General features: G+C 73.2%; 43 protein-coding genes (1 of these 43 running past the window's edge). 10 read left to right on the forward strand and 33 right to left on the reverse strand.

Annotation, left to right across the window (positions count from 1 at the left end; genetic code table 11):
• Window positions 1-269 precede the first annotated feature (269 nt).
• The 9 genes from IH61_RS0122530 to eccD all read right to left on the reverse strand — a co-directional run bounded on the left by IH61_RS0122530 (window position 270) and on the right by eccD (window position 11,308).
• On the reverse strand, window positions 270-1,955 hold the full coding sequence (locus tag IH61_RS0122530; protein WP_031072611.1) for a ribonuclease J: 1,686 nt from the start codon (window positions 1,953-1,955) through the stop codon (window positions 270-272).
• A 171-nt stretch (window positions 1,956-2,126) separates the two neighbouring features.
• A complete protein-coding gene (dapA, locus tag IH61_RS0122535; protein ID WP_031072612.1) occupies window positions 2,127-3,026 on the reverse strand; it encodes a 4-hydroxy-tetrahydrodipicolinate synthase in 900 nt (299 codons plus the stop codon).
• A gap of 215 nt (window positions 3,027-3,241) precedes the next feature.
• Window positions 3,242-3,973, reverse strand: a complete 732-nt coding sequence (gene thyX / locus IH61_RS0122540) for an FAD-dependent thymidylate synthase (protein ID WP_031072614.1) — start codon at window positions 3,971-3,973, stop codon at window positions 3,242-3,244.
• Window positions 3,970-4,431 carry a tetratricopeptide repeat protein gene (locus IH61_RS0122545; protein WP_031072616.1) on the reverse strand — a complete coding sequence of 154 codons (462 nt, stop codon included), beginning with the start codon at window positions 4,429-4,431 and terminating at the stop codon, window positions 3,970-3,972. The genes thyX and IH61_RS0122545 overlap by 4 nt, the downstream gene beginning before the upstream one ends.
• 7 nt (window positions 4,432-4,438) lie before the next feature.
• Window positions 4,439-5,185 (reverse strand): 4-hydroxy-tetrahydrodipicolinate reductase, encoded by a 747-nt coding sequence (dapB, locus tag IH61_RS0122550; protein ID WP_031072618.1) that lies wholly within the window; start codon window positions 5,183-5,185, stop codon window positions 4,439-4,441.
• A 35-nt stretch (window positions 5,186-5,220) separates the two neighbouring features.
• Window positions 5,221-6,573 carry a M16 family metallopeptidase gene (locus IH61_RS0122555; RefSeq protein ID WP_234327292.1) on the reverse strand — a complete coding sequence of 451 codons (1,353 nt, stop codon included), beginning with the start codon at window positions 6,571-6,573 and terminating at the stop codon, window positions 5,221-5,223.
• Between the two features lie 132 nt (window positions 6,574-6,705).
• A complete protein-coding gene (locus IH61_RS0122560) occupies window positions 6,706-8,913 on the reverse strand; it encodes a polyribonucleotide nucleotidyltransferase (protein WP_031072622.1) in 2,208 nt (735 codons plus the stop codon).
• A gap of 454 nt (window positions 8,914-9,367) precedes the next feature.
• The gene (gene rpsO / locus IH61_RS0122565; RefSeq protein WP_031072625.1) at window positions 9,368-9,658 is read right to left on the reverse strand and encodes a 30S ribosomal protein S15; all 291 of its coding nucleotides are present in this window, start codon (window positions 9,656-9,658) and stop codon (window positions 9,368-9,370) included.
• A gap of 189 nt (window positions 9,659-9,847) precedes the next feature.
• Entirely contained in the window at window positions 9,848-11,308 is a 1,461-nt protein-coding gene (gene eccD, locus IH61_RS0122570; protein WP_031072627.1) for a type VII secretion integral membrane protein EccD, read from the reverse strand.
• Window positions 11,309-11,656: 348 nt separating this feature from the next.
• Between eccD and IH61_RS0122575 the strand changes: the two genes are divergently transcribed.
• Together IH61_RS0122575 and IH61_RS0122580 are read left to right on the forward strand one after the other, a co-directional pair.
• Window positions 11,657-15,598 (forward strand): type VII secretion protein EccC, encoded by a 3,942-nt coding sequence (locus tag IH61_RS0122575; protein WP_031072628.1) that lies wholly within the window; start codon window positions 11,657-11,659, stop codon window positions 15,596-15,598.
• 373 nt (window positions 15,599-15,971) lie between these two features.
• The gene (locus IH61_RS0122580) at window positions 15,972-17,375 is read left to right on the forward strand and encodes an APC family permease (RefSeq protein WP_031072630.1); all 1,404 of its coding nucleotides are present in this window, start codon (window positions 15,972-15,974) and stop codon (window positions 17,373-17,375) included.
• A 97-nt stretch (window positions 17,376-17,472) separates the two neighbouring features.
• Here the strand turns inward: IH61_RS0122580 and IH61_RS0122585 are convergent, their stop codons facing one another.
• The 6 genes from IH61_RS0122585 to eccB form a co-directional block, all read right to left on the reverse strand.
• Complete coding sequence (locus IH61_RS0122585; RefSeq protein ID WP_031072632.1) at window positions 17,473-18,768, reverse strand: hypothetical protein; 1,296 nt, start codon at window positions 18,766-18,768, stop codon at window positions 17,473-17,475.
• Window positions 18,769-18,841: 73 nt separating this feature from the next.
• Complete coding sequence (locus tag IH61_RS0122590) at window positions 18,842-19,390, reverse strand: SigE family RNA polymerase sigma factor (RefSeq protein WP_031072634.1); 549 nt, start codon at window positions 19,388-19,390, stop codon at window positions 18,842-18,844.
• A 97-nt stretch (window positions 19,391-19,487) separates the two neighbouring features.
• Window positions 19,488-20,741 (reverse strand): type VII secretion-associated serine protease mycosin, encoded by a 1,254-nt coding sequence (gene mycP, locus IH61_RS0122595; RefSeq protein WP_234327293.1) that lies wholly within the window; start codon window positions 20,739-20,741, stop codon window positions 19,488-19,490.
• Between the two features lie 117 nt (window positions 20,742-20,858).
• Entirely contained in the window at window positions 20,859-21,152 is a 294-nt protein-coding gene (locus IH61_RS0122600) for a WXG100 family type VII secretion target (RefSeq protein WP_031072638.1), read from the reverse strand.
• Between the two features lie 88 nt (window positions 21,153-21,240).
• A complete protein-coding gene (locus tag IH61_RS0122605) occupies window positions 21,241-21,549 on the reverse strand; it encodes a WXG100 family type VII secretion target (protein WP_031072640.1) in 309 nt (102 codons plus the stop codon).
• Window positions 21,550-21,729: 180 nt separating this feature from the next.
• Window positions 21,730-23,391: a type VII secretion protein EccB gene (eccB, locus tag IH61_RS0122610; protein WP_031072643.1), complete on the reverse strand. Its 1,662-nt coding sequence runs from the start codon at window positions 23,389-23,391 to the stop codon at window positions 21,730-21,732.
• 296 nt (window positions 23,392-23,687) lie between these two features.
• Between eccB and eccE the strand changes: the two genes are divergently transcribed.
• The 3 genes from eccE (at window position 23,688) to IH61_RS0122625 (ending at window position 28,093) form a co-directional block, all read left to right on the forward strand.
• Window positions 23,688-24,947 carry a type VII secretion protein EccE gene (gene eccE, locus IH61_RS0122615; protein ID WP_234327294.1) on the forward strand — a complete coding sequence of 420 codons (1,260 nt, stop codon included), beginning with the start codon at window positions 23,688-23,690 and terminating at the stop codon, window positions 24,945-24,947.
• Window positions 24,947-25,714 (forward strand): hypothetical protein, encoded by a 768-nt coding sequence (locus IH61_RS0122620; RefSeq protein ID WP_031072647.1) that lies wholly within the window; start codon window positions 24,947-24,949, stop codon window positions 25,712-25,714. Before eccE ends, IH61_RS0122620 begins: the two co-directional genes overlap by 1 nt.
• Before the next feature lie 408 nt (window positions 25,715-26,122).
• The gene (locus IH61_RS0122625) at window positions 26,123-28,093 is read left to right on the forward strand and encodes a MinD/ParA family ATP-binding protein (protein WP_324607615.1); all 1,971 of its coding nucleotides are present in this window, start codon (window positions 26,123-26,125) and stop codon (window positions 28,091-28,093) included.
• Between the two features lie 62 nt (window positions 28,094-28,155).
• Here the strand turns inward: IH61_RS0122625 and IH61_RS0122630 are convergent, their stop codons facing one another.
• From IH61_RS0122630 to rimP, 10 genes are all read right to left on the reverse strand, one after another.
• Entirely contained in the window at window positions 28,156-29,100 is a 945-nt protein-coding gene (locus IH61_RS0122630; protein WP_031072651.1) for a bifunctional riboflavin kinase/FAD synthetase, read from the reverse strand.
• A gap of 65 nt (window positions 29,101-29,165) precedes the next feature.
• Window positions 29,166-32,645, reverse strand: a complete 3,480-nt coding sequence (locus tag IH61_RS0122635; RefSeq protein WP_051837702.1) for a trypsin-like peptidase domain-containing protein — start codon at window positions 32,643-32,645, stop codon at window positions 29,166-29,168.
• A gap of 242 nt (window positions 32,646-32,887) precedes the next feature.
• On the reverse strand, window positions 32,888-33,817 hold the full coding sequence (gene truB / locus IH61_RS0122640) for a tRNA pseudouridine(55) synthase TruB (protein WP_031072654.1): 930 nt from the start codon (window positions 33,815-33,817) through the stop codon (window positions 32,888-32,890).
• A gap of 34 nt (window positions 33,818-33,851) precedes the next feature.
• The gene (locus IH61_RS0122645; protein WP_031072656.1) at window positions 33,852-34,955 is read right to left on the reverse strand and encodes a DHH family phosphoesterase; all 1,104 of its coding nucleotides are present in this window, start codon (window positions 34,953-34,955) and stop codon (window positions 33,852-33,854) included.
• Window positions 34,956-34,957: 2 nt separating this feature from the next.
• Window positions 34,958-35,398, reverse strand: a complete 441-nt coding sequence (gene rbfA, locus IH61_RS0122650; protein ID WP_031072659.1) for a 30S ribosome-binding factor RbfA — start codon at window positions 35,396-35,398, stop codon at window positions 34,958-34,960.
• 151 nt (window positions 35,399-35,549) lie between these two features.
• Window positions 35,550-35,846 carry a DUF503 domain-containing protein gene (locus IH61_RS0122655; protein ID WP_031072660.1) on the reverse strand — a complete coding sequence of 99 codons (297 nt, stop codon included), beginning with the start codon at window positions 35,844-35,846 and terminating at the stop codon, window positions 35,550-35,552.
• Window positions 35,847-35,980: 134 nt separating this feature from the next.
• Window positions 35,981-39,106, reverse strand: a complete 3,126-nt coding sequence (infB, locus tag IH61_RS44755) for a translation initiation factor IF-2 (RefSeq protein WP_078911311.1) — start codon at window positions 39,104-39,106, stop codon at window positions 35,981-35,983.
• A gap of 226 nt (window positions 39,107-39,332) precedes the next feature.
• On the reverse strand, window positions 39,333-39,590 hold the full coding sequence (locus IH61_RS0122665) for a YlxR family protein (protein WP_031072664.1): 258 nt from the start codon (window positions 39,588-39,590) through the stop codon (window positions 39,333-39,335).
• Between the two features lie 148 nt (window positions 39,591-39,738).
• Window positions 39,739-40,737 carry a transcription termination factor NusA gene (gene nusA, locus IH61_RS0122670; protein ID WP_031072665.1) on the reverse strand — a complete coding sequence of 333 codons (999 nt, stop codon included), beginning with the start codon at window positions 40,735-40,737 and terminating at the stop codon, window positions 39,739-39,741.
• Window positions 40,738-40,803: 66 nt separating this feature from the next.
• Window positions 40,804-41,355: a ribosome maturation factor RimP gene (rimP, locus tag IH61_RS0122675; RefSeq protein WP_031072667.1), complete on the reverse strand. Its 552-nt coding sequence runs from the start codon at window positions 41,353-41,355 to the stop codon at window positions 40,804-40,806.
• A gap of 259 nt (window positions 41,356-41,614) precedes the next feature.
• Here rimP and IH61_RS48705 point away from each other — a divergent pair, with 259 nt between their 5' ends.
• Entirely contained in the window at window positions 41,615-42,634 is a 1,020-nt protein-coding gene (locus IH61_RS48705; RefSeq protein ID WP_234327295.1) for a ferritin-like domain-containing protein, read from the forward strand.
• A gap of 17 nt (window positions 42,635-42,651) precedes the next feature.
• Window positions 42,652-43,578, forward strand: coding sequence for an aminoglycoside phosphotransferase family protein (locus tag IH61_RS0122685; RefSeq protein ID WP_031072671.1), 927 nt, complete (start codon window positions 42,652-42,654; stop codon window positions 43,576-43,578).
• A gap of 7 nt (window positions 43,579-43,585) precedes the next feature.
• Here IH61_RS0122685 and IH61_RS0122690 read toward each other — a convergent pair whose 3' ends face one another.
• From IH61_RS0122690 to dxr, 5 genes are all read right to left on the reverse strand, one after another.
• Window positions 43,586-44,131, reverse strand: a complete 546-nt coding sequence (locus IH61_RS0122690) for a GNAT family N-acetyltransferase (protein WP_031072673.1) — start codon at window positions 44,129-44,131, stop codon at window positions 43,586-43,588.
• Between the two features lie 64 nt (window positions 44,132-44,195).
• A complete protein-coding gene (locus IH61_RS0122695; RefSeq protein WP_051837705.1) occupies window positions 44,196-45,071 on the reverse strand; it encodes a DUF4081 domain-containing GNAT family N-acetyltransferase in 876 nt (291 codons plus the stop codon).
• Window positions 45,072-45,210: 139 nt separating this feature from the next.
• On the reverse strand, window positions 45,211-46,371 hold the full coding sequence (gene ispG, locus IH61_RS0122700) for a flavodoxin-dependent (E)-4-hydroxy-3-methylbut-2-enyl-diphosphate synthase (protein ID WP_031072678.1): 1,161 nt from the start codon (window positions 46,369-46,371) through the stop codon (window positions 45,211-45,213).
• A gap of 144 nt (window positions 46,372-46,515) precedes the next feature.
• Window positions 46,516-47,820 carry a M50 family metallopeptidase gene (locus IH61_RS0122705; RefSeq protein ID WP_420713995.1) on the reverse strand — a complete coding sequence of 435 codons (1,305 nt, stop codon included), beginning with the start codon at window positions 47,818-47,820 and terminating at the stop codon, window positions 46,516-46,518.
• A 63-nt stretch (window positions 47,821-47,883) separates the two neighbouring features.
• Window positions 47,884-49,128 (reverse strand): 1-deoxy-D-xylulose-5-phosphate reductoisomerase, encoded by a 1,245-nt coding sequence (gene dxr, locus IH61_RS0122710; protein WP_031072682.1) that lies wholly within the window; start codon window positions 49,126-49,128, stop codon window positions 47,884-47,886.
• A 69-nt stretch (window positions 49,129-49,197) separates the two neighbouring features.
• Here dxr and IH61_RS0122715 point away from each other — a divergent pair, with 69 nt between their 5' ends.
• The gene (locus IH61_RS0122715; protein WP_031072684.1) at window positions 49,198-49,866 is read left to right on the forward strand and encodes an NAD(P)H-binding protein; all 669 of its coding nucleotides are present in this window, start codon (window positions 49,198-49,200) and stop codon (window positions 49,864-49,866) included.
• A gap of 91 nt (window positions 49,867-49,957) precedes the next feature.
• Here the strand turns inward: IH61_RS0122715 and IH61_RS0122720 are convergent, their stop codons facing one another.
• The 3 genes from IH61_RS0122720 to IH61_RS0122730 all read right to left on the reverse strand — a co-directional run bounded on the left by IH61_RS0122720 (window position 49,958) and on the right by IH61_RS0122730 (window position 55,347).
• Window positions 49,958-51,400: an aldehyde dehydrogenase family protein gene (locus tag IH61_RS0122720; protein WP_031072686.1), complete on the reverse strand. Its 1,443-nt coding sequence runs from the start codon at window positions 51,398-51,400 to the stop codon at window positions 49,958-49,960.
• Between the two features lie 144 nt (window positions 51,401-51,544).
• On the reverse strand, window positions 51,545-53,113 hold the full coding sequence (locus tag IH61_RS0122725) for a PucR family transcriptional regulator (protein ID WP_031072688.1): 1,569 nt from the start codon (window positions 53,111-53,113) through the stop codon (window positions 51,545-51,547).
• Between the two features lie 155 nt (window positions 53,114-53,268).
• Window positions 53,269-55,347, reverse strand: a complete 2,079-nt coding sequence (locus tag IH61_RS0122730; RefSeq protein WP_051837706.1) for a hypothetical protein — start codon at window positions 55,345-55,347, stop codon at window positions 53,269-53,271.
• 240 nt (window positions 55,348-55,587) lie between these two features.
• On the opposite strand from IH61_RS0122730, the gene gabT reads away from it, so the two are divergent.
• Both gabT and IH61_RS49635 read left to right on the forward strand, forming a co-directional pair.
• Window positions 55,588-56,928 (forward strand): 4-aminobutyrate--2-oxoglutarate transaminase, encoded by a 1,341-nt coding sequence (gene gabT / locus IH61_RS0122735; RefSeq protein ID WP_031072693.1) that lies wholly within the window; start codon window positions 55,588-55,590, stop codon window positions 56,926-56,928.
• 334 nt (window positions 56,929-57,262) lie between these two features.
• Window positions 57,263-57,671, forward strand: the 5' portion of a protein-coding gene (locus IH61_RS49635) for a phosphatase PAP2 family protein (protein ID WP_158845186.1). The gene runs 248 nt beyond the window's last position; only the first 409 of its 657 coding nucleotides appear in the window; its start codon is at window positions 57,263-57,265; its stop codon lies beyond the right edge, outside the window.

Raw genomic sequence — 57,671 nt, forward strand, 5'->3', positions numbered from 1 at the left:
CTTCGGACCGCCTTCCAGCGGGCCCTCCGGGCGCTTCGTTCTTTCGTGTTTCCAGCTTATCAGATGTTTTCCGCTCCGTTTTCCGGAGTTTCATTCATCCGATTTGGCTTTCGCCTTTCGGCGCTCCCGAACTCTATCAGAGCTTCTCGGTCCGTTTTCCCGGTCCTTCTCGAATTCAAATTCGAGAACTTCCTTGGGGCTCGTCCCGTGGGGCAACCCGGAGAACATTACGCACCGGGCTGCCCCACGTCAAACCAGCCTCAGCAGGCTCAAACCTCGACGACGACCGGCAGGATCATCGGCCGGCGGCGGTAGTTGTCCGCCACCCACTTGCCGATGGTGCGGCGGACGAGCTGCTGCACCTGGCGGGGCTCCAGGACGCCGTCGCTGGCCGAGCGGTCCAGGGCCTCCTGGAGCTTGGCGACGACGGGCACGAAGGCGTTGTCGTCGATGCCGGAGCCGCGGGCCTGGATGGTCGGGCCACCGACCATCTTGCCGTTGGTCGAGTCGACCGCGACGAAGACCGAGATGAAGCCCTCCTCGCCCAGGATCCTGCGGTCCTTGAGCGAGGCTTCGGTGATGTCGCCGACCGAGGAGCCGTCGACGTAGACGTAACCGGCCTGCACCTTGCCGACGATCCGGGCGACGCCCTTCTCCAGGTCGACGCAGACGCCGTCCTCGGCGATGACCACCCGGTTGCGCGGGATGCCGGTGGCGATGCCCAGCTCGGCGGCCGCCCGCAGGTGGCGCCACTCGCCGTGCACCGGCATCAGGTTGCGCGGCTTGCAGATGTTGAAGAAGTAGAGCAGCTCGCCGGCCGAGGCGTGGCCGGAGACGTGCACCTTGGCGTTGCCCTTGTGCACGACCTTGGCGCCCCAGCGGGTCAGGCCGTTGATCACGCGGTAGACGGCGTTCTCGTTGCCCGGGATGAGCGAGGACGCGAGGACCACCGTGTCGCCCTCGACGATGCGGATCTGGTGGTCGCGGTTGGCCATCCGGGACAGCGCGGCCATCGGCTCGCCCTGCGAGCCGGTGCAGATGAGCACGACCTCCTTGTCCGGGAGGTCGTCCAGCTGCTTGACGTCCACGACCATGTTGCCGGGCACCTTGAGGTAGCCGAGGTCGCGGGCGATGCCCATGTTGCGGACCATCGAGCGGCCCACGAAGGCGACCTTGCGCTTGTACTCGTGCGCGGCGTCCAGCACCTGCTGGATGCGGTGCACGTGGCTCGCGAAGGAGGCGACGATGATGCGCTTGTCCGCGTTGGCGAAGACGTTGCGCAGCGCCGCCGAGATGTCGCGCTCGTGCGGGATGAAGCCGGGGACCTCGGCGTTGGTGGAGTCCACCAGGAGCAGGTCCATGCCCTCCTCCGCCAGCTTGGCGAAGGTCGGCAGGTCGGTGAGGCGGCCGTCGAGCGGCAGCTGGTCCATCTTGAAGTCGCCGGTGGCCACGACCATGCCGGCGGGGGTGCGGACGGCCACGGCGAGGGCGTCCGGGATGGAGTGGTTGACCGCGATGAACTCGCAGTCGAAGGGGCCGATGCGCTCGCGCTCGCCCTCCTTGACCTCCAGCACGTACGGGCGGATGCGGTGTTCGGCGAGCTTGGCCTCGATCAGTGCGAGGGTCAGCTTCGAGCCGATCAGCGGGATGTCCGGGTTCTCCCGCAGGAGGAACGGGACGGCGCCGATGTGGTCCTCGTGCCCGTGGGTGAGGACGATGCCGTCGATCTTGTCGAGGCGGTCCCGGATGTAGGTGAAGTCCGGGAGGATCAGGTCCACGCCGGGCTGCTCGTCCTCGGGGAAGAGGACGCCGCAGTCGATGATCAGGATGCGGCCCCCGTACTCCAGGACCGTCATGTTGCGGCCGATCTCGCCGAGACCGCCGAGCGGGGTGATGCGGAGGGCGCCCTCCTTGAGTGCCGGGGGTGCGCCGAGTTCGGGATGCGGGTGGCTCAAAAGACTCTCCTCACGACGCACGCCATATGCCCGGGGTCCTCCCCCTGGAGACATATGGCGTGCGTTCTCAGTGGCGTTCTTCCTACTGGGTCTGTGCTCTCGCGCCTTCTGTCCGGTCCAGCGGCGGGCCCGTGAGGGTCCGGCGAGCCGGGGCACGCACGTCTGTGTCTGCTACAGGTGTACCCCGCCGGCGGCGAGATCCTGCCTCAATTTCGCGATCTCCTCGGGCGTCGCACCGACCAGCGGCAGTCGCAGCGGCCCGGCGGGGAGGCCCTGGAGTTCGAGGGCGGCCTTGGTGAGGATCACGCCCTGCGTGCGGAAGATACCGGTGAACACCGGCAGGAGGCTCTGGTGGACGGCCGTGGCCTTGGCCACATCGCCGGCCAGGTGAGCCTCGATCATCGTCCTCACCTCGCCGGCGACGAGGTGCCCGGCGACGCTGACCACGCCGACGGCTCCGACCGACAGCAGCGGGAGGGTGAGGACGTCGTCGCCGGAGTACCAGGCGAGGCCCGAGCGGGCGATCGCCCAGGAGGCGGCGGCCACGTCGCCCCTGGCGTCCTTGTTGGCGACGATGCGCGGGTGCTCGCCGAGTCTGACCAGCGTCTCGTGGGCGATCGCGACGCCGCTGCGGCCCGGGATGTCGTACAGCATGACCGGCAGCCCGGTGGCGTCCGCGACGGCGGTGAAGTGCCGGTACAGGCCCTCCTGCGGGGGCTTGTTGTAGTACGGCGTCACCAGCAGCAGGCCCTGCGCCCCGGAAGCCTCGGCCTGGCGGGCCAGCTCGACGCTGTGGCGGGTGTCGTTGGTGCCGGCTCCGGCCACCACGTGGGCACGATCCCCGACCGCCCCCACCACGGCGCGGACGAGCTGGGCCTTCTCGGCGTCGGTGGTGGTCGGGGACTCACCGGTGGTGCCGTTGACGACGAGGCCGTCGTTGCCGGAGTCGACGAGGTGCGCGGCGAGGCGCTGGGCGCCGTCGAGGTCGATCCCGCCGTCGGCGGTGAACGGGGTGACCATGGCGGTCAGGACCCGGCCGAACGGGGTCTGGGGGGTGGAGGTCGGAGCCATGCGTCCAAAGCTACTCGTAGGCGGTGGGGCGGCACCCATGCCGGTCCAGGGTTCGGACAGGTCAGAGGGGTCGTACGGCCCGGACATGGGATTCCGGTGCTGCCCGCTCGGGGGTTCGGGCAGCACCGGAATCCGTGTTCATGAATGTAGGGAGCGGTCGGAAAAGCCGCAATCCAGACATGCCGGACACTCTGCCGGATGCCCGTCGTCCCAGGTCAGGGGGCGACCCGACCGTGCTTCTCGAAGGCCGCATGGGTGAGCGGCATGAGCTGCGCCCACTGCTCCTCCATCCGCTCGGCGACCATCTCGATCTCGCGCTGCGGGAAGGACGGCACCGCCGAGTTGTCCCGCTTGGTGCGCAGCGAGAGGAAGTGCATCAGCGAGCGCGCGTTGCAGGTGGCGTACATCGAGGAGAACAGGCCCACCGGCAGCACCGCGCGGGCGACCTCGCGGGCCACGCCGGCCGCCAGCATCTCCTGGTAGCGGGCGTAGGACTCGCGGTACGAAGCCTCCATGGCCTCGGTGGTGGTCCTGTGCTGCTCCGGGGTGCCCTCGTGGAACTCGTACTTGCCCGGGCGGCCCTGCTGGACGAGCTTGCGGTCCTCGGCGGGGACGTAGAACACCGGCTCCAGCTCGCGGTAGCGGCCGGACTCCTCGTTGTACGACCAGCCGCTGCGGTGGCGGTGGAACTCGCGGAAGACGAAGATCGGCGCGCTGATGAAGAAGGTCATCGAGTTGTGCTCGAAGGGCGTGCCGTGCCGGTCGCGCATCAGGAAGTTGATCAGGCCCTTGGACTTCTCCGGGTCCTGCTGGACCGCCTCCAGGGACTGCTCCCCCGCCGTCGAGACGCGGGCGGCCCAGATGACGTCCGAGTCGGCGGCGGCGCTGCGGACCAGCTCCACCGTCACGTCGCTGCGGAAGGCGGGGGCCTTCTGTTCCTCGCTCACGCGGTACTACTCCTTGCGGGTTCGGTGCTGTGCAGCTTGATGGCGTGCTGCATGGTCTTGCGGGCGCGGGGGGTGTCGCCGGCGTCGGCGTACGCGACGGCGAGGCGGAACCAGACGCGCCAGTCGCCGGGGGCGGCCTCCGCCTCGGCCTGGCGGCGGGCGAACACCGCGTCGGCCGAGGCGCGGTCGATCCGGCCTCCCTTGCTGCGTGCGAGCTCGTCGACCGGCAGCCCGCCCTCCGCCTCCAGCTCACGGGCGAGCCGCTCGCTGTCGCGTCCGAAGCGGACGGTCTGGCGCAGGAACCAGACGCCGATCACCGGGATCACGAAGGCGCAGATCCCGATGCCGATGCCGAGCGGCTTGCCGGTGGCGATCAGCTGGACGCCCTCCCCGACGCACAGGAGGGCCACCAGCAGCAGCACGCCGGAGAGGAGGAAGAAGCCGGTACGAGAGGTCATTCAGGGCTCACAGGTCCAGGAAGTGTTCGAGGCCGAGGGTAAGCCCGGGGGTCTCGACGACCTTGCGCACGCCCAGCAGGATGCCCGGCATGAAGCTGCTGTGGTGCAGCGAGTCGTGCCGGATGGTGAGCGTCTCGCCGGTGTCGCCGAACATCACCTGCTGGTGGGCGAGCAGGCCGCGCAGCCGTACGGCGTGCACCGGGATCCCGTCCACGTCGGCGCCGCGCGCGCCGGGCAGGCTGTGGGTGGTCGGGTCCTGCTGCTTGGGGCGGCCGGCCTCGGCGCGGGCGGCGGCGATCAGCTGGGCGGTGCGGGTGGCGGTGCCGCTGGGGGCGTCGGCCTTGTTGTCGTGGTGGAGTTCGACCACCTCGACGGACTCGAAGTACTTCGCGGCGATCTGCGAGAACCGCATGCCGAGGATCGCGCCGATGGAGAAGTTCGGGGCGATCAGCAGGCCGAGTTCGGGGGCCTCCGCCAGCCAGCCGCGGACGGTGGCGAGGCGCTCGTCCGTCCAGCCGGTGGTGCCGGTGACCACGTGGACGCCGTGGTGCAGGCAGAAGTCGAGGTTGCCCATCACCGCGTCGGGGTGGGTGAGTTCGACGGCGACCTGGGCGCCGGAGCGGGTCAGCTCCTCCAGGTCGGAGCCGCGGCCGAGGGTGGCGACCAGCTCCATGTCCGGCGCGGCCTCCACCGCCTTGACCGCCTCGGAGCCGATGCGTCCCTTGGCGCCGATCACGGCGACACGCAGCGTCATAGCGAAAGTCCTCTCTGCGGAACCCAGCGGAAAAGTCAGACGAGCAGATCGGCGAGCTTGGCGGCCCGCTTGTCGTTGACCGGACCGATCAGCGCCAGCGACGGCCGGTACGCCCCCAGGACATCACGGGCGACCGCGTGGACGTCCTCCAGGGTCACCGCCGCGATGCGCTCCAGCATGTCGTCCACGGACAGGTGGTGCCCGTAGCTGAGTTCGGCCTTGCCGATCCGGTTCATCAGCGAGCCGGTGTCCTCCATGCCGAGCACGGTGGAGCCGGAGATCTGGCCGATGGCCCGGTGCAGTTCCTCCTCGGTGATGCCGTCGGCGACCACCTTGGCGAGCTCCTCGCGGCAGATCCGCAGCACCTCCTCGACGCGCTTGGGCTGGCAGCCGGCGTAGATGCCGAACAGGCCGCTGTCGGCGTAGGAGGAGGAGTACGAGTACACCGAGTACGCCAGGCCCCGCTTCTCCCGGACCTCCTGGAACAGCCGGGAGCTCATCCCGCCGCCCAGGGCCGCGTTGAGGACGCCCATCGCCCAGCGGCGCTCGTCGTGCCGCGGCACCCCGGGCACGCCGAGGACCAGGTGGGCCTGCTCGGTGGAGCGGTTGAGCACCTCGACCTTGCCGGCCGCCCGCACGGCCTTGACGCCCCGGCGGGCCTCGGCGGGCACGGCGCTGGAGCGGGCGAGCACCGGGGCGAACGCCTTCTCGACCTGCCGGACGAGCTTGCGGTGGTCCAGGTTGCCGGCCGCGGCGACGACGAGGTGCTCGGGGCGGTAGCGGCGGTGGTAGAAGCCCGCGATCTGCTCCCTGGTCAGGGAGTTGATGGTCTCCTGGGTGCCGAGGATCGGGCGGCCGAGCGGGCCGCTGCCGAAGATCACCTTGGCGAACAGGTCGTGCACCACGTCGCCCGGGTCGTCCTCGGCCATCGCCATCTCCTCGAGGATGACGCCGCGTTCGGCCTCCACGTCCTCGGGGCGGATGAGCGAGCCGGTGAGCATGTCGCAGACGACGTCGACGGCCAGCGGCAGGTCGGTGTCCAGCACCCGCGCGTAGTAGCAGGTGTTCTCCTTCGCGGTGAAGGCGTTCATCTCGCCGCCGACCGCGTCCAGGGCCGCCGAGATGTCCAGCGCGCTGCGCCGCTCGGTGCCCTTGAAGAGCAGGTGCTCCAGGTAGTGGGTGGCGCCGTTGAGCTGCGGGGTCTCGTCCCGCGAGCCGACGCCGACCCAGATGCCGAAGGTCGCCGAGCGCACGGTCGGCAGGGTCTCGGTGACGACCCGCAGGCCGCCGGGCAGGACGGTGCGGCGCACGGTGCCGGCGCCGTCGACGCCCTTGAGCAGGGTCCGGGTGGTTCCGGGACGCTGCGTTACCGCCGGGGCCTCGGCCACGGGGGGTACCTCCAGAGGAAACGCACGCGGGAAGGCACGTGCGGACGAACGCGTGGATCAGGACGCGTGGACAACAGGGTGCGGCCCGCACGCCGGGAGGCGTACGGGCCGCAAGGGTCAGCTAGCGGCGCTTCACTCGGAAGCGGCCTCGCCGGCTTCCTCGCCCTCGACGACCGGGATCAGGGAGAGCTTGCCGCGCGGGTCGATCTCGGCGATCTCGACCTGCACCTTGGCGCCGACGCCGAGGACGTCCTCGACGTTCTCCACGCGCTTGCCACCGGCGAGCTTGCGGATCTGCGAGATGTGCAGCAGGCCGTCCTTGCCCGGCATGAGCGAGACGAACGCGCCGAACGTCGTGGTCTTGACCACGGTGCCCAGGTAGCGCTCGCCGACCTCCGGCATGGTCGGGTTGGCGATCTGGTTGATCGTGGTGCGGGCGGCCTCGGCGGCCGGACCGTCGGAGGCACCGATGTAGATGGTGCCGTCGTCCTCGATCGTGATCTCGGCACCGGTGTCCTCCTGGATCTGGTTGATCATCTTGCCCTTGGGGCCGATGACCTCACCGATCTTGTCCACCGGGATCTTGATGGTGATGATGCGCGGCGCGTTCGGGGACATCTCGTCGGGCGAGTCGATGGCCTCGTTCATCACGTCGAGGATGTGCAGACGGGCGTCGCGGGCCTGCTTGAGGGCGGCGGCCAGGACCGAGGCCGGGATGCCGGTCAGCTTGGTGTCCAGCTGCAGCGCGGTGATGAAGTTGCGGGTACCGGCGACCTTGAAGTCCATGTCGCCGTACGCGTCCTCGGCACCGAGGATGTCGGTCAGCGCGACGTAGTGCGTCTCGCCGTCGATCTCCTGGGAGATCAGGCCCATGGCGATGCCGGCGACGGCGGCCTTCAGCGGCACACCGGCGTTCAGCAGCGACATGGTGGAGGCGCAGACCGAGCCCATCGAGGTGGAGCCGTTGGAGCCCAGCGCCTCGGAGACCTGGCGGATCGCGTAGGGGAACTCCTCGCGGGTCGGCAGGACCGGGATGAGGGCCCGCTCCGCCAGGGCGCCGTGGCCGATCTCGCGGCGCTTGGGGGCGCCGACGCGACCGGTCTCGCCGACCGAGTACGGCGGGAAGTTGTAGTTGTGCATGTAGCGGCGACGCGTCTCCGGGGAGAGCGTGTCGAGCTGCTGCTCCATGCGGAGCATGTTCAGCGTGGTGACGCCCAGGATCTGGGTCTCGCCGCGCTCGAACAGGGCCGAGCCGTGGACGCGCGGGATGGCCTCGACCTCGGCGGCCAGGGTGCGGATGTCGGTGACACCGCGGCCGTCGATGCGGACCTTGTCCTTGATGACGCGCTCGCGCACGATCTTCTTGGTCAGCGCGTTGTAGGCGGCGCTGATCTCCTTCTCGCGGCCCTCGAACTCGGGGAGCAGCTTCTCGGCGGCGAGCGCCTTGACGCGGTCGAGCTCGTTGTTGCGCTCCTGCTTGCCGGCGATGGTGAGGGCCTGGGCCAGCTCGTCCTTGACGGCGGAGGTGAGCGCGGCGAGCACGTCGTCCTGGTAGTCCAGGAAGACCGGGAACTCGGCGGTCGGCTTGGCGGCCTGGGCGGCCAGCTGCGCCTGGGCGGCGCACAGCACCTTGATGAACGGCTTGGCGGCGTCGAGGCCGGCGGCCACGACCTCCTCGGTCGGCGCCTCGGCGCCGCCCTCGACCAGCTTGATGGTCTTGTCGGTGGCCTCGGCCTCGACCATCATGATCGCGACGTCACCGTCGGCCATGACGCGACCGGCGACGACCATGTCGAAGACGGCCGACTCGAGCTCGCTGTGGGTCGGGAACGCGACCCACTGGCCCTTGATCAGCGCGACGCGCACGCCGCCGATGGGGCCGGAGAACGGCAGGCCCGCCAGCTGGGTGGAGGCGGAGGCCGCGTTGATGGCCACCACGTCGTACAGGTGGTCCGGGTTGAGCGCCATCACGGTGCAGACGACCTGGACCTCGTTGCGCAGGCCCTTGACGAAGGACGGGCGCAGCGGGCGGTCGATCAGGCGGCAGGTGAGGATCGCGTCCTCGGAGGGCCGGCCCTCGCGACGGAAGAACGAGCCGGGGATGCGGCCCGCGGCGTACATCCGCTCCTCGACGTCCACGGTCAGCGGGAAGAAGTCGAAGTGCTCCTTCGGCTGCTTGGACGCGCTGGTGGCCGACAGCACCATGGTGTCGTCGTCGAGGTAGGCCACGGCGGAACCGGCGGCCTGACGGGCCAGGCGGCCGGTCTCGAAGCGGATGGTACGGGTGCCGAAGGCGCCGTTGTCGATGACGGCCTCGGCGTAGAACACGTTCTCTTCCACCTGGAAGATCTCCTCTTTCGTACGTCTCCGGGAGAGCGCCCCCGCGTCCTGCCTGCGGTTGGCCCGGTGGGCCCTCCCCTCTGGGAGGGCGGCAGTCGGGCCGGTCTTCGATCGAAGCCTCCGGTGCGCCCCGCTCGTCTGCGGGGCTTCCGGGGGCCACTACCGAGGACCGGCGGCTTCGGCTGCCGGGCCGGGTGGGCGGTCCGCGTCTGGACGCTCTCTCGGATGCGGGCGGCTTCCGTTTGAAGCCTTCGTCCCGCGGGGGTTCGGGTCCTTCTGCTCGGGTGGCGCGCTGCTGCGCCATCACCCGGCATGCCCACAACCCTACGGTGCAATCCTCGGCCACCTGGGGAGGTGCGCGCGAGTTGTTATGCGCGGGCGCCGCGGCCGGAAGGCCGCGGCATACGCGCGAGGGGCGGCTCCCCGGTGTGGGGAGCCGCCCCGTGCGGCGGTCTTAGCGGGCGCCACCGGCGGCACCGCGGCGGATGCCCAGGCGGTCGACGAGCGTACGGAAGCGCTCGATGTCCTTCTTGGCCAGGTACTGCAGCAGGCGGCGGCGCTGGCCGACCAGGATCAGCAGGCCACGGCGCGAGTGGTGGTCGTGCTTGTGGGTCTTGAGGTGCTCGGTCAGGTCCGAGATGCGACGGGAGAGCATGGCCACCTGGACCTCGGGGGAGCCGGTGTCGCCCTCCTTCTGGCCGAACTCGGCGAAAATCTGCTTCTTGACGTCAGAGGCGAGAGCCACTGCAACTCCTTCAGGGTCTACCGAGCGGTCCTGGTCGACAGCACAGGACTCAACGAGAACTCGGTGTCGGGAGCGAGGCCGGTGGTCGGCGCCCCTGGGGGCGGACACACGGCTGCGCTCGAAGGCCAAGCGTACCAGTGCCCGCCCAGGCCCCGTCCGCCGCCCCGTCCGCCGCCCCGGGGCGGGTGCTCAGCCGGTGGCGCCCCGGACCAGCCGGTACACGTCCAGCACGGCGAGCGCCAGCGGGACGAGGGCGATCAGGGTGAGGCTGTCGACCAGGTCGAGCACCCTCCCCCAGAAGGGGGACACGCCGCTGCGGGGCACCACCAGGGCGATGGCGGTGAGCAGCGCGGCGCCGAGGGCGATGGAGGCGCCGAGCCAGACGGTGCGCAGGTCGAGTTCGGTGGTGGAGCCGGCCGCGCGCAGCAGGAACTGCGGGGTGTGCAGGGACAGGCCCACGATCAGCAGGCACAGGCCGAGCAGTCCGGCGACGGTGAGGCTGAGCACCTGCGCGGTGTAGCGGAAGAGCCGGGCGCGCAGCATGGTGGCCAGGCCCAGGGCCAGGGCGAGCAGTTCGGGGTACGTCCGGTCGGTGAAGGCGAGGACCGCGCTCGCGCCGACCACGACCGCGGCGCAGCCGCCGACGAGGCCGACGAGCACCTCGTGGCCGCGGCGGGCCTGGTGGGCGATCCGCTCGTACTGGACGGCCTCGGCGCGCTCGGCCTCCTCGTCGTAGTCGCGGCTGCGGGTGCGGCTCTGGCCGGGGGCGCTGAAGCCGACGGGCAGGCGGGCGAAGCGGGCGGAGAGGCTGGGCAGGAAGCCGATCGCGGCGACGGCGGTGACGCCGGTGACGGCGGCGATGTTCCCCGCGGGGGTGCGGGGCATCAGGACGGCGGTGAAGGTGGCGAGCGAGCCGGCGGCGGCGACGAGGGCGGCGGCGACGAAGACGGCGTCCTTCTCGGGCAGCAGGCCCGCGAGCAGCACGGCGAGGACCAGGACGGCGATGCAGCCGGCGAGGAACTGGAGGCGGCCCGGTCCGTCCCCGCGGTGGGCGACGGACAGGAGGCCGCTGCCGCCGATCAGGGCGTGCGGCAGGGCGCCGAGGCCCAGGGCGAGGGCGGCGTGGGCGTCCTGGTAGACCCGGGCGCGCACGCCGGCCAGGGCGGTGAGCACGACGGCGGTGACGCCGGCGAGGACGCCGGGCAGGCCGTGCATGTCGTGGCGCAGGTCGGAGAACCAGAGCGCGAAGCCGAGCAGGGTGAGCAGGACGCCGGCGCCGATGAGGCCGAAGGCGCGCATGAGTTCGGCGGTCCAGAAGCGGTGGTCGGCCTGGACGGCGCTGGCGATGGCGTCGGCGACGTCGTCGTAGACGGCCGGCGGGAGGGACTCGGCGAAGGGGCGCAGTGCGAGCAGGTCGCCGTCGCGGACCTGCTGGGCGGCGAGCGGCAGGCCGCTGTCGAGGACGGTGCCGTCGCGGCGCACGAGGTGGAAGCCGGTGGGGGTGCCGTCGGGCTGGCTCTGGTTGGCCAGGCGCAGCACCTCGGGGTAGACGTCCGCGAGCGGGACGTCCTCGGGCAGGGCGACGTCGATCCGGCGGTCCGGCGCGACGACGGTGACCCGGCAGTAGCCGGTCGCGGCGGGACTGGTCACGGCCGCCCCTCGATCCTTCGACGCACTGGGCGCTCCCCCTCGTTGACGGCGCCGCCGCGCGGCGGCGCTCGGTGTGGCTGCTGCGCGGCGGCCGGTGGACCGGTGAACGGGGTGGGCCTGGCCGCGAGTTGGCGCGGCGTTACCCTACCGGGTCGGTTCGTGCCCGGGCGCGTCGGAGCCCGGGCGCTGGCGGACGGTGCGGGGGCGACCGTTAGGATCGGCCCCTGCGCGTGGGGGGCGGGGGCCGTCGGTGGCGGGGGGAGCCCAAGTTCCGTACGAGCCGTACGAGTCCAGTTGCGTGAGGGCTGATGCCGAAGTGATCGATCGACGCCGCGGGGTGGATGACACATGGGTGTGATCACGGTCAAGCGCCCGGCCAGGGCCTATCCGCCGGCGGTGCCGGACGATCCGGTGGAGCTGGAGAGCCCGCCGGAGATTCCGCGGCACGGCGGCGAGGACTGGCTGATGAGCATCCTGCCCATGCTGGGCATGGGCGGTTCGGCGGTGTTCTTCTTCGCGCCGGGTGCGCAGCCGGTGATGCAGATCATGGGCGGTCTGATGGTCGCCTCGACGCTGGGCATGGTGCTGGCGCAGGTGGTCCGGGCCCGTAAGGGCGGGTCGACGGCGCTGGCGGACGAGCGGCGCGACTACCTCAAGTACCTGCAGCAGATGCGCCGTCAGGTGCGCCGGACGGCGGAGAGCCAGCGCGGCGCGCTGCTGTTCCTGAACCCGGCGCCGGACCAGCTGTGGTCGATCGTGGCGGACGGGCGGCGGCTGTGGGAACGGCGCTCCGGGGACGGGGACTTCGCGCAGATCCGGGTGGGTCTGGGGCCGGTGCAGCTGTCGACCCCGCTGGTGGCGCCGCAGACCGCGCCGAGGGACGAGCTGGAGCCGCTGTCCTCGGCGGCGATGCACTCGTTCCTGAAGGCGCACGGCACGCTGCAGGACCTGCCGCTGGCGGTGTCGCTGCGGGCGTTCTACCACATCACGGTGTGCGGGGACCCGGACTCGGTGTACGGCAACGTGCGGGCGATGATCGCCCAGTTGACGACCCTGCACTCGCCGGACGACCTGCTGGTGGCGGTCGCGGCGGCCCCGGGCGCGGCCGAGGAGTGGGAGTGGACGAAGTGGCTCCCGCACAACCAGCACCGCAAGGAGGGCGACGGCGCGGGTTCGCGCCGGCTGACGGCCCACGACCTGGGCGATCTCGAGTTCCTGCTGCAGGATGAGCTGTCCGGCCGCCAGCGGTTCGTCCGGGACGCGGCGGCGCAGCCGGACCAGCCGCACCTGGTGGTGGTGATGGACGGCGCCGCGGTGCCGCACGACTCGCTGCTGGCGAGCCCGGAGGGGCTGCAGGGCGTGACGGTCATCGAGGTCGTCCCCGGTGAGGTGGACGAGCCGACCGGGCACCTGATGGTGACGGTCAACTCCGAGGAGCTGGTGCTGCGTTCGGCCTCGGGGGCGACGTACACGGGCAGGCCGGACCTGCTGTCCACCTGGCAGTCCGAGGCGCTGGCGCGGCAGTTGGCGCCGTACCGGGTGTCGGCGGGCGGGGACGACGAGCCGTTGCTGTCGAACCTGGACTTCACCGACCTGATGGGCTCGGGCGATCCGGGCTCCTTCGACGTGGCGCGCAGCTGGCGGCCGAGGGCGCAGCACGAGCGGCTGCGGGTGCCGATCGGCGTGGGCGCCAACGGCGAGCAGGTGTACCTGGACATCAAGGAGGCCGCGCTGGAGGGCATGGGCCCGCACGGCCTGTGCGTGGGCGCGACCGGTTCGGGCAAGTCGGAGCTGCTGCGCACGCTGGTGCTGGCGCTGGCGATGACGCACTCCTCGGAGACGCTGAACTTCGTGCTCGCCGACTTCAAGGGCGGCGCGACGTTCCTGGGCATGGCGGACATGCCGCACACCTCCGCGGTGATCACCAACCTGGAGGGCGAGCTGACCCTCGTGGACCGCATGCGGGACGCGATCGAGGGCGAGCTGCACCGCCGCCAGGAGCTGCTGCACCGTTCGGGCAACTACGCGAACATCCACGAGTACGAGCGGGCCCGGGCGGCCGGCGCGGCGCTGGACCCGCTGCCCTCGCTGGTGCTGATCATCGACGAGTTCTCCGAACTGCTCACCGCCAAGCCGGACTTCATCGAGATGTTCATCCAGATCGGCCGTATCGGCCGGTCGCTGGGCGTGCACCTGCTGCTGGCCTCGCAGCGCCTGGAGGAGGGCAAGCTGCGCGGCCTGGACACGTACCTGTCGTACCGGATCGGTCTGCGGACCTTCTCGGCGGCGGAGTCGCGGGCGGCGATCGGCGTGCCGGACGCGTACCACCTGCCGCCGGTGCCGGGCGTGGGGTACCTGAAGTTCGGCGAGGACGTGATGGACCGGTTCAAGGCCGCGTACGTCTCGGGGCCGTACCGGGCGCCGGGGCAGCAGCGGTCGACGGGCGGGCGGCGGCTGAACGCGAGGCCGGTGGAGTTCACGGCGGCGTTCGTGGACCTGCCGGACCCGGTGGAGGAGGAGGCCCCGGCGGCGCCGGAGCAGGACGACGCGCTGGTGGACACGGTGCTGGACGTGTTCGTGCAGCGGATGACGGGCCAGGGCCCGGCGGCGCACCAGGTGTGGCTGCCGCCGCTGGAGGACGCGCCGAGCCTGGACCACCTGCTGCCGCCGCTGCAGGTGGTGCCCGAGCGCGGGCTGACGGCGCCGGCGTACCCGGGCGGGCGGCTGCGGGTGCCGATCGGCGTCGTGGACAAGCCGCGCGAGCAGAAGACGGACATCCTGGAGGTCGACTACTCCGGGGCGGCCGGCCACGGTCTGATCGTGGGCGGTCCGCGCTCGGGCAAGTCGACGGTGGTGCGCACGCTGGTGGCCTCCTTCGCCGTCACCCACACCCCGCGCGAGGCGCAGTTCTACCTGCTGGACTTCGGTGCGGGCAGCTTCGGCTCGCTGTCCGGGCTGCCGCACGTCGGCGGGGTGGCCGGGCGGCTGGACGTGGACAAGGTGCGCCGGATGGTCTCCGAGGTGCACGGGGTGCTGAACCGGCGCGAGGAGCTGTTCCGGGCGACGGGGATCGACACCATCGCCACGTACCGGGCCCGGCGGGGGGCGGGGCAGCTGCCGGACGAGGCGTTCGGCGACGTGTTCCTGGTGATCGACGGCTGGAACACCTTCAAGCAGGAGTTCGAGGTGCTGGAGCAGGTCATCGCCGACATCGCCCAGCGGGGCCTCGGCTACGGCGTGCACCTGGTGGTCACCGCGGCCCGGTACGCGGAGGTGCGTCCGGCGCTGAAGGACCTGCTGCAGAACCGCGTGGAGCTGAAGCTCGGCGACGCGATGGAGTCGGAGGTGGACCGCCGGGTGGCGCAGAACGTGCCGGCCTCGGCCGGGCGCGGCATCACCCCGGAGCGGCTGCACTTCCTGGCGGGCCTGCCCCGGCTGGACGGCGCCTCGACGGTGGTGGACCTCCAGGACGGGGTGGCCGCGCTGGTCTCCGCCGTCGACGGCGCCTGGGCGGGCCCGCGCGCCCCGCAGGTGCGGATGCTGCCGGCGGTGCTGGACGGCTTCTCGCTGCCGAAGGGCTTCGAGCACCCCGAGCGCGGGGTGGCCTTCGGCGTGGACGAGGCCGAGCTGGCGCCGGTGTTCGTCAACTTCGAGACGGACCCGCTGTTCATCGTCTTCGGCGACACCGAGTCGGGGAAGTCGGCGATGCTGCGCCTGCTGATCAAGCAGATCACCGAGCGCTACACGCCGGACCAGGCGGGCATCGTGGTCGGCGACTACCGGCGCGCGCTGCTGGGCACGGTGCCCGAGGAGTACCTGGTGGAGTACGCGGCGGCGCAGCCCGCCATGGCGACGATCGTCGACATGCTGCGCGGGGCCTGCGCCCGCCGCCTCCCGGGCCCGGACGTCACGGCCGAGCAGCTGCGCAACCGCAGCTGGTACAGCGGCAAGGACATGTTCGTGATCGTGGACGACTACGAGCTGGTCGCGACGAGCTCGGGCAACCCGCTGGCGCCGCTGGCGGAGTTCCTGCCGTTCGCCCGGGACATCGGCCTGCGGCTGATCGTGGCCCGCAGCGCGGGCGGCGCCGGGCGCTCGATGTACGAGCCGGTGATGCAGCGGATGCGCGAGCTGGGCGGGCAGGGCGTGGTCCTGTCCGGCAACCGGGACGAGGGCGCGCTGCTGGGCAACGTACGGCCGCAGGCGCTGCCGCCGGGGCGCGGGGTGTTCGTCTCGCGCCGGGTGACCGCCGGGCAGATGGTGCAGACGGGCTGGCTGCCGGTGGCGTGAGCCTCCCCCGCCTCCCCCCGGAGCTGCGGGCCCGAAACGTCGGGGAATGGTGACGGAAAGTGATCGAAGGGGTCGGCTCCGCGGAGTCCGGCCCCTTCGGCGTCTCGGGTTCCGAAACGTTATGCGGATATTTCGGGGGTACTGCTGCGGTTCCCGTACCCGGCGGGGCTGGTGCGGGGGCGGGTGGGGGCGGCCGTCGCCGCATGTTCATGCGCTCGTCCGCAACGAATTCCGCAGCATTCGCGGCGTTGACGCCGTCCGTACGCCGGAGGTTCCATTGCGGCCCGGGAGCGCACTGACCAGAACCCGAGCAGCGAGCCAGCGGAGGCGATACCGCTCCCATCCCAGGACCGCACAGTCGATCGGAAGCCGCATGACCGACACGCTTCGCCCGCCACAGTCCGTAGCCGCCACGGCGGCCGGGGCGGCCGCACCCCAGCAACTCAAGCGCTCGATCGGCGTCGTGGGCGGGACCCTGCTCACGCTGTCCTGCGTCACCCCGGCCTCCACGCTGTTCGTGATCGTGCCGGAGCTCTTCGCCGGCATAGGCAGCGCCACCGCGCTGGCCATCGCGATCGGCACCGTCCTCTGTGTGGCCGTGGCCTTCTGCTACTCCGAGCTCGGCACGCTGATCCCCAGCGCCGGCGGCGAGTACGCGATGGTCGGCACCCTGGCCGGGCGGCTGATGGGCTGGCTGGTCTTCGTGCTCTCGCTGATCGTGGTGATGATCGTCCCCTCGGTCATCGCCCTCGGCACGGCCGCCTACCTCGCGCCCGTCCTGCACCTGGACAAGGCCATGACCGGCGCCGCCGTGATGCTGGCCGCCACCCTGGCCGGCCTGCTGGACCTGCGCGCCAACGCCTGGATCACCGGCGTCTTCCTCGTGCTGGAGGTCATCGCGGCCGGCGTGGTCTCGGTGCTCGGCTTCTCCCACGCCCACGGCGGGGCCCCGAGCCTGCTGCACGGCGTGGTCGCCGGGGACGCCGGCGCCACCACCACGGTGAGCGTGGGCGCGATCGTCGGGGCGATGGGCATCGCCCTGTTCATCACCCAGGGCTTCTCCACCGCCGTCTACCTCTCCGAGGAGATGGAGAACCCGCGCCGCAACGTCTCGCGCACCGTGCTGTGGACGCTCGGCATCTCCGCCGCGATCATCCTCGTCCCGGTCGTCGCGATCACCGTGGGCGCCCCCGACCTGCAGACCCTGACCTCCGGCGACCTGTCCGCGATGGTCACCGCCTGGAGCAACTCCGCGGTCGGCACCTTCATCAGCCTCTGCGTGGCGCTGGCCATCATCAACGCCGGCATCGTCATGGTCATCCAGAACTCCCGGGTGCTGTTCGCCTCCGCCCGCGACAAGGCGTGGCCGGAGCCGGTCAACAAGGCGTTCTCCACCCTGGGCCGCTTCGGCTCCCCGTGGGTCGCCACCCTGGCGGTGGGCCTGCCCGGCGCCGCGCTGTGCTTCGTCAAGGGCGAGCTGCTGAGCAACATCACCGGCGTCGCCGTCACCGGGATGTACCTGCTGGTCGCCGTCGCCGCGCTGCTGTCGCGCCGCGGCCACCACAAGCACGCCGCCGCCTGGCGGATGCCGCTGTGGCCCGTCATCCCGGCCGTGCTGGTCGCCGTCCTGCTGTACGTCATGACCAAGCTGGACACCGAGCCCCTGCTGTGGACCGGCGGCATCACCGCCGCCGCCACCCTCTACTGGCTGTTCTACCTGCGCCCCCGGCAGGACACCCGCTGGGTGATCAGCCTCCCCGAGGACCAGCAGGGCTGAGCCCTCCCCCAGTCCCTCCCCCTCCCCCACACCTCCCCCCACACAGCGGTGCCCCGGGCCTCCCCCAGCCCGGGGCACCGCCGCGTTACGGGCGCGGCTACTTCTTGAGCTTCCAGAGCGGGCTGGCGGCGATCGCCTTCATCTGGTCGTCGGTCAGCACCGGAGCGGGGCGGGTGGCCGGCGTCTTCTGGGTGCCGCTGTTGAAGGAGCTGATCACCACCCGCAGGCCGTCGGGGTGCAGGGTGTCGACCGTCCACATGGCCGGGTTGCCGCCCTCCTGGCGGATCACCACCTTGACGCCGTCCGGCCCTGCCTCGACACCGCCGAACAGCTCGCCCTTGACGTCCTTGCTGCTGCTCCAGTCCTGCACGTTGAGCTGGACCAGCGACTTGCCCTTGCCGTCGTTCACGACGAAGTTGGCGTAGCCCAGGCCCTCGCCGGAGGTCTCCGTCTCCTGGAGGCCGGCCGGCAGCAGACCGGCGGTGACGGCCAGGATCTCCTTCGCCGTGTACTCCTTGCTGGTGTCGCGTACCTTGATCGGCTTGGGCTCGGCGATCGAGGCGACGACCTTGTCCCAGGACCTGTCGGTCACGATCGCCTTCAGCTGCTCCGGCGACAGCGGCGGGTTCGGACGGCTGTCCGGCGAGTCCTTCTCCGCCGGGGAGTTCCACTCGGACAGCTCGATCTGGCGGCCGTCCTTGCCGATCAGCTTGGCGTTCCACCACTTGGTGCTGACGTGCCGGTCGGGGTACTCGTAGCCCTGGAGGATCGTCAGGGTGCCCCCGTCGGCCGTCGTGGTGGTGGCGCAGGCGTCGTACGGGACGAGCTTCCTGTCCGGGCAGGTGTTCTGCGAGCGGTTCGGGTTGTTCTCCGCCAGGCGGGTGATCGAGATGCCCATGGCGGCCTTGCCCTGGCCGTCGTCGAAGACCACCTGGGCCCCCGCGAAGCCGACCGCGTCCGGCTTGCCCGCCGGCGGCTCGGTGCCGCTGCCGTGGGCGTCGGTGGTCTGGCCGGCGGGCAGCAGCGCCTTGAAGGCGGCCAGCACCTCGTCGCCGCTGACGGGGGTCGCCTTCTTGGTGGCGGCCGCGGTGGAGGGCGCCGAGCCCGGGGTGATCCCGGAGGCGGCGGAGGCCGCCGGGGAGGCGGCGGCGACCACCGTGCCCTCGCTCTTCGCCTGGGTGCCGGTCAGGTAGAAGGCGCCGCCGCCCACCAGGGCCAGCGCGGCCGCGCCGCCGACCACCGCGGTGGCCGAACGGCGGCGCCAGCGGCGCCGGCCGCGCTCGTAGCCGCCCGCCACCAGGGCACCCTGGTCGGCCCGGCCGGGCTCGAAGCCCTCACCGGTGCGGCTCATCGCGACGATCAGATCGTCTTCGAACTTCTCGGAATCGGACATGGTTGATCACCGTCTCCTCGGATCACGGATGGTGCGAGAGTGGATGACGACAGCAGGCTCGGCCGAACGGCGTTCAGCGGGCCGCGAGTTCGGCCAGCTCGTCGCCGAGCAGGGTGCGCAGCCGGGCCAGTGCCCGGGTGGTGCGGGTGCGGACGGCGCCGGAGGAGGCGCGCATCGTCTCGGCGGTCTCCTCGACACTGCGGTCCTCCCAGTAGCGCAGCACCAGGACGGCCCGGTCCTTGGCCGGGAGCCGTCCGAGGGCCTCGATCAGGGTCAGCCGCAGGGCGCTGTCCGCGTCCTCCCGCCCCTGCGGCTCCGGCAGGTCGCCGGTGGGGCGCTCGCCGCTGGAGCGGCGGCGCTGCTGGGACAGGAAGACCCGCACCATCACGGTGTGGGTGTAGGCCGCCGGATTGTCGATCCGGCCCCGGCCTCCGGTGAACGCGCTGCGGCGCCACAGCACGTACATCCGGCTGAGGGCCTCCTGCACGAGGTCCTCGGCGTAGTGGGTGTCACCGCTGGTGAGCAGGCAGGCCGAGCGGTAGAGGTGGGAGGTTCGGCTGGAGACGAGTTCCAGGAACTCGGCGTCCTTGGCCTCCCGGCCGCCGCCTTTGATCCACCCCATGCCTTCGCTCCCCCGCCGTCCGTGCCCCCACGCTCTGACACGTCTAGGACGTGGTGAGCGGCGGCCGGTGTTACAGACCCGTTCGGCCCTGTTCCGCTCAGCCTTGTTCGGAGGAGCGCCGACGGTGGTCGCGCAGCACCACGCCGCCGCCGATCAGCAGGGCGACCAGCAGCGCGCCGACGCCGAGCACGTACGTCGCGGTGCGCCCGTCCCGGTCGGCCTGGGTCTCACCGAGGCCCACCGGCTGCGGCACGATCGGCGCGGCCGCCAGCTGCACGGGAGCGTCCTCGACGGGCGCGGACGGCGGGTCCGCGGGCGCCTTGGTGACGGCCTTGACCGGGTCGACCACGCCCCAGCCGATGAAGCGGTTCGGGCCGCGCTCGGTGCGCTGGGCGGTCTGCTCGATCCGGGCGCGCACCTGGGCGGGGCTCCACTTCGGATGGGCGCCGACGAGCAGCGCGGCCAGCCCGGAGACGTACGGGGCGGCGAAGCTGGTGCCGTTGTCCACGCACTGGCCGCCGCCGGGGACGGTGGAGAGCATGTTGACGCCGGGCGCCGCGACCTTCACGAAGGCGCCGTACTGGGAGAACGGCGCGCGCTCGTTGTTGCGGTCGGAGGCGCCGACCGCCAGGACGGTCGGGAAGGCGGCCGGGTAGGTGTCGCCCTCCTTGCCGTCGTTGCCGGTGGAGGCGACGACCACGGCGTTCCTCTGCTCGGCGTACTGGACGGCCGCCAGGAGGTCCGCGTAGCCGCCGAAGCGGGTGTCGCCCGCGCCGCGCACGTCCTGCGAGATGTTGATGACCCTGGCGCCGCTGTCGACCGCCTCGTGGATGGCCGCGACCAGGGAGGCGACGTCGCCGTTGCCCTCGGCGTCGTTCTGCCGGATCGAACGGATCTGGGCCATCGGGGCCAGCCCGACGAACCCGGAGGAGGGGATCCTGCGGGCGGCGATGATGCCGGCCACCTTGGTGCCGTGGCCGACCGGGTCGTCCGTGGACTTTCCCTCGACCGGCTGCTTGGTCTCCTTGTTGACCAGCAGGTTGCGGCCCTCGACGACCGCGTCCTTCAGCTGCGGGTTGCGGACGTCCACGCCGGTGTCGATGACGGCGACCGTCACGCCCTCGCCCTTGGGCTTGCCCTCGCCCACGGGCTTGTCGTCCTGCCACAGCTCGTCCAGCAGCAGCCGCTGCAGGGACCAGGGGACGGTCGGCACGTCCGGGGCGGGCTTGGGGCAGTCGCCCGCGGCGGCTATGCCCGGGCCGTCCGCGTGCGCGGGGGCGGCGAGCGGGCCGCCCAGCACTGCGAGCGCGGCCAGTGCCGCGGCGGCCCTGCGGTAGCCGTGTCCGGACACCCTGCCACTCCTCATGTCGTCCACCCCGTGTCGCGCGTCGGGGGCGGGCGCCCGTGAACCGGGTACCCACCCCCTGTCGTCGTTCCCGCCCGGGCTACCCGATCAGCCCTGGCCGGATCAGCCCTGCCAGAGCTTGGCGTTGGCGTCCTCGGTGTTCTTGTAGCTCAGCGCGGCCTGGTCCAGCGAGGTGGCGATCTGCCCGCAGACGGTCTGGATGTGCGCGGCCTTGGTGTCCCACTGCGTCTGGTGGGCCTGGTAGCCCTCCTGGGCCGCGCCCTGCCAGCTGGCGGCGATGCGCTTGACGTCGCCCTTGAGGTCGTTGAGCAGGTGGTCGATCCGGGAGGCGACGCCCTTCACCTCCTCGGCGGCGTGGTGGACGGTCTGGAAGTTGACGAGGATGTGGTCGGTCACGATGTTCTCCCTGGACGAGGATCGGGCGCCGGCGATGGAGGACGCCCGGTGGAGCGGGGGTGCGGACGAATGCGGACGGGTGCGGCGATCAGCCCTGGGCGCCGGTGAACTGCTGCGCCTGCTCGGCCTCGGTGCGCGCGTACTGCTGGGTCGTCCGCTCGATCGCTTCCTGGATCGCGTGCAGGGACGCGTTCAGCGCCTTCACGTCCTCGGTGAACGAGTGCTGCAGGTTCTTGTAGGCGGTCGCCGCCTGGCCCTGCCAGCCGCCGGTGATGTTGCTGACCGTGTTGATGAGCTTCGTCTGCTCCTGCTGGATCTTCTGGATCGCCTCACCGATCCGCTTGGCGAAAGCGGTCATCTCCTGCGCGGTCATCGTGAACTGGCCCGAACCCGACATGCTCCACGTCCCCCATGAGAAACATCCTGTGTACGGACGGGCCGGGAGTGGCCTGCCCGCAGCATCACCCTGGTGATGTCCAGGAGCACTGTAGTCGGCATACGCAGCTCACCCAACACAGTTGCTCCGGCAGTTACCAGACCATGACACAGGGCCAACTCCGTTGCCCAGAGCGGTCGGTCAGGCGTTCTGGGGCTGCGCCGCGCCCTTGGCGGTGAGCGGCGGACCGGCCGGCACCAGGTTCGACCACCTGAGCGGTACGGGCAGCGGCTGGAGGCCCTGGTAGCCCAGCCTCGCCTGGTTGCCGCCCGGCTCGTCCTGCTGCGGCGCCGGCTGCTGCTGATCGCCCGCGACCGGCGTGGGTGCGGCCGAACTCGGCTTCGCCGTCGGCGACTTGGCGCCACCGGAGGGAGCGGTCGGCCCGTCGCCGTTGGAGGGCACCGAGTAGCGCAGCCCGGTCTCGGTGATCAGGAAGTCCGTGCCGGAGCCGCCCGCGGAGGCGTCCACCGCGCGGTAGAACAGGCCGTGACCGGGCGTCACGTAGGCGGCGCCGGCGCCGTTGTTGTACGGCGCCGGGTACGCGGGCCCCGCCCAGACGCTGCGCCGGTCCGTCCTCCCGTCCTCGGCGACGCCGTCGTAGGTGCTGCACACCACCTGGCGGCGCCGGTCCTCCTGCGGGTCCTTCCAGTTGTTCACCGGCGCCCCGGTCCGCAGCGGCCAGTCGTCCCCCGTGCCGGGCAGTTTGACGTCGCTCCCGCGCAGGGACTGGTCGGCCGGGGTCATCGCGTCGCTGCGCGGCTGCTTGTCCTGGTCGTACTTGTAGAGCATCCCGTAGGCCGGGTTCTGCCGGATCAGCTCCGCCTGGAACGCGGTGATCACGTACAGCTGGTCCTTGCCGACGACGTAGTGGCGGTCCTGGTAGTGCACCAGGCGCCCGACCTTGCGGTCCGCCAGGTTGTCCAGCTCCACCCGGGAGTTGGCGCCCTGGGTGTCGCCCACCTCCTTGACGTCCGGGAAGGTGATCGGGGTGCCGGGCACCAGCGTCTCCAGCCACTCCCGCTTGACCCGCTGCGGCACCGCGTTGGGCCCGAACACGGCCGTGACCAGCGACTTCCGCTCCACGTCGCCCGACTGCGGCCCGATCTCGTGCCGACGGCCCTGGGCGTCCACCAGGAACACCGGCGCGGCGCCCTGGCCCTGGGCCGAACCCGCCGACACCTGCTGGTCGTCCGCCTGCTGCACCAGCAGCAGCTGGTCCGGGGCGAGCATGCGGTCCCTGGCCGCCAGCGCCGCCGCGTCCTGACCGGCCGCCACGAACACCGCCTGGTTGACGGTCGCCTGCTTGTCGTCCGAGCCCGGGCGGTCGCAGACCGACCACTTCATCGACTGGCCGGCGTTGTCCTTGCTCGGCAACTTGTCCGGCGCATACGGGATCCCGATCGTCGGACCGTGGTTCGGGTAGCGGTCCAGCACGTCGTCGTCGACCACCACCACCTTGGCGTCGGCGGGCAGCACCAGCCGCGCCGAGGACATGTTCAACACCTGGTGCAGCCGCTTCGTCCTCCCGTCCGGGTCCGTCAGGATCACGTACCGGGTGGTCGACTTCTTGCCCTGGATGATGGCCTTGCCCTCGTCCCAGTGCAGCGGCGCGCTCGGCTTGAACACCCCCCAGACGCCGAAGCCGGCCACGATCAGCGTCCCCGCCAGGACACTCGGCAGCACCGCCTTGACCGGCCGCGGCGCGTCCTCGTCGCTGCCGCCGCCGGAGGGCAGCAGGAAGGCCCCCACCGTGCGCTTCCTGGCGAAGGTGTACGCGTTCAGCTCGTCCCGGCGCGATGCCATGTGCTCGTCGTCCCCCTTGTCGGACTTGCCTGCCGCACCTGCCCCTTGTCGGACCGTCGGACCCGAACCCTCTACGATGCGGCAGCGGACGGTGAGTACGGTACGGGTACGGTCCACGAACCAGCCAGCCGGGCCGCGACAACCGAGTCAGAGAGGGCCACCGGGGGATGCCTAGCCAGACCGCTCGACGACGCCGCGGCAACGCCCGGGAGGAGGGGTCGCGCCGCGCCGCGCACGCACCGGCTCCGGCACCCGCCCCCACCTCGCCGCGAAGCCCCGGCGGAGGGCCCGTCAGCGTGCGGGTCAACCCCCGACCCGGGCTGCTCGGCGGCAGGTTGAGGCTCCACCAGCTCGTCCTGGTCGAGGTCGCCGCCGCCCTCGTCGCCGTCGGCTGGACGATCAGCCGCCCCGTCGCGGCCGGCTTCGGCGCTGTCTCCCTGGTGCTGCTCCTGATCGCCGTGCTCCGGCTGCGCGGCCGCAGCCTGCCCGAACTGCTGCGGGTGCGCGCCGACCTCAAGTCCCGCCGCCGCCAGGCCCGTACGCTGCTGCCCCCGGCCGGCACCGACCCGGCCCTGGCTCCCGTCCTGGAGCTCGAACCCGCGCTGCGCACCTGCACCCACGCCACCGAGGCCGACTTCGGCGGCCGCCCGGTGCGCCGCGAGACCGGCATGGTCGGCGACGGGACGTTCCTCACCTCGGTGCTGCTCGTCCAGGCCAAGGACCAGCCGCTGCGCCCGGTGCGCACCACCCTGCCGCTGCCGCTGGACGTGATCTGTTCGGCGCTCACCGTCGACGACATCGCCCTGGAGTCGGTGCAGCTCGTCCAGCACACCCAGCCCGCCCCCGCCAAGCACCTGCCCGAGCAGTCGCTCGCCGCCCGCGCCTACCGCGAACTGCCCGACGGCACCGCCACCCCCGGGCTGCGGCTCACCTGGATCGCCCTCAAGCTCGACCCGGAACGCGCCGCCGCGGCCGTACGGGCCAGGGGCGGCGGCGAGGAGGGCGCCCGCAAGGCCCTCCAGCGGGTGACCGACCAGCTCGCCGGGCGGCTCAACAGCTCCGGGTTCAACGCGACCGTGCTCGACGAACGCGAGCTCATCGCCGCCCTGGCCATCTCCACCTGCGCCAACCCGATCGCCGTCGCCGGCCGCCGGGGCACCGGCAGCGGCGGCGGCACCACCCGCCGCACCCAGGAGGGCAACCGCTTCTGGCGCATCGACGACCGCTGGCACAGCACCTACTGGATCTCCCGCTGGCCGCAGCTGGGCCGCCCCAACGGCGCCCCCGGCCGGATCGGCGCCCCGGACCTCGTCAACCTGATGACCGGCTCCCCCGCGCTGGCCAGCACCTTCAGCCTCACCGCCGGACACGGCACCGGCGGCTCGGTGACGGTCAGCGGGCACCTGCGGGTGACCGGGCGCAACGAGGACGAGATCGGGGAGCTCGGCCGCCAGGTGGAGACCAGGGCGCAGAGCGCGGGCCTGGGCCTCCTCCGGCTCGACCTGGAGCAGGCCCCCGGCATGCTCGCCACCCTGCCGCTGGGAGGAACGTCCTGATGGCCTACCAGACCCACCCCTCCCCCGGGCCGACGCCCGGCGCCGAACGCCCCCGCGTACGGCCGCGCGTGCTGCCCGGCTTCGGGCTGCGCGGCCCGCGCCGCGAGAAGCACGTGCTGGAGGCTTCCGACCTCGCGGCGATGGCCTTCCCCGTCGGCGACGACGGCGTGGTGATCGGCGTCGACCCGCAGGGCCTGCCCGCCGTGCTCGGCCTCTTCCGCCCCAGCGCGTACGACCTGGTGCTGGTCGGCGGCGTGTGGACGGCGCAGATCATCGCGCTGCGGGCCGCCGCGATCGGCGCCCGGGTCGCGGTGGAGACCGCCCGCGCCCAGCTGTGGGGCCCGATGGCGCAGGCCGCGGGCGGCGGACAGCCCTGCGTGACGGTCCACCAGGTCGGGCGGCTCGGCCCGCAGGGCGCCTCCGTCGCCTCGCCGGTGCTGGTCGTACGCGACCTCGGCGCCCGCCCGCCGCGCAGCCGCCTCTCCGCCGCGCCCTGGCAGACCACCCTGACCCTGCTGCCGTACCTGGGCCCCAACGCGAGCCGGGTCCTCAATGCCGCCGACCTGGTCGGCGTCCAGCGGATCTCCCCGCAGGAGGCGGAACTGACGGGCCGGGTGCTGTCCCTGCCGCCCGAGGACGTGGCGGCGCTGCCCACCCTCGGCGACGACCTCACCCTGTGGTCCACGCGGATGCGGCGCCAGTACGTCCGGGCGGTGGCCGGGCAGGCCGAACAGCAGGTGCTCGGCGGGCCGCGACGGATGGACTGAGCCTCGATCGGGAACACGGGCGCCTTCTTCCGGGGTTGCCGTACGGCCTAGTCTTTGTTGCGGCAACGGCACCGCTGAACAAGCGGCGGCGAACACGAGGGAGCTCCAGTGAGCAGCGATCGGGACGGCGTCTACGTCGGCGACAACGCGGCGGAGGACGAGGACGACTGGTCCGACGCGCCCGATTACACTCCCCCGTCCTGGTACGTGCAGACGGATGCCCAGGGGGGCGGTACGTCGGCTGCGGCTCCCGTGACTCCGGCGACTTCGGCGACTTCGGCGGCGGTTCCGGAGCCTGCTCAGGCTGGGGCTGCGGCTTCGGCTGCGGCTGTTCCGGCCCCTGCCCCTACCCCGGCTCCGGCGCCCGTTCCCGCGCCCGTGGCGCCGGTGCAGGGCGAGGCGCCGCACGTGCCGTTCCCCACGCCGCAGCCGCCCGCCGTGCACGCCGAGCCCGCTCTGCCGTCGGCTCCGGTTCCGCCGGCCGTTCCGTCCTCGCCGGTCCCGCCCGTCCCGCCGGTCGCCCAGGCGCCCGCCCACATCCCGGGGCCCGCCGCCGAGTGGCAGCCGCAGGCCGCCCCGCGCTGGCCGGGCGCGGAGGCGGTGGCCCAGCCGCAGCCCCAGCCGCAGCCGCAGCCCCAGCCCGTTCCGGGCCCGCAGCCGTACCCGGGCGAGGCCGCCCCGAGCCAGCCGGCCACTCCGCAGACCGTCATGCTGCAGCCCGTCACACCGCAGCCGGTCGCGCCCCAGCCCGTCGCAGCGCAGCCCGTCGCACAGCAGCAGCCCTGGGCCGCGCAGCCGCCCGTCCAGCAGGCCCCGCCGTCGCCGCAGCCCCCGCAGGTCCCGCAGCCGCAGGCGCAGGCGCCCGTGGACCCGCAGGCCGCGTGGGCCGCCCAGCAGGCGGTCGCCGCCGCGCAGCAGCCGCAGTCCGTCGCGCCGCCGGTGGACCCGCGCCAGGGCGGCTGGCCCCAGCCCGCCGCCTACCAGCAGCCGGGACAGCCGGCCCAGCCCGGACAGCAGGGCCGGCCGGAACAGCCGTGGGGCCAGCAGTCCGCAGCCGCCGCCGCGCAGCCCGCCGCGTTCCAGCAGGCCGCCGCCCCGCAGCAGACCGCGCACGGCGCGCCGCTCGGCTACACCGCCGCCGTCGAGCTGTCCTCGGACCGGCTGCTGCGCAGCCAGCCCAAGCAGCAGCGCCAGCAGCCCCGCTTCCAGTTCGGCGGCAAGGCCGCGGCGGCCGAGAAGGCCCGCAGGCTGGAGATCATCCGCACCCCGGTGATGAGCTGCTACCGGATCGCCGTGATCAGCCTCAAGGGCGGCGTCGGCAAGACCACGACCACCACTGCGCTCGGCGCGACCCTGGCCAGCGAGCGCCAGGACAAGGTGATCGCGATCGACGCCAACCCGGACGCGGGCACGCTCGGCCGCCGGGTCAAGCGCCAGACCGGCGCGACCATCCGCGACCTGGTGACGGCGATCCCGCACCTGCGCAGCTACATGGACATCCGTCAGTTCACCTCCCAGGACCTCAACTCGGGCCTGGAGATCCTGGCGAACGACGTCGACCCGGCCGTCTCGACGACCTTCAACGACTCGGACTACCGCCAGGTGATCGACGTGCTGGGCCGCCAGTACCCGATCATCCTGACCGACTCCGGCACGGGCCTGCTCTACAGCGCGATGCGCGGGGTGCTGGACCTGGCCGACCAGCTGATCATCGTCTCCACCCCCAGTGTGGACGGCGCCTCCAGCGCCTCGACCACCCTGGACTGGCTCTCCGCCCACGGCTACGCCGACCTGGTCCAGCGCAGCATCACGGTGGTCTCCGGGGTGCGCGAGACCAGCAAGCTGATCAAGGTCGAGGACATCGTCGCGCACTTCCAGACCCGCTGCCGGGGCGTCGTGGTGGTGCCCTTCGACGAGAGCCTGGCGGCCGGCGCCGAGGTCAACCTCGACATGATGCGGCCGAAGGTCCGCGAGGCGTACTTCGAGCTGGCCACCCTGGTCGGCGAGGACATCGTCCGCGCCCAGCAGGCGGCCGCCCAGCAGCCCAGCTGGCAGCAGCAGGCCCAGACGGCCCCGCAGCCCTACGCCGACCCGCAGCAGCAGCCCGTGCCGCCCGGTGCGCCCTGGGGGCAGCAGCCCGGCCAGGCGGCGCCCCAGCCCGGCTACGCCTGGCCGCAGCCGCAGCCGCAGCCGCAGCAGCCCCAACCGCAGCAGCAGGCGCCCGCGCCGCAGAGCACACCGCGGCCGGGGATCGACTACGACTGCGTGTATCCCGCCCCCGGCCAGCCCCAGCCGTACGCCGACCCGCAGCAGCAGGCCCCCCAGCCCCCGCCGCCGCCCGGTTACGGCTACCCGCCGCCGCAGCCTCCCCAGCAGTGACGAACGGGGAAGGGCCCGCCCGAACATCGCGTTCGGCGGGCCCTTCCCCGTGTCACCGGCGCTCAGAGGCCGTCCGTCAGCTCCCGGGCGCGCTTGACGTCGTCGGCCATCCGGTCGAGCAGCGCGTCGATGGAGTCGAACTTCTCCATCCCGCGCAGGTAGGCCAGGAAGTCCACCGCCACGTGCAGCCCGTACAGGTCCAGGCCGACCCGGTCGATGGCGTACGCCTCGACGGTGCGCGCGGTGCCGTCGAAGGTCGGGTTGGTGCCGACCGAGATCGCGGCGGGCATCCTCTCGCCGTTCGCGGTCAGCCAGCCCGCGTACACGCCGTCCGCCGGGATCGCGCTGTGCGGCACGGTCTCCACGTTGGCGGTCGGGTAGCCGAGTTCGCGGCCGCGCTGCGCGCCGCGCACCACCTCGCCCTCGACCCGGTGCGGGCGGCCGAGCACCTCGCCGGCGCCGGCCATGTCCCCGGTCCCGACGAGGCGGCGGATCAGGCTGGAGGAGAACGGCTCGCCGTCGCCCGCGGTGCCGCACACCTGGAGGTCGACGACCTCGACCTCGAAGTCGTCGGCCCGGCCCAGCTCGGCGAGCAGCGCCACGTCCCCGGCGGCCCGGTGCCCGAAGCGGAAGTTGGGGCCCTCGATGACGACCTTGGCGTGCAGCGCGTCCACCAGGACCTGCTGGACGAAGGTCTCCGCGGACTCCTGGGAGAACTCGGTGGTGAAGGGCAGCACCAGCACCGCGTCCACGCCGAGTTCGGCGATCAGCTCGGCGCGGCGCGGGTGCGGCGCGAGCAGCGGCGGGTGGCTGCCGGGGCGGATGACCTCGCGCGGGTGCGGGTCGAAGGTCACCACGACCAAGGGCAGGCCCAGTTCGCGGGCCCGTTCGACCGCCCGTCCGATGATCAGCTGATGCCCGCGGTGGACCCCGTCGAACGAACCGATGGTGACGACGCCGCGCCCCCAGTCACCGGGGATCTCCTCCAGGCCACGCCAGCGCTGCACCCGAGTGCTCCTTGTTCCGTACGGTGCGTACCCTCAGTACGCTCAAACGCTCAAAACCCGAACCCCTATAGCGTGCCATGCGCCTGCCCCGGCTCCGGCACCGGAATACGGGTTGGGCGCATCACAGGTTCGAGCGGCGCCCGCTCGGCCTCCGCCGCCGCGTACTGAGGGTCCCGCCCGGCCGCCACGAGGGCCCTCAGCCGGGCCAGCCGGGGGCCGTCGGGCGCGGTCGGGGCGGCGTCGCGCGGCCAGCGGGCGAGCAGCCGGGCGAAGGCCGCCGAGCGGCCGGCGCAGTGGACCAGCAGCTGGTCCGCGCCCGGCAGGCCCGGAGTCGCCCGGGCCAGGACGGCGCGCACCCGGGCGGGCTTCTCGGCCGCGCAGTGCTCGGCCAGCCGTTCGACGGCGGCGGTGAGCACCTCCGGGTCCGTCTCGGCGGCGAGCAGGTCGTCCAGCAGCTCGCAGCGCAGTGCGTCCGCCGCCGGGTCGGCCACCGGGACGGACAGCACCTCGGCGAAAGGCCGACGCACCTCGGGCGTACGGGCGCCGAGCGCGGCGGCGAGCAGCATCCGCAGTTCCAGCCGGGCGGCCGCTCCCGCTCCCCCGCCGGCCAGTCGGCGGCCGAGGTAGTCGAGGGCGACGGGGCCCGCCTGCTCCGGGTGCGCGCGCAGCAGCCGGGCGGCGAGGTCGGCGCCGCGGCGGGCGGTCCTCGGGGCGCGGGTGTCGGCGAGCACCCGCAGCACCTCGGGGGCGGCCGGGAGCTCCGCGAACACGGCCAGCACGGGCTCCGGGTCGCTCTCCAGGGCCGGGGCGAGGGCGCGCGGGGTGAGGAAGGCGTCGCCTCCCGCGCGCAGCAGGGCGAGGGCGGCGGGCAGGTGCTCGGCGCGGGTGTCCGGGTCGCGCACCAGCAGGGCCAGGGCGGCGCCGTGCAGCCCGGGTTCGTCCTCGCGGGCGAGCAGGGTCAGCGCGGTGTAGCGCAGCAGTTCGGTGCCCGGGCCGCCGGCGTACGGGGCGGTACTCAGGGCGTGCACGGCGGCGGCGACGTGCCGTTCGGGCCGCCGGTCGTGGCTCCACCGGTCGACGGCGCGGCAGAGCGCGGAGGGCTCCTCGGCGGCGAGGACGGTGAGCAGGGCGTCCGCCCGGGGGTGGGCGGCGTCGGCGAGGGCGTCGGCCAACTCGTCCAGGGCCAGGCGGCGGTGGGCGTACAGCAGTTCGTGGGCGAGGTCGGCGGCGCCCTCGTCGAACCAGGCGCACAGCAGGGGGAAGACCGCGACCGGGGCGGCCCGCAGCCGCTCGGCGACGGCCCGGAGGAAGCCCGGGTCGGCCGTCACCAGGCGCCGCAGCAGGGCGAGTTCGTCCCCGACGGGGAGGCCGAGGCCCGTCCAGAAGGCCGGGCCGAAGCGGCCGAGGCCGTCGGCGGGCAGCGCCGCGAACCCGCCCGCCTCGGCGGCGCGTTCGGCGATCCGCTCGGCCAACCGGCCGAGCAGGTCCCGGTGTTGGGCCGGGTCGGGGCTGCCCGCCAGCGCGTCGGCGAGTAACCGGGCGGCCCACCAGGCGGGTTCGCTGCCCGCCGGTCGCAGCTCCAGGGCGCGGGCGAGCCGGTGCAGCCACGGGTCCAGCGAGTCGGCGCCCCAGGTGTCGGCGACCCGGGTGAGCGCGGCGGCCACCGGGCCGATCCGGTGCCGGGGCACGGAGTTCGCCCCGGCGCCGGGCCTGATGTCCTCGGCCTCGCCGAGCAGCAGCCGCAGGGCCGCGTCCAGGTCCAGGTGCAGGCCCTGCAGCCAGTCGGCGAACTCCCCGTGGGCGAACCGGAATCCGGGCCCGGCGGGCACGAACAGGCCCTCGGCGAGCACGGCCGCGCCCCAGCCGCCCTCGGCGGGGAACAACTCCTCGAAGGCGGCCCGGCCCAACGCCCCGGCCTCCGAGCCGCCGAGCATCCGCCGGGCCGCCTCGTGCACCCGCCCGGCCACCGCCGCCGCCAGCCGCCGCACCCGGCCGGGCCTCGGCTCGGCCGCCCTGGCGGCGCCCCGGCGGTGGGCGCCGCGCGTACGGCCGCCGTCGGCCAGGCGCCGGGCCGTGCGCAGGCACAGCAGGTCCAGGTGGGCGGAGAACAGCTCCGCGCGCCGGGCCGCCTCCCCCTGGACGCCCTCGGCCCACAGCTCGCCGGCCAGGCGGACGGCCAGCGGGTGCCGGGCGCCGGCCCCCTCCGGACGGCCGGGCGGCAGCCCGTAGCGGCGGCGCATCCGCTCGGCCGCCTCGGCGGGCAGCGGGCCCAGCCGCAGCCCGGCCAGGGTGGGCCCGCCGGGGCCGCCGCCGTCCATCCGTACGGTCGGGGCGGCCGCGAGGTCCCCGTCCCGCGCCGGTTCCTCCTCCCGCGGCAGCCCGGGGCCGGGGCCGCTGCGCCAGGGCCGTTCGGCGAGGCGTTCCCAGGTCTCCTCCCCGCAGGCCGTCAGCAGCCGGGCGCCGCAGCCGGTCAGCCACTGCCCGGCGCCGTACAGCCGGTCAGCCTCCAGTGGGACGGGGGCCTCCTCGGGGCCGTCCAGGGCGATCAGCAGCGGCCGTCCGGCGGCGGCGCACAGGGCGGCGGCCGGTTCGGGCGTGGGCGCCGGGACGCCGAGGGCGGCGGCGGCCCCGGCCAGGGCCCGTTCGACGGGCTCGGCCAGCGAGCGGTCCCCGGCGCGCAGGTCGGCGCCGCGCAGCCACAGGGTGGGCAGGCCCGCGGCGGCCCGGCGCAGGGCGAGCGCGGCGAGCTCGGTGGAGCGCCCGCTGCCGGGCCCGCCGACCAGCGCGGTGACGGTGGACTCCGGCTCCTCCCCCACCGAGGCGTCCGGCCGGTCCACCCGGTCGGCGGCCAGGCCCGCCACCCCCGGGGCGGCGGCCAGCTGGGCGGCGGCCAGCCGGAGCACCCCGGCGAGGTTGAGGGCGGCGCCGTACCCGGGCACGGCCGCCGCGTTGCGGGCCAGCACCTCCGCCAGCGCCCCGGCGGCGGGCAGCGCGCCGCCCCCGGCGGGCACGGCCGGCAGGGCGCCGCCGTACCGCGGGGAGCGCAGCCCGGGCGCGGCCAGGGCCACCACGGCGCCGCTGCGGGCGTCCAGCACCGGCGCCCCGGCGGGCACCTCGACCCCGGCCGACTCCCGTGTGTTCAGCACCGGCACGTCCAGCAGCAGCACCCCGTCCGAGGCGCCGAGCAGCCCGCAGCGCAGCGCGACCACCCGCTCCCCGTCCCCGGCCGGTACGGGCAGCAGCACCTCGTGCCCGCCCCCGGCGGCGGCCACCGGCAGCGGCGGCACCGGCAGCCCGCCCTGCGCCTCGGTGCGCAGCAGCGCGAGCCCGTGCGCGGGCAGCGGCAGGACGGCCTCCGGGCCGAGCACCCGGCTCTGGCCGCCGGGGGTGTGCAGGAGGAGCCGGTCGAGGCCCGCGACGGCCTCGTGGGCGGTCAGCACGGTGCCCTGCGGATCGGCGACGAACCCCAGGCCGTGCAGCCGCCCGTTGAGGTCGCAGATGCGGAGCAGATGGCACCCCGGATCGCCCTCGTGCCAGCCCGGCATGGCCCGTCCCCCTGTCGCTCGCCCGTCCACCGCCGGGAGCCTGCCCACCGGGAGGGCGGCCCGACCGCGCCTGCGCCGCTCACCACCGGCGTTCACCTCGCGCGCTCCCCCGCAGGGGTGAAGGCGCCCCCGGAAACGGCGAGGCCCCGTCCGGCTGATCCCGTCGGATCAGCGCGATCGGCCGGAAACGGCGAACCCCCGCCGGAAGGATCTTCCGGCGGGGGTCGGGGCCCTGCGACAGCTCAGCCGACGAAGACCGCGACGGGCTTCGCCTGCCCGTCCTTCTCCTCCACCAGCGCAAGGAAGCGCCCGTCCGGCCCGTAGACCGCGATCGGCCCGTCCACGCCCATCCCGGGCGCCTTCAGCCGGGCGCCGTGCGAGAGCTTCTCGGCGGAGGACTCGTCCAGGTCCCAGCGGGGGAAGGCGGCCGCCGCGGCCTCGCCGATCGGCAGCACCTCCAGCCCCTCGGCGGAGCCGCCGGTGACTCCGGCCTCGAGCTGCTCCAGAGTCCGCGCCGACTCCACCCCGTACGGCCCGACCTTCGTGCGCCGCAGCGCCGTCAGGTGCCCGCCGACGCCCAGCCCGGCGCCCAGGTCCCGGGCCAGCGCCCGGATGTAGGTGCCGGAGGAGCACTCGACGGTCACGTCCAGGTCGATCACCGGCGTGCCGTCCTCGGCGACGGCCGAGCGCTGCCCGTGCACGGTGAAGGAGTGGATCGTGGTCGGCCGGGCGGCGAGCTCGAACTCCTCGCCCTCGCGCACCCGCGCGTACGAGCGCTTGCCGTCGATCTTGATCGCGCTGACCTTGGACGGTACCTGCATGATCTCGCCGGTGAGTGCCGCGATCCCGGCGTCGATCGCCTCCCGGGTGACGGCGTCGGCCGGGGCGGAGGCGGTGACCTCGCCCTCCCGGTCGTCGGTGACCGTGGTCTGGCCGAGCCGGATGGTCGCCTCGTACGTCTTGGCGGTCAGCATCAGGTGGCCGAGCAGCCGGGTGGCCCGCTCGACGCCGATCACCAGCACGCCGGTGGCCATCGGGTCCAGCGTGCCGGCGTGGCCGACCTTCCGCGTACCGGCCAGCCACCTCATCTTGGCGACCACGCCGTGGGAGGTGATGCCCTCGGGCTTGTCGACGATCACCAGGCCGTCCGGGCCGGTGCCTTTGCGCTTCATCGGGTTCTTTCTGTCCAACGGCATTCGCAGGTGCTCAAGTTACCGGCCGCAGGGCGGCCCTGAACCGCCCGACCGCCTCGGCGACGCCTTCCCGGGTGCTGAACCCGGCCGCGAAGACGTGCCCCCCGCCGCCGAGTTCGGCGCAGGCCGCCGCCACGTCCACCACGCCCTTGGAGCGGGAGGAGCCGCGCAGGGTGCCGTCCGGGTCCTGCTTGAGCACCAGCGCCACCTCCGCCTCGGCCGGGCGGCGCAGGATGTCGATCAGCCCCTCGATCTCCTCCACGGTGACGCTGAACAGCGCCAGGTCCTGGTACGGGACCCAGGTCCACACCAGGCCCAGCCCGTCGGCCGCCTCCGGCTCGTACACGGCCCGGTCGAGGGCGGCGGCGAGCACCTTGAGGTAGCCGAAGGAGGAGGTGTCCCAGAGCTGCCGGGAGATCAGGTCGTGCCGGATGCCGGTGGCCAGCAGCCGCCCGGCGAGCTCGTGGGTGGCGGGCGTGGTCGCCCGGTACTTGAAGCTGCCGGTGTCGGTGGCGACCCCGGTGTAGAGGCAGGTGGCGAGCTCCTGGTCGAGCTCGACACCGAGGCGGCGCAGCAGCTCGTCCACCAGGACGGCGGTGGCCGGCGCGGCCGGGTCGATCAGCTGGTGGGTGCCGAAGCCCGGGTTGGAGGCGTGGTGGTCGATGACCACCAGCACGGGCGCGGCGAACGCCTTGTCGTGCAGCAGGCCCAGCCGGCTCTGCGCGGCCACGTCGAAGCAGAGCACCAGCTCGGGCACGTCCGGCACCTCGCTCGCCGGAACGATCAGCTCCTGGCCGGGCAGGAAGGCCAGCGACTCCGGCACGATCTGCGGGTCGTCCCCGAAGGAGACCCGCACCTCCTTGCCGAGCGCCCGCAGCGCCAGCGCCGCCGCCAGGGAGGAGCCCAGCGCGTCGCCGTCCGGGCAGATGTGGCAGATCAGGTCGATCGAGCGGGCCCGGCCGATCTCCTCCACCACCCGCTGCCAGACCAGCTCGAAGCCGCTCTCCTCGGCCCGCGGACCCGGGAGCGCCGCGAGGGCACCCTCCACCGTGCTGGTGGAGGACGCCCCCGTGGCGGATCCGGCTCGCGAGGCGGCCCGAGCCGGCTCACCCGCCATGACTACTCGTCCTCGTCGTCACGCTCGGACGCGGGGACCTTGTACGGGTCCGCGTCACCGGCGTAGGTCGCGCCCGCGGCGGTGGTGCGCACCGCCGCGTCGATGGCCTTCGCCCGGTCGAGCAGGTCGTCGATGTTCCGTGCGTTCTCCGGCAGCGCGTCCGCGACGAAGGTCAGCGTCGGGGTGAAGCGCACACCGATCTTGCCGACCTCGGAGCGGATGACGCCCTTGGCGCTCTCCAGCGCGGCGGCCGTGGCCTCGCGGTCGGTCTCGTCACCGAAGACGGTGTAGAAGACGGTGGCCTCGCGCAGGTCGCCGGTCACCCGGGTGTCGGTGATGGTCACGAACCCGAGCCTCGGGTCCTTGATCCGCCGCTCCAGGGTCTGGGCGACGACCACCTGGATGCGGTCGGCGAGCTTGCGCGCCCTTGCGGTGTCGGTCACGTTGCCTCCTCGTGCAGTGGGCGGTACCCGGGCGAGCTGCGCACCCGTAGGGGCCCACGCCCCAAAGTACCGGCCCGCGCCCGGCCTTGCGGGCGCTCTCGGTCCTGATCTGTGTGAGAACGGCGACTTCCGCCGACCGGCTCCACAGTCCTCATTCGTCGTCGTCGTTGTGGTACCTCCTCCTCGCGGAGAGGAGTTGCACCTCGGGGCGGCCGGCGACGAGCCGCTCACAGCTGTCCAGGATCTCGGTGACGTACGCGGCGTCACCGGAGACCACCGCCAGGCCGATCTCGGCCCTGCGGTGGAGGTCCTGGTTCCCGGTCTCGGCAGCGCACACGCTGTACTTGCGCTGCAGTTCGGCCACGATCGGCCGCACGATCGAACGCTTCTCCTTGAGCGAGTGGACGTCGCCCAGGAGCAGGTCGAAGGTGAGTGTTCCCACGAACATGTATGACAGGTCTCGCCGACCTGGGGGCCTAGGGGAAGCGCCCCGAACCGGGGCGACTTCCCAGGACCCTACACAGCGAGACCGGGGCCGGTCGACGGGAATTCCACCCGTCGACCGGCCCCGGCCGACACCGACTAGGCGCGCGGCTTCTCGCGCATCTCGTAGGTCTCGATGACGTCCTCGACCTTGATGTCGTTGAACGACCCCAGGGTCACACCGGCCTCGAAGCCCTCGCGGACCTCGGTCGCGTCGTCCTTGAAGCGGCGCAGACCCTCGATGGTGAGGCTCTCCGCCACGACCTTGCCGTCGCGCAGCAGGCGGGCCTTGGCGTTGCGGCGGAGGATGCCGTCGCGGACCAGGACACCGGCGATGTTGCCGAACTTGGAGGAGCGGAAGACCTCGCGGATCTCCGCGGCGCCGAGGCGCACCTCCTCGTACTCCGGCTTGAGCAGGCCCTTGAGGGCGTTCTCGATCTCCTCGATCGCCTGGTAGATGACCGAGTAGTACCGGACGTCCACGCCTTCCTTGTCGGCCGCGGTGCGCGCACGGCCTTCGGCGCGCACGTTGAAGCCGATGATGATGGCGTCCGAGCCCATCGCCAGGTCCACGTCGGACTCGGTGATGGCACCCACACCGCGGTGCAGGACCCGGAGCTCGACCTCCTCGCCCACGTCGAGCTTGACGAGGGCGTCCTCGAGGGCTTCGACGGAACCGGAGACGTCACCCTTGATGATGAGGTTGAGCTGCTCGATGGAGCCGGCGGCGATGGCCTTGTCCAGGTCCTCCAGGGACACCCGGACCCGACGCTGCGCGAAGGCGGCGTTGCGGTCGCGGGCCGAGCGCTTCTCGGCGATCTGGCGGGCGGTGCGGTCCTCGTCGACGACGATGAAGCTGTCGCCGGCGCGGGGCACCGAGGTCAGACCGAGCAGCAGCACCGGGCGGGACGGGCCGGCCTCGGAGAGGCTGTTGCCGTTCTCGTCCAGCATCGCGCGGACGCGGCCGTAGGCGTCGCCCACGACGATCGAGTCGCCGACGCGGAGAGTACCGCGCTGGACGAGGACGGTCGCCATGGCGCCGCGGCCCTTGTCGAGGTGGGCCTCGATCGCAATACCCTGCGCGTCCTGCTCCGGGTTGGCCCGCAGGTCCAGCGAGGCGTCCGCGGTCAGGACCACGGCCTCCAGCAGCTGGTCGATGTTCAGGCCCTGGCGGGCGGAGATGTCGACGAACATGGTGTCGCCGCCGTACTCCTCGGCCACCAGGCCGAACTCGGTCAGCTGACCGCGGACCTTCGTCGGGTCGGCGCCCTCGACGTCGATCTTGTTGACGGCGACCACGATCGGCACACCCGCGGCCTTGGCGTGGTTGAGCGCCTCGACCGTCTGCGGCATGACACCGTCGTTGGCCGCGACCACCAGGATCGCGATGTCGGTGGACTTGGCACCACGGGCACGCATGGCGGAGAACGCCTCGTGACCCGGGGTGTCGAGGAAGGTGATCGGGCGCTCTTCGCCGTTCACCGTCGTCGCCACCTGGTAGGCACCGATGTGCTGGGTGATGCCACCGGCCTCGCCGGCCACCACGTTGGACTTGCGGATCGCGTCCAGCAGTCGGGTCTTACCGTGGTCGACGTGACCCATGACGGTGACGACCGGCGGGCGCGGGGCCAGCTGCTCCTCGTCGCCCTCGTCGGCGCCGAAGTCGATGTCGAACGACTCCAGCAGCTCGCGGTCCTCGTCGTCCCGGCTGACGATCTCCAGGACGAAGCCCATCTCGCCGGCCAGCAGCTCGAGGGTCGCGTCGGAGACCGACTGGGTCGCGGTGACCATCTCACCGAGGTTGAACATGACGGAGACGAGCGCGGCCGGGTTGGCGTTGATCTTCTCCGCGAAGTCCGTCAGGGAGGCACCACGCGACAGGCGGACCGTCTGGCCGTTGCCGCGAGGGAGCATCACACCGCCGACGGACGGGGCCTGCATGGCCTCGTACTCCTGGCGCTTCGCCCGCTTCGACTTGCGACCGCGAGCCGGGCGACCGCCCGGGCCACGACCGAAGGCGCCCTGCGTGCCACCACGGGCACCCGGGCCGCCCGGACGGCCGCTGAAGCCGCCGGGACGCGGGCCGAAGCCACCGCCGCCGCCACCCGGGGCACCGCCACCGGGACGCGGACCGCCGAAGCCGCCGCCACCGGCCGGACGCGAGCCCGGACCGGCCGGACGACCCTGGAAGCCGGGACGGGCACCGCCGGCACCCGGACCACCCGGACGACCGCCGCCGGGGCCACCGGGACCACGGCCACCCGGGCCCGGACGCGGGCCCGGAGCCGGACGCTGCGGCATCATGCCCGGGTTCGGGCGCGGCATGCCGGACGGAGTCGGGCCGCCGGGCCGCGGGGAGGCCGGACGCGGCATCCCGTCGGGACGCGGACGGTCGCCACCGGGACGCGGGGCACCGGCACCCGGACCACCGGCCGGACGCGGACGGTCGCCGCCCGGACGCGGGGCACCGGCACCCGGACCACCGGCCGCACGCGGACGGTCGCCGCCCGGACGCGGGGCACCGGCACCGGGGGCACCGGCCGGACGCGGACGGTCGCCACCGGGACGCGGGCGGTCGCCGCCCTGCGCACCGGGAGCACCCGGACGGCCACCCGGCGCGCCGGGACGGCGGTCGCCGGGGCGGGCCATGCCGGTCGCGCTGCCCGAGGTGAACGGGTTGTTGCCCGGACGCGGGCCGGCCGGACGCGGGCCCGGACGGGCGCCGCTGCCGGACTGGGCCGCCGGACGCGGGGCCTGGGCGGCCGGACGCTCGGCGTCACCGGCCGGAGCCGGCGAGGAGAACTCGGCCGCAGGCGCGGCCGGGGCCGCCGGGGCGGCGGGACGCGCGGCCGGGCGCGGGCCCGGGGTCGGCGCGCCGGCCTTCGGGGCGGCGGAGGGTGCGGCCGGGGCGGCGGGCGCCGCGGCAGCGGGGGTCGGACGGGGACCGGGGGCCGCGGCAGGGCGCGGACCCGGGGTCGGAGCCGGCTTCGGGGAACCCGAAGCGGCGGGGGAGGGCGCCGCGGTCTTCCGCGGGCCCGGCTTGGCAGCGGAACCACCACCGGTGGGCGCCACACCAAGCGCGTCAGTCAACTTGCGCACGACCGGCGCCTCGATCGTCGAGGACGCCGAACGGACGAACTCACCCAGCTCGGTGAGCTTGGCCATGACGGCCTTGCTCTCCAAACCAAGCTCCTTGGCGAGTTCGTAAACCCGGACCTTAGCCACTTCACTCCTGTCTATGAGTCCGGGGGTCTCGTCCGCCGGACTGTCGCTACTTCATGGGCGTACCCATCGCGTACTCATCGCGTACTCATCGAGTGCTCATCGCAATCTCGACCTACTTCCACATCGCGAGGTACCTGGCTGGTGGCACGGCGTGCGGCTGCCCGCCGTGCTTGTTGCGGTGGTTCTCCCGCCGCTTCGAGTGGCGGCGGTGCTGTGGCGTGGCCCCTCAGGACTCCTGGGAATCCGAGGCGCCGTCCGCCCGCTCCTCGATGAACCCGCGCAGTCGCGCCGTGTCGAGCGTGCCCTGGAGCCGGAAGGCCCGGGGGAACGCCCGGCGACGGACCGCGAGGTCGAGGCAGGCCGGATCGGGGTGCAGATGCGCGCCCCGGCCCGGAAGTGCGCCACGGGGATCGGGGACGCACTCGCCCTCGACCGCCATGACACGCAACAGCTGGTGCTTGGCCGCTCGCTTGCGGCAGCCCACGCAGGTGCGTTCCGGGCGTGCTCGGACATGCGTCCGGCCAGACGAAGGCAAGTCTACCCCTCCGAAGGGACATGGCGCCGCCCCGCCGATCACGGTGGACCTGCAGGACGGCTACGACGACACGGACTGCTCGCCGACTGCGCGCCGACTACTCGCCGTCGGATTCCGGCTGGCCCTCGGTGTCCGGGCGGATGTCGATGCGCCATCCGGTGAGGCGGGCGGCCAGGCGGGCGTTCTGCCCCTCCTTTCCGATCGCCAGCGAGAGCTGGTAGTCCGGCACGATCACCCGGGCCGAGCGCTGGGCCAGGTCGACGATCTCCACGCTGCTCACCCGCGCGGGGGACAGCGCGGAGGCGACCATCTCGCGGGGGTCCTCGGACCAGTCGACGATGTCGATCTTCTCACCGTGCAGCTCGCCCATCACGGCGCGCACCCGGGAGCCCATCGGGCCGATGCAGGCGCCCTTGGCGTTCAGACCGGCCCGGCGCGACCAGACCGCGATCTTGGTCCGGTGACCGGCCTCACGGGCGATCGCGGCGATCTCGACGCTGCCGTCGGCGATCTCCGGGACCTCCAGCGCGAAGAGCTTCTTCACCAGGCTCGGGTGGGTGCGCGACAGCGTCACCGACGGGCCGCGCACGCCGCGGCGCACCGCGACGACGTAGCACTTCAGACGGGTGCCGTGCCGGTAGTCCTCGCCCGGCACCTGCTCCTGCGGCGGGAGGATGGCCTCCAGCTTGCCGATGTCGACGAGCACGTTCTTCGGGTCGTTGCCCTGCTGGACGACACCGGTGACGATGTCGCCCTCCTTGCCCGCGTACTCGCCGAAGGTCTGGTCGTCGGCGGCGTCGCGCAGGCGCTGCATCATCACCTGGATGCCGATGCTGGACGCGATCCGGCCGAAGCCGCTCGGGGTGTCGTCGAACTCCTTCGGCTCGACGCCCTCGTCCAGCTCCGCCGGGTCCTCCGTCGCCCACACGGTGACGTGGCCGCTCTGGCGGTCCAGGTGCACCCGGGCGCGGCGGCGCGAGCCCTCGGTGCGGTGGTACGCGGTGAGGAGGGCCGACTCGATGGACTCGACCAGCAGGTCGAAGGGGATGTTCTTCTCGTTGACCAGCGTGCGCAGGGCACTCATGTCGATGTCCACGGCTACGCCTCCTCGTCTTTCGTCACGTTCGTCATGCCGGTCCGGGGTCCGCTCCCCGGGGTGAGGTCACTGCTCACCGTCGTCCACCCCGTCGAGCCCGTCCTCGTCGAGGGCGTCGGCCTCGTCGAGCCCGTCGTCGTCCTTGCGGTTGAACTCGACCTGCACGCGCGCCCGGGCGACCTCGGTGTACTCCAGGCGGCGCTCCTTGGGACGGCCGCGGCCCTTCACCGGCTGCACCTCGACCAGCACGCCGTCCTCGTCGGCCGCCAGTACGCGGGCGACCAGCTCGGCGCCGTCCACCAGGTGGACCTTCGCCAGCCGGCCCTCGGCCCGCTGCCAGTGGCGCGGCAGCACCAGCGGGCGCTCAGCACCCGGGGAACCGACCTCCAGCAGGTAGGGCTCGTCGCCCAGCACGTCCGACGCGTCCAGGGCGTCACCGGCGATCCGGCTGAACTCGGCGACGGCGTCCATGTCCACACCCTCATCGGTGTCGACGTCGATCTGCACCTGCCGGCGGTTGCCCGTCTTGGTGACCCTGACGTCCTCGAGGTCCAGCCCGGCCTGCGCGGCCAGGGGCTCCAACAACTCTCGCAGCCGATCGGTGTGGGTGGTGCTCATCCGGGTGGACTCCTCGGCCGCGTCTGCTGTTGTCAGAAGGTCGCTCCGTACCCCACGGGTCACGGCAGCTCGGCCCAAAGCCTAGCCGGTGCAACCCCCAACCACCGATTCCGCACCATCCCGGGCCCCGGACACGCCAGACACTGCGAGCAACCTCACACCTCCCTCCACCCGCCACCCGAACGTGTGGGTTCTGTAATCATTCACGCCAACGGGGCCGGGGAGGCCGTCCTCGCGTACCCACCCCGGAGTGACCCCGATGCAGCCACCCAGCCGACGGACCCTGCTCGCCCTCGGCCTGCTCACCAGCCTCACCGCCCTGACGGCCTGCACCGGAACCGACGACCCCTCCTCCCCCGCCGCCACCCCCGACCCGGACGCGCCCGTACGCCGACGCGCCGTCGCCGCCACCGACGCCGTCCTCGCCGCGTACGACACCGCCCTCGCCGCGCCCGGCCAGCAGGCGGCGCTGCTGCAGCAACTGCGCGCCGAAACGATCCGGCACCGGGCCGCCCTCGCCGAGGGGCTCCCGGCCGCCGCGAGCCCGACGGCCACCACGGCCTCCGCCTCCCCGACGGCCGCGCCCCCGGGAACGCCCGCCGGAACGCCCGCCGCCGAGGAGCGCCGGGCGGCCCAGGCCCACCTCGCCGACCTGGCCGCCGCCACCGGGCCCCTCGCCCGGCTGCTCGCCTCCGTCGCCGCCTCCCGGCTGCTGCACGCCGCCGCCCTCGGCGACACCGCCCCCGCCGCCTCGACGCCGGTCGCGACGCCCGCACCGAGCACCACCCCCGCCGCTCCCGCGGGCACCGCCGGCCTGGCCGCCCTCCAGAGCGCCCTCGGCGCCGAGCACGCCGCCGTCTACGGCTACGGCATCGTCGGCGCCCGCCTCCCCGAGGACCAGCAGCGCGCCGACGCCCGTACCGCCCTGGCCGCCCACGAGGCCCGCCGCGACTCCTGGCAGCGCCTGCTCACCACCCTCGGCTCCGCCCCCACCCCCGCCGCCGGCGGCTACCGCCTGCCCTTCCCCGTCCAGGACGCCGCCACCGCCGCCCAACTGGCCGCCCACCTCGAGACCGGTCTCACCGGCGTCTACGCCGACCTCGTCGGCGCCCTGCCCGCCGCGCACCGCCCCGCCGCGGCCGCCGCCCTCCACGAGGCGGCCGTCCGCGCCCGCCGCTGGGGCGCCCCCGCCACACCCTTCCCCGGCATCCCCGACGCCGCCCCGACCACCTCGCCCGCCTCACCGGCCGCGTCCTCCGCCGCCGCCGCGACCCCGTAGCGACGACAATGGACGACATGTCGGGAGCAACGCCACACCCCACCGTCCCCAGTCGGCTGACCCGCACCGTCACCGCGACCCACGGCGACGAGGGCCGCCGCTGGCTGGACGCCCTCCCCGGCCTGGTCGCCGACCACCTCGACCGCTGGAACCTCACCGCCGAACGCACCCTCGACCCCGGCGGCAGCCTCAGCCTGATCACGTACGTCCACCGCGACGACCTCTCCCCCGCCGTCCTCAAGACGGGCCTGCCCACCCCCGAGACCGTCCACGAGCACCAGGCCCTCGCCCTCTGGGCGGGCCGGGGGGCCGTCCTGCTCCTGGACGCCGACCCGGCCCAGGGCGTCCTGCTGCTGGAACGCCTCCACGGCGAGATCCCGCTGCGCTCGCTCGCCGAGCCCAAGGCGATGCTGGAGGCCACCAGCCTGCTCCACCGGCTCTGGGCGCCGCTGCCCGAACAGCACCCCTTCCCATCCGTGGCCGACCGGCTCGCGGACACCGCCGCCCGGCTCGCCGCCCACAGCGCGCACCCCGTCGTGGCGGCCGCCGAACCCCTGACCGCCGAAGCCCTGGAGACCGCCGGCGCGCTCGCCGCCGAGGCGCCCGAAACCCTGCTCCTGCACGGGGACTTCCACCACGGCAACGTCCTCGCCGCCGACCGCGCCCCCTGGCTGGCCATCGACCCGCGCCCCGTCGCCGGCGAACGCGCCTACGACCTGGCCCGCCTCGTCCTCGACCGCGCCGACACCCTGATCGGCTCCCCCGGCGCACCCGGCGCCGTCCGCCGCCGCCTCGCCCAGCTCTCCGAGGCCCTCGAGGTCGACCGCGACCGCCTGCGCGGCTGGACCCTGCTGCGCGCCGTCGACCTCGCCCTGCGCCACCTGGCCGCCGACCGCGAGCAGGACGCACAGCTGTACCTGGAGTTCGCGGGCGCGCTGCCCTAGCCGCTGCTCAGTGCGGCTCGCGCAGGGGCAGCCGGGCGCCCATCACCGCGTACAGCCGGTCCGTCGCCGGGAAGCGCACCGCCCGGGCCAAGTCCTGGTAGCCCAGCGCCCGGTAGAGCCTGCGGGCCGGGGTCTCGGCGTCGATCGCGGAGAGGATGCTGCGGTCCAGCCCCGAGGAGTCGCACAGCAGCCGGATCAGCCGCGAGCCGATCCCCTGCCCCTGGAACTCCGGCAGCACGTGCAGTTCGGTGATCGCGAACACCCCGTCCAGCCAGTCCCCGTGGCCCTGCTCGTCGAGGTACGGCTCGATCACCGTGCTCCACCAGTGCTCGCGCCGGTTCGGCATCCCGTACCCGAAGCCGACCAGCCGGCCCTCGCTCATCGCCCCGAAGGCGATCACCCCGGCCTGGCGGGCGTGGCGCCCCACGATGTGCAGCCGGACGGCCACCTCCTCCGGTGTGAGCCCGAACGCCACCGCCTGTACGTCGAGCGCCTGCGGCGCCCAGGCCGCAAGGTCGATGGCCCCGATCGTCACCCCGGTCAGCTGATCCATGCCCCGGACGTTACTACCAGCCGCCCGCCCCCGCTGGAGAAGGTGACCACGAGATCACCGGCGGTCAGAAGAGCACACTCATGAAGGCTCCGACCTCGCGGAAGCCCACCCGCCGATAGGCCGCCCGCGCCCGGAGGTTGAAGTCGTTGACGTACAGCGAGACCACCGGTGCCACCTCGCGCAGCGCGACGTCCAGCACCGCCGCCATCCCCGTCTCGGAGAGGCCCCGTCCCCGGTGCTCGGGGGCGACCCAGACGCCCTGGATCTGGCAGGCGCCCGCCGTCACGGCCCCGATCTCGGCCTTGAACACCACCTGGCCGTCCTCCCCGAAGCGGGCGAACGACCGCCCGGTGGTGACGAGTTCGGCCACCCGCGCCTGGTAGAGGAGCCCGCCGTCCCCGGCCAGCGGGGACACCCCCACCTCCTCGGTGAACATCGCCACGCAGGCCGGCATCATCGCGTCGACCTCGTCGCGGCGCACCCGGCGCACCAGCGGGTCGGGGGCGATCTCCGGCGAGGGCACGGAGGTGGCCAACAGCGGCTGGTGGCCCCGGACTTCACGCGCCGGGCCCCAACTGCGCTCCATCAGCGCCCAGAACGAGGCCGTCGCCTCCGCCGGGCCCACGATCGAGGAGCAGCGTCGCCCCTGCCGCCGGGCGCGCTCGGCGAAGGCCGTCACGGCCGCCGTCCCGGCGTTGACGAGGACGAGGTTCGCCCCGGCGTAGCAGAGCGCGTCGAGCACGCCGTCGCCGTCGTACCAGCCCCACATCTCGCCGCCGAGGCGCCACGGGTCCAGCCCCACCGCCTCGACCCTGGTCGCGACGAACGCGTTGGCGACCGGGTCGCGGTGAAGGATCTCCAGGGCGTCCGCGAGATCGGCGGGCTCCAGCACGCGGGTGGTGGCCAGGGCCCGGGCGGCCTGGAACGCGCCGGGGAGCATCACACCTCGATCGAGCATCGAGACAGCACCTCACTGAGACGACTTCGCCGCACCCTACTCCGTGGCCCCACCCGGCTACGGCCGCGGGGCCGTCCGCGAACGGAACGGCCCCGCCTCCGGAATTCCGACGAGCGGGCTCCTACTCGCCCGCGACGACGACCGGCTCCCCGGCCTCCACGCCCTCGGCCTGCATCTGCTCGGCGAGCTTGAGCGCCTCCTCGATCAGGGTCTCGACGATCTTCGACTCGGGCACGGTCTTGATGACCTCGCCCTTCACGAAGATCTGGCCCTTGCCGTTGCCCGAGGCCACACCGAGGTCCGCCTCGCGCGCCTCGCCGGGCCCGTTCACCACGCAGCCCATGACGGCGACGCGCAGCGGCACCTCCATGCCCTCGAGGCCGGCGGTGACCTCCTCGGCGAGCTTGTAGACGTCCACCTGGGCGCGGCCGCAGGACGGGCAGGAGACGATCTCCAGGCCGCGCTCGCGCAGGCCCAGGGACTCCAGGATCTGGTTGCCGACCTTGATCTCCTCGGCCGGCGGGGCGGAGAGCGAGACCCGGATGGTGTCGCCGATGCCCTCGGCGAGCAGCGCGCCGAAGGCGACCGCGGACTTGATGGTGCCCTGGAAGGCCGGACCGGCCTCGGTGACACCGAGGTGCAGCGGGTAGTCGCAGGCGGCGGCGAGCTGGCGGTAGGCGTTGATCATCACGACCGGGTCGTTGTGCTTGACCGAGATCTTGATGTCGCGGAAGTCGTGCTCCTCGAACAGCGAGCACTCCCAGAGCGCAGACTCGACCAGCGCCTCCGGGGTGGCCCGGCCGTACTTCTCCAGCAGGCGCTTGTCCAGCGAACCGGCGTTGACGCCGATGCGGATCGGCACGCCGGCGGCCTTGGCGGCCTTGGCGATCTCGCCGACCTTGTCGTCGAACGCCTTGATGTTGCCCGGGTTGACGCGCACCGCGGCGCAGCCGGCGTCGATCGCGGCGAAGACGTACTTCGGCTGGAAGTGGATGTCCGCGATGACCGGGATCTGCGACTTCCTGGCGATGATCGGCAGCGCGTCGGCGTCGTCCTGCGAGGGGACGGCGACGCGGACGATCTGGCAGCCGGACGCGGTCAGCTGGGCGATCTGCTGCAGCGTGGCGTTGATGTCCGAGGTGACCGTGGTGGTCATCGACTGCACCGACACGGGGGCGTCGCCACCGACCGGGACGTTGCCGACCATGATCTGCCGGGAGTAGCGGCGCTTGGCGAGCGGCTTGAGCGGCAGGGACGGAATACCGAGCGAGATCGCGGTCATGTGCGCAGGGTTCCCCGGGGTTGAGGTGTGGTCGACCGCCCGGCCGCAGGGACGGCCGAGGCCGGGCGCACGAACGATCGCGCACCCGGCCTCCACGGTACGGCACCGCCGCGGGCGCCAGCACACCCGCCGTACCCGAACCGACTAGCTGATCTTGACGGGGTTCACCAGGTCCGCGGCCAGCACCAGCAGGGTGAAGCCGATGAAGATGCTGGCCACCACGTAGGCGAAGGGCATCAGCTTCGCCACGTCGAAGGGGCCGGGGTCGGGCCGCCGCAGGACCTTGGAGACGCCGCGGCGGACCGACTCCCAGAGGGCGCCCGCGATGTGGCCGCCGTCCAGCGGGAGCAGCGGCAGCATGTTGAACAGGAACAACGACAGGTTGATCGCCGCGAGCATGAACACGAAGTCGGCGACCTGCTGGCTGGCGGGCATGTCCGAGGAGAAGACCTCGCCGCTGACCCGGGCGGCGCCGAGCATGCCAACCGGGGAGTCCGGGTCGCGCGGGCCGTCGCCGACGACGGCGTTCCAGAGTCCGGGGATCTTGCCGGGCAGGGCGGCCAGCGACTTCACGCCGCTCTCGCCCATGTCGTACATCCGATCGAGGGATTGCCCGAACGTCTGCTGGACGATGTCACGCTTGGGGCTGAATCCCAGGAAGCCCGCCTCCACGGTCTGGCCCTTGACCGGACGGTCGTCCGCGTCGTACATCTGCACCTGGTTGACGGCGATCGTCGGGTTGAGGGTGAGCTGCTGCCCGTCCCGCTCGACGACGATCGCCACCTGACGGCCGGCCGACTTACGGATGTCCGCCTGGAGCTGCTTGTAGTCGCGGATGCGGTCCCCGTCGAAGGACAGCACCTTGTCGCCCTGCTTGAGGCCCGCCTCCGCGGCCGGGGTCGGCTTGGCACCGGCCGGGCACTTGTCGGTGGGGTCGCCGGCCTTGACGATGCACTGGGAGACCGAGCCGATGGTCGGCAGCTCGGTCGGCACGCCGAAGCCCATGTTGACCGTCGTGAAGAGCCCGAACGCCAGGATCAGGTTCATGAACGGCCCGGCGAACATGACGATGACGCGCTTCCACGGCTTGCGGGTGTAGAAGAGCCGGGTCTCGTCGCCCTCCTGGAGCTCCTCGTACGAAGCCTCCCGGGCGTCCTCGATCATCGTGCGCACCGCCGAGCTGCTGCGCTTCGTGATCCGGCCGTCCTCGCCGGGCGGGAACATCCCGATCATCCGGATGTACCCGCCGAACGGGATGGCCTTGATGCCGTACTCGGTCTCGCCCTTCTTGCGCGACCACAGGGTCGGGCCGAAGCCGACCATGTACTGCGGCACCCGGATGCCGAACAGCTTGGCCGTGGAGAGGTGGCCGAGTTCGTGCCAGGCGATCGAGATGAGCAGCCCGATCACGAAGACCAGGATGCCGACCGCCGTCATCACCGCTACCACCGATGCTCCTCCGTCATGCCGCTCCGCTCATCGTCTCGGTCCCTGCCGCTGTACGGCGGCCGTTCAGCCCGCCGCCAGCTCGCGGGCCCGGGCGCGGGCCCAGTCCTCCGCGTGCAGGACGTCCTCGACGGTGAGGGAAGTTCCCGCCGAAGCCACCCGGCCGTCGTGCTGTCCGTGCTCGGCGACGACCTTCGCAACAGTGTCCACGATTCCGGTGAAGGCGAGGCGGCCGTTCAGGAAGGCGTCCACGCACTCCTCGTTGGCGGCGTTGAACACGGCCGGGGCGGTGCCGCCCAGGGTGCCCACCTCGCGGGCCAGCTCCACGGCCGGGAACGCCTCGTCGTCCAGCGGGAAGAACTCCCAGGTCGCGGCCTTCGTCCAGTCGCAGCCGGGGGCGGCGTCCGGCACCCGGTCCGGCCAGCCGATGCCCAGCGCGATCGGCATCCGCATGTCCGGCGGGCTGGCCTGCGCCAGGGTCGAACCGTCGGTGAACTCCACCATCGAGTGCACCACCGACTGCGGATGGACCACGACCTCGATCCGGTCGAACGGCACGTCGTACAGCAGGTGCGCCTCGATCACCTCCAGGCCCTTGTTCACCAGGGTGGCCGAGTTGATCGTGACGACCGGGCCCATCGCCCAGGTCGGGTGCGCCAGCGCCTCCTGCGGGGTCACCCCGGCCAGCTGCTCGCGGGTGCGGTTGCGGAACGGGCCGCCGCTGGCGGTGACCACCAGCTTGCGCACCTCCGCGCGGGTGCCGCCGGCCAGCGCCTGGTACAGCGCGGCGTGCTCGGAGTCCACCGGCACGATCTGCCCCGGCTTCGCCACGGCCTTCACCAGCGGGCCGCCGACGATCAGCGACTCCTTGTTGGCCAGCACCAGCACCCGGCCCGCCTCCAGCGCGGCCAGCGTCGGCCGCAGACCGATCGAGCCGGTGATGCCGTTGAGCACCGAGTGGCACTCCATGGCGGCCAGCTCGGTGGCCGCGTCCGGGCCCACCAGCACGGCCGGCAGCGGCCGCCCCTGGGCCTTGGCCGCCAGCGCCTCGCGCAGCCCCGGCTCGGCCGCCGGATCGGCCACCGCCACGGTGTGCACGCCCAGCCGGAACGCCTGCTCGGCGAGCAGCTCCACCCGGCCGCCTGCCGCCGACAGGGCGACCACCCGGAAGCGGTCCGGGTTGCGGAGCACCACGTCGATCGCCTGGGTGCCGATCGAGCCGGTGGAGCCGAGGATCACCAGCTCCCGGGGGCCGGAGGGGTCCGCCACGGTGGGCGTGAAACGCAGCTGCGGGTGGGCGAGCGAAGTCATGCGCCCATTGTGTCCTGTCCGCGTCCCTCGCCAGGACGGGTTCGTACGGCCGGGGCTACCGTCGGAGCCATGCGTACCGTCATCGCCGGAGGCCACGGCCAGATCGCCCTGAAACTCGAACGCCTGCTCGCCGACCGCGGCGACCGCCCCGCCGGAATCATCCGCCGCCCCGAACAGGCCCAGGACCTCACCGACGCCGGCGCCGAGCCGCTGGTACTCGACCTGGAGGCCACCACCCCCGCCGAACTCGCCGCACTCCTCGCCGGCGCCGACGCCGTGGTCTTCGCCGCCGGCGCCGGCCCGGGCAGCGGCGCCGACCGCAAGAACACCGTCGACCGCGACGCCGCCGTCCTGCTCGCCGACGCCGCCGAACTCGCCGGCGTGCGGCGGTACCTGATCGTCTCCTCGATGGGCGCCGACGCCCACGCCCACCACCCCGCCGACCCCGTCTTCGAGACCTACCTGCGCGCCAAGGGCGCCGCCGACGACGCCGTCCGCGCCCGCACCACCCTGGACTGGACGGTGCTGCGCCCCGGACGGCTCACCGACGGCACCGCCACGGGCCTCGTGCGCCTCGCCCCCTCCGTGGACCGCGGCGCCGTCGACCGGGCCGACGTGGCCGCCGTCCTCGCCGCGCTGCTGCACGAACCCGGCACGGCCGGGCAGACGCTGGAACTGGTCGCCGGCAACGCCACCGTCGAGGAGGCCGTGGCCGCGGCGGCCGGGCACGACGGCTGAAGGGCCCGGTTCGTCACCGAACCGGGCCCTTCACTCACCTGATCTCCACGTGATCTCCCACGCGATCTCCCACGCGAGCTCTCAGAATCCCTCAGAGGTCGAGGCCCGTGAGGACCATGACCTTCTCGACCGTGTAGTCGTCCATCGCGTACTTGACGCCCTCGCGGCCCACACCCGAGTCCTTGACGCCGCCGTACGGCATCTGGTCGGCGCGGTAGGACGGCGCGTCGCCGATGATCACACCGCCGACCTCCAGCTCCCGGTGCGCCCGGAAGGCGGTCTGCAGGTCGTGGGTGAACACGCCCGCCTGCAGGCCGTACGCCGAGTCGTTGACCGCCGCGAACGCCTCGTCCACGCCGTCCACCTTGTGCAGGGACAGCACCGGGCCGAACACCTCGGCCTTGGCCAGGATCGCGTCCGCCGGCAGCTCGGCCAGCACGGTCGGGGCGTAGGTCGCGCCCTCGCGGGTGCCGCCGGTGAGGACCTTGGCGCCCTTGGCGACCGCGTCCTCCACCCAGGACTCGACGCGCTCGGCGGCCTTCTCGTCCACCAGCGGGCCGACGTCCGTCGCGGCGTCGTTCGGGTCGCCGGTCACCTGGGCGGCGACCTTGGCGACGACCTTCTCCAGCAGCGCGTCGTACACCGAGGCGTCCGCGATCACCCGCTGCACCGAGATGCAGGACTGGCCGCCCTGGTAGTTGGCGAACATCGCGATCCGGGTGGCCGCCCAGTCCAGGTCCGCCTCCGAGGACCAGTCGGCGAGCACCACGGCCGCGGCGTTGCCGCCCAGCTCCAGGGTGCAGTGCTTGCGCGGCACCGAGTCCATGATCTGGTAGCCGACCTTGTCCGAACCGGTGAAGGAGATCACCGGCAGGCGCGGGTCCTGCACCAGGGCCGGCATCCGGTCGTTCGGCACCGGCAGGACCGACCAGGAGCCGGCCGGCAGGTCCGTCTCGGCCAGGATCTCGCCCAGCACCATCGCCGACAGCGGGGTCGCCGGGGCCGGCTTGAGGATGATCGGGGCACCCACCGCGATCGCCGGGGCGACCTTGTGCGCCACCAGGTTCAGCGGGAAGTTGAACGGGGCGATCCCCAGCACCACGCCGCGCGGGAAACGGCGCACCACCGCGAAGCGGCCCGTGCCGCCCGGGTCGGTGTCCAGGCGCATCGTCTCGCCGTTGGTGCGGCGCGCCTCCTCGGCGGCCCAGCGGAACACCGACACCGCGCGGCCGACCTCGCCGCGCGCCCACTTGATCGGCTTGCCGTTCTCCGCGGTGATCAGCTGCGCGATCTCCTCGGTGCGCTCCGTCAGCCGCTTCGCCACGTGGTCCAGCGCGGCGGCGCGCTGGTGGGCCGGGGTGGCCGCGAACACCGGCAGCGCGGCGACGGCGGCGTCCAGCGCCTCCTCGACCTGCGCCTCGGTCGGAACACTCACCCTGCCGACCGGACGGCCGTCCCAGCTGTTGTGCACCTCGAAGTCGGCGTCGCCGCTCGCCCGGCGGCCGGCCAGCCAGAATTCGTACGTGGTGGTCACCGTGGTACCGGCCCTCTCCTCGTCGTCGTACGGCCCACGGGGCGTGGGACCCGAACCCGAGGGTAGGTGCGGCGGCGCGCCGACCGGATTGGCCAACTGGGAGCGTTCCGCTCCGGGGCCACTCCATCCCGTCCTAGGCGGCTCTCACTCCTCGCCGGAGCGCAGCGCCAGCCACAGCTCCATCCGCACGTCCGTGTCGTCCAGCGAACGGCCCAGCAACTCCTCCACCCGGCGCATCCGGTAACGCAGCGTGTGCCGGTGCACCCCCAGGTCCGCCGCCGCCGCGTCCCACTGCCCGTGCCGCGACAGCCACGCCCGCAGCGAGGCCACCAGATCGCCGCGCGCCGTCCGGTCGTGGTCACGCAGCGGCCGCAGCAGCCCCTCCGCGAAGGCCGTCACCGCGTCCTCGCCCAGCAGCGGCAGCAGCGAACCCGCGCCGACCTCCTCGTGGTCCACCGACCGTCTGCCCCCGCGCAGCGCCACCGCCAGGGCCCGCTCCGCCTGCGCGTACGCCGTCCCCGCGTCCTCCAGCGCCGCCGGCGCCGACACGCCCAGCGACAGGCTCTCGTTCTCCTCCACCGCGCCCAGACACGCCCGGTGCACCGCGCCGTTGTCCAGCGCCAGCACCACCAGCCGCGGCCCGTGCGCCCCGTCCTCCCGCGACACCAGCAGCTTCTCCCCGACCCGGCCGCCCGCCTGCTCCGCCCGGTCCCCCAGCTCGCCCAGCGCCTCCGCCGCATCCGCGGCCGCCGAACCGGCCCCCGCCACCAGCACCCGCGCCGTACCCTCCGGCAACCCGCCGAACAGCCCCGCCGCCACCTGACGCGCCGTCGCCACCTCACCGGCCAGCACCATCCGCAGCAGCGCCGCGCCCATCCGCTCCTCCGCCTGCCGCAGCTCCCGCGAGCGCTCCAGCGTGAGGGTCAGCAGAGCCACCGCCGCGTTCAGCACGTACCGCTCGGTCGGCGTGATCCGGTCCTCGGTCCCCACCGCCAGGAAACCCCGGGCCCGCCGGTCCGCCCCCAGCGACTGGACCACCACGTAGTCCTCGTCCGCCGTGTCTATCCCCGGCGAACGCCCCTGCAACGCCGCACTCGACGGCGCCGGCCGCCGCCGCAACCGGTCCACCTCCGCCGCCAGCCGCCCCGCCCGCCGCGCCGCCCAGTCCGGCGCCACCACCGACAGCGCACCCGACCCGTCGTACAGCGCCGCCCAGCCCCCCAGCCGCGCCGCCAGCCGACGCACCACCGCCGTCGTACCGTCCTTGCCCAGCGCCGCCCGGGTCAGCTCCTCCTGCGCCTCGAAACTCGTCGTCACCGCCTCGTACTGCTCCGCCGCCAGCGCCGCCGACACCACCTTGCTGATCGCGATGAACGGCGTCGGCTCCGGCACCCGCAGCAACGGCAGCCCCCGCTGCTGCGCCGCCTCCACCAACGGCTGCGGCACCTCCGTGTGCGACAACCCCACACCCAGCCCCAGCCCCACCACCCCGGCATCGGCCAACCGGTGCACGTACGCCTGCAACTGCGCCGCCGTCCGGCCCAGCTTGATCCCGGTGGTCAGCAGCAGCTCGCCGCCCTCCAGGAACGGCGTCGGATCGTCCAGCTCACTGGTGTGCACCCAGCGGACCGGCCGCTCCAGATGGTCCGCACCGGCGAGAACCGTCAGATGGAGCGAACTGTTACGGACGACGGAGGCGAGTGTGGGGGGCATGGCACCTTCGAGGGATTTCGACCTGACCGCGCCGTTGCGGCCGGGCGAGGAGAGGGACGTGGGACAGATGAGGGTCTCTCCCCTTCATTATGGACGCCCCGGACAACCCGCACTGCCGAATCCACCTCGAAGGCGACTTCCGCCGCCCCACCCCCTCACCCCCGCAGATCCACCAACAACGGCGGCACCTGCTCCCCCGACACCGCCGTCAACGACACCACCGCATGCCCCGCCGGCAACGCGTGCGCCAGATCCGACGGCGACCACCGCAACCGCTCCACATCCCGCGTCGTCACCGACTCCGTCTGCGCCGTCGTCCCCGACAACGCCTTCCGCCCCAACCGCCCGGCCCGGCGCATCACGCCACCGGAGGTGTCGGGGGTGTGGGTCACCGCCGTCTCCTGCACCAGGTGCGTGCCCCAAGCCTCCGAGAACAGCCGGCCGTCCCAGGGCGCGATCCCCGGGAACGCCATCCGGCAGCCGACCGCCCCGAACAGCGGCGCCCGCAGCGCCTCCGGCAGGTCCACCAGGGTGCGCAGCAGCAGCACCGCGCCCGCGTTCGCGCCGCGCAGCCGCTGCAGACCCCGCACGGCGAGCGCGTCCAGCGCCGCCGAGGCGTCGTCCACCACCAGCCCGGCGAACAGCGAACGGTCCTCGCGGGCCCCGGCCGCCTGCACGAACTGACCCACCACCAGGCGGGACAGCATCCGGGCGGCCTCCGGGTGGCTGCGCTCCGGCAGCTTCACCCGCACCCTCAGCGGATGGTCCAGCACCCGCATCGCGAACGGGGGCCGGCCCGCGCCGTCCGTGGCGAAGGCCCCCTCGAAGGCGGGCCGGTCCAACAGGGCCAGCCGGTCCGCGAGCAGTGCCCCCGGATCGTCCGCGCGGCCGCGCTGGCGCTCCTGGTGGTCCAGGTCCCGCTCGTACACGGCCAGCCGGCCGACCGTCCCGAGCGCCTTCACCAGGGCCGCCAGCGCGTCCTGGTCCCCGGCCAGCAGCGCACGCAGCTCGCGCACCCCCGGGTAGCGGCCGTACGCGGCGTGGAACGGGCCCACCACCTGCTGCAGCGCGGTGCGGGAGTTCTCGGCGCGGGCCGTCAGCTCGTCCGGCAGCAGCGCCTCGGCCAGCCGGGCGGCGCCCTCGTCCGGGTCCTGCGCCGCGCCGTACAGGTCCAGCCCGTACACCGAGGCGGGATCACCCGGGGCGATCACCACGTCGTACCAGCCGTCCGGGCCCAGATCGGCGTCCGCCGCCCCGACCACGACCGCGCAGGCGGTACCGGACAGCGCCTGCAGGCACAGCGCCTCGGCCACCGGCCGGGCCAACCGGGCCGTCTTCCCGGTGCCCGCGGGGCCCACCGCCAGCAGGGAGGTGCCCAGCACCGACTGGTCCAGCGCGAAGCCGGCCGCCCGGTGGCTCACCGGGTTCTTGGGCACGTCCTGGGCGGTGCCGATCCGCACCTGGGCCGTCAGCAGGTCGTGGTGCTCGGCGCGGCCGGGCAGCTCGCGCACCTCCGACGGGTGCGCGAAGGCCGCCGCACCCCGCGCGGCCACCTGCTCGACGAAAGCGGGCACGAACACCCGGTCGGCCTGCGCCGACTCCCAGGCCCGCTGGATCCGCACGTAGTCGACGTCCCCCACCGGCTCCACGTCCAGCCGCGCCGCCGCGTCCGCCGCCCCGCCCCGGCGCAGCCCGTCCCACGGGTCCAGACGCCCGGCCTCCACCCCCGGCCCCTCCTGCTGCTCGGCGGGCTGCTCCTGCGTCACCGTCCGCGACAGCAGCGGCGCCACGTAACGGCGCCACACCTCGGGCCAGCGGCCCATGCGGCCGAAGACCTTGATGACGATGCCGACGACCACGATGTTGACGACGAGGAGCGTGAACATGGCCTCGGCCTCCGACGGCGAGGCCAGTGGCCCGATGCCCGCCTGTCCGCCGAACCAGACCAGGATGTACGTCAGGACCTGAGTCCCGTACAAGTAGGCGAACCACCCCACCAGAGCGTTCAGCCCCGCCCGGAGCAGCAGCGGCCACGCCGCGACCTGGGCGGCCTCCGCCTTGTCCGGGTCGATCCGGCGGTAGCCGAGCCGGAAGACGCCCGGTTCGACGGTGGGGCGGGGGGCGCAGGCCCAGGTGGGGAGGTCGAAGGTGGGGGTCCCGGGGCGTTGGTGGGGTAGGGCGGGTGGGGGGCTGGTGGTGGTGTGTCGGTGGTGGTGTGCCCCGTCCTGTGCCATGTACGGCCCCGCTCCCTCGCACGCCCGGCCCGACCGTCGTCGGTGCCGCCATACCCATGTCGCCGCGGCGGCGACACGCCCGCGCTCAGGGTAGTGGAGCGGGGTCTCGGGGTAGTCGCACCGGCAGGGATGGCCGTGCCGGACAAGTCGGACGGCGCAGTGCTACCGAGTGGCGCATGCCCGGGTGTCGGGGGCGGCCGTAGCCTGCGAAGCACCGAGCCGAGAAGTCTGGAGAACACCATGAGCGCCGCAACGCCGCTCCCGCAGGAGCGCCGTCTGGTCACCGCGATCCCCGGTCCGAAGTCGCAGGAGCTGCAGGCCCGCAAGCTGGGTGCGGTGGCGGCCGGCGTGGGCACGACCCTGCCGGTGTACGTGTCCCGTGCCGGCGGCGGTGTGCTGGAGGACGTGGACGGCAACTCACTGATCGACTTCGGTTCCGGCATCGCCGTGACCAATGTCGGCAACAGTGCCGAGGCCGTGGTGGCCAGGGCGTCCGAGCAGCTGGCCGCCTTCACGCACACCTGTTTCATGGTGACCCCGTACGAGGGTTACGTGGCCGTCGCCGAGCAGCTGAACGAGCTGACCCCGGGCGACCACGAGAAGCGCACCGCGCTGTTCAACTCGGGCGCCGAGGCGGTCGAGAACGCGGTGAAGATCGCCCGCGCCTACACCAAGCGCACCGCCGTCGTGGTGTTCGACCACGGCTACCACGGCCGCACCAACCTGACCATGGGCCTGACGGCGAAGAACATGCCGTACAAGCAGGGCTTCGGCCCGTTCGCCCCGGAGATCTACCGGGTGCCGGTGGCCTACCCCTACCGCTGGCTGACGGGCGCCGAGAACTGCGCCGCCGAGGCCGCCGCGCAGGCGATCGAGGTCGTCACCAAGCAGATCGGCGCCGAGAACGTCGCGGCGATCATCATCGAGCCGATCCAGGGCGAGGGCGGCTTCATCGAGCCGGCCAAGGGCTTCATGCCGGCGATCGTGGAGTTCGCGAAGGCGAACGGCATCGTGTTCGTCGCCGACGAGATCCAGACCGGTTTCTGCCGCACCGGCCAGTGGTTCGCCTGTGAGGACGAGGGCATCGTCCCGGACCTGATCACCACCGCGAAGGGCATCGCCGGCGGTCTGCCGCTGGCCGCGGTGACCGGTCGCGCCGAGATCATGGACGCCGCGCACGCCGGCGGCCTGGGCGGCACCTACGGCGGCAACCCGGTGGCCTGTGCCGCCGCGCTGGGCGCCATCGAGACCATGAAGGAGCAGGACCTCAACGGCAAGGCGCAGCGGATCGGCGAGATCATGCTGGGCCGCCTGCGGGCGATGCAGGAGAAGTACGACGTCATCGGTGAGGTCCGCGGCCGCGGCGCGATGATCGCGATCGAGCTGGTGAAGCCGGGCGGCAAGGAGGCGAACGCGGAGGTCACCTCGGCGATCGCCAAGGCGTGCCACGCCGAGGGCCTGGTGGTGCTGACCGCCGGCACCTACGGCAACGTGCTGCGCTTCCTGCCGCCGCTGGTGATCCCGGAGCACCTGCTCAACGAGGGTCTGGACATCCTGGAGGGCGCGTTCGCCGCCGTCTGAGCGGTGGCGTCCGTCAGGTCGTGATCCCCTTCCGGAGGGTTGTCCGGACAGCGCTGAACGGCCCGTGGGGACTCCGGTCCCCGCGGGCCGTTCGGTCGTCCGGGGCCGGGTGAAGATGATGTGGGGAATCGCTGAAGGCGCTCGGCGCGGAAGGACGGTTGACGTAGTGTCATCAGAGATGGACAGCGAGCCCATGCCATCGACGGACCGATCGACCGACCGTCCGACCCACACCCCCCGGGGCGCGCGGAACGGCGATCATCAGAGCCGCCCCGGAGCCATCCCCCCGGCTCCGGGGCGGCTGTCCGTTGTCCTGGGGCGGGCGGCGCGGTCGGTGGTGGTGCCGCTGGTGGCGGCCGTGGTGCTGCTGGCGGTGTCCTGGCAGGTGGCGGTGGACGGGCCTCTGCTGGGGGTGGACCGCACTGTCCGCCGGGCAGTGCTGGGCGCCCGTCCGAACTCCCTGCTCGATCCCCTCGGCCACGCCCTCTCGGATCTGGGCAGCAGTCTTCCCGCGATCCCGGTGCTGCTGGCGGCCGGTGTGCTGGCCGCCCGGTGGTGGCGACGGGCGGGGGCGGTGCGCTGGTGGCTGCCGTTGCCGGTGGCGGCGCTGACGGCGGGGCTGATCCCGCTGCTGGTGGTCCCGGCGAAGACGGCGTTCGCCCGGCCGGGCCCGCTCGGCGATCCCCTGCTGCCGGACCAGTTCGGCTGGTACCCGTCCGGGCACACGGCGACGGCCTCGCTGT

This window comes from Streptomyces sp. NRRL WC-3742, from assembly GCF_000720635.1.
GTDB lineage: Bacteria > Actinomycetota > Actinomycetes > Streptomycetales > Streptomycetaceae > Kitasatospora.

Coding starts and splice junctions, on each gene's coding strand:
- dapA (WP_031072612.1), bottom strand. CDS start 3,026: ATGGCTCCGACCTCCACCCCCCAGACCCCGTTCGGCCGGGTCCTGACC.
- IH61_RS0122545 (WP_031072616.1), bottom strand. CDS start 4,431: ATGACCTCTCGTACCGGCTTCTTCCTCCTCTCCGGCGTGCTGCTGCTG.
- dapB (WP_031072618.1), bottom strand. CDS start 5,185: ATGACGCTGCGTGTCGCCGTGATCGGCGCCAAGGGACGCATCGGCTCC.
- IH61_RS0122575 (WP_031072628.1), top strand. CDS start 11,657: ATGGGTGTGATCACGGTCAAGCGCCCGGCCAGGGCCTATCCGCCGGCG.
- IH61_RS0122580 (WP_031072630.1), top strand. CDS start 15,972: ATGACCGACACGCTTCGCCCGCCACAGTCCGTAGCCGCCACGGCGGCC.
- IH61_RS0122585 (WP_031072632.1), bottom strand. CDS start 18,768: ATGTCCGATTCCGAGAAGTTCGAAGACGATCTGATCGTCGCGATGAGC.
- IH61_RS0122590 (WP_031072634.1), bottom strand. CDS start 19,390: ATGGGGTGGATCAAAGGCGGCGGCCGGGAGGCCAAGGACGCCGAGTTC.
- IH61_RS0122605 (WP_031072640.1), bottom strand. CDS start 21,549: ATGTCGGGTTCGGGCCAGTTCACGATGACCGCGCAGGAGATGACCGCT.
- eccB (WP_031072643.1), bottom strand. CDS start 23,391: ATGGCATCGCGCCGGGACGAGCTGAACGCGTACACCTTCGCCAGGAAG.
- IH61_RS0122620 (WP_031072647.1), top strand. CDS start 24,947: ATGGCCTACCAGACCCACCCCTCCCCCGGGCCGACGCCCGGCGCCGAA.
- IH61_RS0122635 (WP_051837702.1), bottom strand. CDS start 32,645: ATGCCGGGCTGGCACGAGGGCGATCCGGGGTGCCATCTGCTCCGCATC.
- truB (WP_031072654.1), bottom strand. CDS start 33,817: ATGAAGCGCAAAGGCACCGGCCCGGACGGCCTGGTGATCGTCGACAAG.
- IH61_RS0122645 (WP_031072656.1), bottom strand. CDS start 34,955: ATGGCGGGTGAGCCGGCTCGGGCCGCCTCGCGAGCCGGATCCGCCACG.
- IH61_RS0122655 (WP_031072660.1), bottom strand. CDS start 35,846: ATGTTCGTGGGAACACTCACCTTCGACCTGCTCCTGGGCGACGTCCAC.
- rimP (WP_031072667.1), bottom strand. CDS start 41,355: ATGAGCACCACCCACACCGATCGGCTGCGAGAGTTGTTGGAGCCCCTG.
- IH61_RS48705 (WP_234327295.1), top strand. CDS start 41,615: ATGCAGCCACCCAGCCGACGGACCCTGCTCGCCCTCGGCCTGCTCACC.
- IH61_RS0122685 (WP_031072671.1), top strand. CDS start 42,652: ATGTCGGGAGCAACGCCACACCCCACCGTCCCCAGTCGGCTGACCCGC.
- IH61_RS0122690 (WP_031072673.1), bottom strand. CDS start 44,131: ATGGATCAGCTGACCGGGGTGACGATCGGGGCCATCGACCTTGCGGCC.
- IH61_RS0122695 (WP_051837705.1), bottom strand. CDS start 45,071: ATGCTCCCCGGCGCGTTCCAGGCCGCCCGGGCCCTGGCCACCACCCGC.
- ispG (WP_031072678.1), bottom strand. CDS start 46,371: ATGACCGCGATCTCGCTCGGTATTCCGTCCCTGCCGCTCAAGCCGCTC.
- dxr (WP_031072682.1), bottom strand. CDS start 49,128: ATGACTTCGCTCGCCCACCCGCAGCTGCGTTTCACGCCCACCGTGGCG.
- IH61_RS0122715 (WP_031072684.1), top strand. CDS start 49,198: ATGCGTACCGTCATCGCCGGAGGCCACGGCCAGATCGCCCTGAAACTC.
- IH61_RS0122725 (WP_031072688.1), bottom strand. CDS start 53,113: ATGCCCCCCACACTCGCCTCCGTCGTCCGTAACAGTTCGCTCCATCTG.
- IH61_RS0122730 (WP_051837706.1), bottom strand. CDS start 55,347: ATGGCACAGGACGGGGCACACCACCACCGACACACCACCACCAGCCCC.
- gabT (WP_031072693.1), top strand. CDS start 55,588: ATGAGCGCCGCAACGCCGCTCCCGCAGGAGCGCCGTCTGGTCACCGCG.